This is a genomic window from Actinokineospora sp. UV203 (assembly GCF_056323665.1).
In genome coordinates this window covers 5,199,314-5,255,078 of sequence record NZ_CM150484.1, presented here as the reverse complement: position 1 = coordinate 5,255,078, position 55,765 = coordinate 5,199,314, and the positions used below count along the sequence as shown (strand labels likewise).

At 69.4% G+C, this 55,765-nt stretch carries 53 protein-coding genes (2 of these 53 cut by a window edge); 25 read left to right on the top strand and 28 right to left on the bottom strand.

All coding sequences use genetic code 11. From position 1 onward, the window contains the following. Both ACUZ2Y_RS25260 and ACUZ2Y_RS25255 read right to left on the bottom strand, forming a co-directional pair. Positions 1-1,216, bottom strand: the 5' portion of a protein-coding gene (locus ACUZ2Y_RS25260) for an acyl-CoA synthetase (protein WP_476323290.1). The gene continues 335 nt to the left of window position 1, outside the view; only the first 1,216 of its 1,551 coding nucleotides appear in the window; the start codon lies at positions 1,214-1,216; its stop codon lies off the left edge, out of view. 21 nt (positions 1,217-1,237) lie between these two features. Next, positions 1,238-2,275 carry an LLM class F420-dependent oxidoreductase gene (locus ACUZ2Y_RS25255; protein WP_476323287.1) on the bottom strand — a complete coding sequence of 346 codons (1,038 nt, stop codon included), beginning with the start codon at positions 2,273-2,275 and terminating at the stop codon, positions 1,238-1,240. Between the two features lie 44 nt (positions 2,276-2,319). On the opposite strand from ACUZ2Y_RS25255, the gene ACUZ2Y_RS25250 reads away from it, so the two are divergent. Genes ACUZ2Y_RS25250 through ACUZ2Y_RS25240 form a run of 3 tightly spaced genes read left to right on the top strand, consistent with a single transcriptional unit; the run spans position 2,320 to position 5,527 of the window. Beyond that, positions 2,320-3,369, top strand: coding sequence for a Zn-ribbon domain-containing OB-fold protein (locus ACUZ2Y_RS25250; protein ID WP_476323284.1), 1,050 nt, complete (start codon positions 2,320-2,322; stop codon positions 3,367-3,369). Then, positions 3,366-4,382: a thiolase domain-containing protein gene (locus ACUZ2Y_RS25245; RefSeq protein ID WP_476323281.1), complete on the top strand. Its 1,017-nt coding sequence runs from the start codon at positions 3,366-3,368 to the stop codon at positions 4,380-4,382. The genes ACUZ2Y_RS25250 and ACUZ2Y_RS25245 overlap by 4 nt, the downstream gene beginning before the upstream one ends. After that, positions 4,379-5,527: a thiolase domain-containing protein gene (locus ACUZ2Y_RS25240; RefSeq protein ID WP_476323278.1), complete on the top strand. Its 1,149-nt coding sequence runs from the start codon at positions 4,379-4,381 to the stop codon at positions 5,525-5,527. The genes ACUZ2Y_RS25245 and ACUZ2Y_RS25240 overlap by 4 nt, the downstream gene beginning before the upstream one ends. A gap of 32 nt (positions 5,528-5,559) precedes the next feature. Here the strand turns inward: ACUZ2Y_RS25240 and ACUZ2Y_RS25235 are convergent, their stop codons facing one another. Then, entirely contained in the window at positions 5,560-6,792 is a 1,233-nt protein-coding gene (locus ACUZ2Y_RS25235; RefSeq protein ID WP_476323276.1) for a cytochrome P450, read from the bottom strand. A 143-nt stretch (positions 6,793-6,935) separates the two neighbouring features. On the opposite strand from ACUZ2Y_RS25235, the gene ACUZ2Y_RS25230 reads away from it, so the two are divergent. Then, positions 6,936-8,048, top strand: a complete 1,113-nt coding sequence (locus ACUZ2Y_RS25230; protein ID WP_476323273.1) for a steroid 3-ketoacyl-CoA thiolase — start codon at positions 6,936-6,938, stop codon at positions 8,046-8,048. 152 nt (positions 8,049-8,200) lie between these two features. Here ACUZ2Y_RS25230 and ACUZ2Y_RS25225 read toward each other — a convergent pair whose 3' ends face one another. After that, entirely contained in the window at positions 8,201-9,103 is a 903-nt protein-coding gene (locus ACUZ2Y_RS25225) for an SDR family oxidoreductase (protein ID WP_476323270.1), read from the bottom strand. After that, positions 9,103-9,852: an SDR family oxidoreductase gene (locus tag ACUZ2Y_RS25220; protein ID WP_476323267.1), complete on the bottom strand. Its 750-nt coding sequence runs from the start codon at positions 9,850-9,852 to the stop codon at positions 9,103-9,105. Before ACUZ2Y_RS25220 ends, ACUZ2Y_RS25225 begins: the two co-directional genes overlap by 1 nt. A 78-nt stretch (positions 9,853-9,930) precedes the next feature. Between ACUZ2Y_RS25220 and ACUZ2Y_RS25215 the strand changes: the two genes are divergently transcribed. The 4 genes from ACUZ2Y_RS25215 to ACUZ2Y_RS25200 all read left to right on the top strand — a co-directional run bounded on the left by ACUZ2Y_RS25215 (position 9,931) and on the right by ACUZ2Y_RS25200 (position 13,487). Then, on the top strand, positions 9,931-10,686 hold the full coding sequence (locus ACUZ2Y_RS25215; RefSeq protein ID WP_476323264.1) for an enoyl-CoA hydratase family protein: 756 nt from the start codon (positions 9,931-9,933) through the stop codon (positions 10,684-10,686). Positions 10,687-10,697: 11 nt separating this feature from the next. Then, positions 10,698-11,549, top strand: a complete 852-nt coding sequence (locus tag ACUZ2Y_RS25210; protein ID WP_476332064.1) for a CoA transferase subunit A — start codon at positions 10,698-10,700, stop codon at positions 11,547-11,549. Continuing rightward, positions 11,546-12,304 carry a CoA-transferase subunit beta gene (locus ACUZ2Y_RS25205; protein WP_476323261.1) on the top strand — a complete coding sequence of 253 codons (759 nt, stop codon included), beginning with the start codon at positions 11,546-11,548 and terminating at the stop codon, positions 12,302-12,304. Before ACUZ2Y_RS25210 ends, ACUZ2Y_RS25205 begins: the two co-directional genes overlap by 4 nt. A 130-nt stretch (positions 12,305-12,434) precedes the next feature. Further along, entirely contained in the window at positions 12,435-13,487 is a 1,053-nt protein-coding gene (locus ACUZ2Y_RS25200) for an NAD(P)H-dependent flavin oxidoreductase (protein WP_476323259.1), read from the top strand. Between the two features lie 11 nt (positions 13,488-13,498). On the opposite strand, the gene ACUZ2Y_RS25195 is transcribed toward ACUZ2Y_RS25200, so the two are convergent. Then, positions 13,499-14,872 (bottom strand): WS/DGAT/MGAT family O-acyltransferase, encoded by a 1,374-nt coding sequence (locus ACUZ2Y_RS25195; RefSeq protein ID WP_476323256.1) that lies wholly within the window; start codon positions 14,870-14,872, stop codon positions 13,499-13,501. 66 nt (positions 14,873-14,938) lie between these two features. Then, a complete protein-coding gene (locus tag ACUZ2Y_RS25190; RefSeq protein WP_476323253.1) occupies positions 14,939-16,093 on the bottom strand; it encodes an acetyl-CoA C-acetyltransferase in 1,155 nt (384 codons plus the stop codon). 139 nt (positions 16,094-16,232) lie between these two features. On the opposite strand from ACUZ2Y_RS25190, the gene ACUZ2Y_RS25185 reads away from it, so the two are divergent. Beyond that, positions 16,233-17,426, top strand: coding sequence for an RNA-guided endonuclease InsQ/TnpB family protein (locus ACUZ2Y_RS25185; protein WP_476323250.1), 1,194 nt, complete (start codon positions 16,233-16,235; stop codon positions 17,424-17,426). Between the two features lie 38 nt (positions 17,427-17,464). Here ACUZ2Y_RS25185 and ACUZ2Y_RS25180 read toward each other — a convergent pair whose 3' ends face one another. The 3 genes from ACUZ2Y_RS25180 to ACUZ2Y_RS25170 are packed head-to-tail and all read right to left on the bottom strand — an operon-like array spanning position 17,465 to position 19,993. Then, positions 17,465-18,073 carry a TetR/AcrR family transcriptional regulator gene (locus tag ACUZ2Y_RS25180; protein ID WP_476323247.1) on the bottom strand — a complete coding sequence of 203 codons (609 nt, stop codon included), beginning with the start codon at positions 18,071-18,073 and terminating at the stop codon, positions 17,465-17,467. 19 nt (positions 18,074-18,092) lie between these two features. Continuing rightward, on the bottom strand, positions 18,093-18,872 hold the full coding sequence (locus tag ACUZ2Y_RS25175) for an SDR family oxidoreductase (protein WP_476323244.1): 780 nt from the start codon (positions 18,870-18,872) through the stop codon (positions 18,093-18,095). Then, positions 18,869-19,993 carry an acyl-CoA dehydrogenase family protein gene (locus ACUZ2Y_RS25170; protein ID WP_476323241.1) on the bottom strand — a complete coding sequence of 375 codons (1,125 nt, stop codon included), beginning with the start codon at positions 19,991-19,993 and terminating at the stop codon, positions 18,869-18,871. The genes ACUZ2Y_RS25175 and ACUZ2Y_RS25170 overlap by 4 nt, the downstream gene beginning before the upstream one ends. Before the next feature lie 57 nt (positions 19,994-20,050). Between ACUZ2Y_RS25170 and ACUZ2Y_RS25165 the strand changes: the two genes are divergently transcribed. Genes ACUZ2Y_RS25165 through ACUZ2Y_RS25150 form a run of 4 tightly spaced genes read left to right on the top strand, consistent with a single transcriptional unit; the run spans position 20,051 to position 24,432 of the window. Further along, complete coding sequence (locus tag ACUZ2Y_RS25165; RefSeq protein ID WP_476323238.1) at positions 20,051-21,568, top strand: FadD3 family acyl-CoA ligase; 1,518 nt, start codon at positions 20,051-20,053, stop codon at positions 21,566-21,568. Then, the gene (locus tag ACUZ2Y_RS25160; RefSeq protein ID WP_476323235.1) at positions 21,565-22,404 is read left to right on the top strand and encodes an enoyl-CoA hydratase; all 840 of its coding nucleotides are present in this window, start codon (positions 21,565-21,567) and stop codon (positions 22,402-22,404) included. Before ACUZ2Y_RS25165 ends, ACUZ2Y_RS25160 begins: the two co-directional genes overlap by 4 nt. Then, positions 22,394-23,512: an acyl-CoA dehydrogenase family protein gene (locus ACUZ2Y_RS25155; RefSeq protein ID WP_476323232.1), complete on the top strand. Its 1,119-nt coding sequence runs from the start codon at positions 22,394-22,396 to the stop codon at positions 23,510-23,512. The genes ACUZ2Y_RS25160 and ACUZ2Y_RS25155 overlap by 11 nt, the downstream gene beginning before the upstream one ends. Beyond that, on the top strand, positions 23,509-24,432 hold the full coding sequence (locus ACUZ2Y_RS25150; RefSeq protein WP_476323229.1) for an acyl-CoA dehydrogenase family protein: 924 nt from the start codon (positions 23,509-23,511) through the stop codon (positions 24,430-24,432). The genes ACUZ2Y_RS25155 and ACUZ2Y_RS25150 overlap by 4 nt, the downstream gene beginning before the upstream one ends. Here the strand turns inward: ACUZ2Y_RS25150 and ACUZ2Y_RS25145 are convergent. Further along, complete coding sequence (locus tag ACUZ2Y_RS25145; RefSeq protein ID WP_476323226.1) at positions 24,410-25,909, bottom strand: serine/threonine-protein kinase; 1,500 nt, start codon at positions 25,907-25,909, stop codon at positions 24,410-24,412. The genes ACUZ2Y_RS25150 and ACUZ2Y_RS25145 overlap by 23 nt on opposite strands. 183 nt (positions 25,910-26,092) lie before the next feature. On the opposite strand from ACUZ2Y_RS25145, the gene ACUZ2Y_RS25140 reads away from it, so the two are divergent. Next, positions 26,093-27,145 (top strand): acyl-CoA dehydrogenase family protein, encoded by a 1,053-nt coding sequence (locus ACUZ2Y_RS25140; protein ID WP_476323223.1) that lies wholly within the window; start codon positions 26,093-26,095, stop codon positions 27,143-27,145. Here the strand turns inward: ACUZ2Y_RS25140 and hsaB are convergent. The 6 genes from hsaB to ACUZ2Y_RS25110 form a co-directional block, all read right to left on the bottom strand. Next, positions 27,122-27,673, bottom strand: a complete 552-nt coding sequence (hsaB, locus tag ACUZ2Y_RS25135) for a 3-hydroxy-9,10-secoandrosta-1,3,5(10)-triene-9,17-dione monooxygenase reductase subunit (protein ID WP_476323220.1) — start codon at positions 27,671-27,673, stop codon at positions 27,122-27,124. The two genes, ACUZ2Y_RS25140 and hsaB, sit on opposite strands and share 24 nt — an antisense overlap. Then, positions 27,670-28,569: an iron-dependent extradiol dioxygenase HsaC gene (hsaC, locus tag ACUZ2Y_RS25130; RefSeq protein ID WP_476323217.1), complete on the bottom strand. Its 900-nt coding sequence runs from the start codon at positions 28,567-28,569 to the stop codon at positions 27,670-27,672. Before hsaC ends, hsaB begins: the two co-directional genes overlap by 4 nt. Then, positions 28,569-29,429: a 4,5:9,10-diseco-3-hydroxy-5,9,17-trioxoandrosta-1(10),2-diene-4-oate hydrolase gene (hsaD, locus tag ACUZ2Y_RS25125; RefSeq protein WP_476323213.1), complete on the bottom strand. Its 861-nt coding sequence runs from the start codon at positions 29,427-29,429 to the stop codon at positions 28,569-28,571. The genes hsaC and hsaD overlap by 1 nt, the downstream gene beginning before the upstream one ends. Beyond that, a complete protein-coding gene (gene hsaA, locus ACUZ2Y_RS25120; RefSeq protein WP_476323210.1) occupies positions 29,429-30,592 on the bottom strand; it encodes a 3-hydroxy-9,10-secoandrosta-1,3,5(10)-triene-9,17-dione monooxygenase oxygenase subunit in 1,164 nt (387 codons plus the stop codon). The genes hsaD and hsaA overlap by 1 nt, the downstream gene beginning before the upstream one ends. Positions 30,593-30,976: 384 nt before the next feature. After that, positions 30,977-31,213, bottom strand: a complete 237-nt coding sequence (locus ACUZ2Y_RS25115) for a DUF397 domain-containing protein (protein ID WP_476323207.1) — start codon at positions 31,211-31,213, stop codon at positions 30,977-30,979. After that, positions 31,210-32,091, bottom strand: coding sequence for a helix-turn-helix domain-containing protein (locus ACUZ2Y_RS25110; RefSeq protein WP_476323204.1), 882 nt, complete (start codon positions 32,089-32,091; stop codon positions 31,210-31,212). Before ACUZ2Y_RS25110 ends, ACUZ2Y_RS25115 begins: the two co-directional genes overlap by 4 nt. Before the next feature lie 242 nt (positions 32,092-32,333). Here ACUZ2Y_RS25110 and ACUZ2Y_RS25105 point away from each other — a divergent pair, with 242 nt between their 5' ends. Continuing rightward, positions 32,334-33,458, top strand: a complete 1,125-nt coding sequence (locus ACUZ2Y_RS25105; protein WP_476323201.1) for an OmpA family protein — start codon at positions 32,334-32,336, stop codon at positions 33,456-33,458. Positions 33,459-33,471: 13 nt separating this feature from the next. Next, positions 33,472-34,770 (top strand): hypothetical protein, encoded by a 1,299-nt coding sequence (locus tag ACUZ2Y_RS25100; RefSeq protein WP_476323199.1) that lies wholly within the window; start codon positions 33,472-33,474, stop codon positions 34,768-34,770. A 16-nt stretch (positions 34,771-34,786) separates the two neighbouring features. Here the strand turns inward: ACUZ2Y_RS25100 and dmpG are convergent, their stop codons facing one another. Genes dmpG through ACUZ2Y_RS25080 form a run of 4 tightly spaced genes read right to left on the bottom strand, consistent with a single transcriptional unit; the run spans position 34,787 to position 39,081 of the window. Further along, on the bottom strand, positions 34,787-35,842 hold the full coding sequence (gene dmpG, locus ACUZ2Y_RS25095) for a 4-hydroxy-2-oxovalerate aldolase (protein WP_476323196.1): 1,056 nt from the start codon (positions 35,840-35,842) through the stop codon (positions 34,787-34,789). Further along, a complete protein-coding gene (locus ACUZ2Y_RS25090) occupies positions 35,839-36,732 on the bottom strand; it encodes an acetaldehyde dehydrogenase (acetylating) (RefSeq protein ID WP_476323193.1) in 894 nt (297 codons plus the stop codon). Before ACUZ2Y_RS25090 ends, dmpG begins: the two co-directional genes overlap by 4 nt. After that, positions 36,729-37,517, bottom strand: a complete 789-nt coding sequence (locus ACUZ2Y_RS25085) for a 2-keto-4-pentenoate hydratase (RefSeq protein WP_476323190.1) — start codon at positions 37,515-37,517, stop codon at positions 36,729-36,731. The genes ACUZ2Y_RS25090 and ACUZ2Y_RS25085 overlap by 4 nt, the downstream gene beginning before the upstream one ends. Further along, positions 37,504-39,081, bottom strand: coding sequence for an FAD-binding protein (locus ACUZ2Y_RS25080; RefSeq protein ID WP_476323187.1), 1,578 nt, complete (start codon positions 39,079-39,081; stop codon positions 37,504-37,506). Before ACUZ2Y_RS25080 ends, ACUZ2Y_RS25085 begins: the two co-directional genes overlap by 14 nt. 101 nt (positions 39,082-39,182) lie before the next feature. Here ACUZ2Y_RS25080 and kstD point away from each other — a divergent pair, with 101 nt between their 5' ends. From kstD to ACUZ2Y_RS25050, 6 genes are all read left to right on the top strand, one after another. Continuing rightward, positions 39,183-40,886, top strand: coding sequence for a 3-oxosteroid 1-dehydrogenase (kstD, locus tag ACUZ2Y_RS25075; protein WP_476323184.1), 1,704 nt, complete (start codon positions 39,183-39,185; stop codon positions 40,884-40,886). Further along, on the top strand, positions 40,883-42,019 hold the full coding sequence (locus ACUZ2Y_RS25070; protein ID WP_476323181.1) for a 3-ketosteroid-9-alpha-monooxygenase, oxygenase component: 1,137 nt from the start codon (positions 40,883-40,885) through the stop codon (positions 42,017-42,019). The genes kstD and ACUZ2Y_RS25070 overlap by 4 nt, the downstream gene beginning before the upstream one ends. A 2-nt stretch (positions 42,020-42,021) precedes the next feature. Beyond that, positions 42,022-42,282: a hypothetical protein gene (locus ACUZ2Y_RS25065; RefSeq protein ID WP_476323178.1), complete on the top strand. Its 261-nt coding sequence runs from the start codon at positions 42,022-42,024 to the stop codon at positions 42,280-42,282. Beyond that, entirely contained in the window at positions 42,275-43,291 is a 1,017-nt protein-coding gene (locus ACUZ2Y_RS25060) for a 2Fe-2S iron-sulfur cluster-binding protein (RefSeq protein WP_476323175.1), read from the top strand. Before ACUZ2Y_RS25065 ends, ACUZ2Y_RS25060 begins: the two co-directional genes overlap by 8 nt. Before the next feature lie 9 nt (positions 43,292-43,300). Continuing rightward, positions 43,301-44,164, top strand: a complete 864-nt coding sequence (locus ACUZ2Y_RS25055) for a MaoC/PaaZ C-terminal domain-containing protein (protein ID WP_476323172.1) — start codon at positions 43,301-43,303, stop codon at positions 44,162-44,164. 117 nt (positions 44,165-44,281) lie between these two features. Next, the gene (locus ACUZ2Y_RS25050; RefSeq protein WP_476323169.1) at positions 44,282-45,850 is read left to right on the top strand and encodes a copper amine oxidase; all 1,569 of its coding nucleotides are present in this window, start codon (positions 44,282-44,284) and stop codon (positions 45,848-45,850) included. Positions 45,851-45,853: 3 nt separating this feature from the next. Here the strand turns inward: ACUZ2Y_RS25050 and ACUZ2Y_RS25045 are convergent, their stop codons facing one another. The 6 genes from ACUZ2Y_RS25045 to ACUZ2Y_RS25020 form a co-directional block, all read right to left on the bottom strand. Continuing rightward, positions 45,854-47,023, bottom strand: coding sequence for a lipid-transfer protein (locus tag ACUZ2Y_RS25045; RefSeq protein WP_476323166.1), 1,170 nt, complete (start codon positions 47,021-47,023; stop codon positions 45,854-45,856). Further along, a complete protein-coding gene (locus tag ACUZ2Y_RS25040; RefSeq protein ID WP_476323163.1) occupies positions 47,020-47,406 on the bottom strand; it encodes a MaoC family dehydratase in 387 nt (128 codons plus the stop codon). Before ACUZ2Y_RS25040 ends, ACUZ2Y_RS25045 begins: the two co-directional genes overlap by 4 nt. Continuing rightward, positions 47,403-48,308 (bottom strand): bifunctional MaoC family dehydratase N-terminal/OB-fold nucleic acid binding domain-containing protein, encoded by a 906-nt coding sequence (locus ACUZ2Y_RS25035; RefSeq protein ID WP_476323160.1) that lies wholly within the window; start codon positions 48,306-48,308, stop codon positions 47,403-47,405. Before ACUZ2Y_RS25035 ends, ACUZ2Y_RS25040 begins: the two co-directional genes overlap by 4 nt. After that, positions 48,305-49,471, bottom strand: coding sequence for an acyl-CoA dehydrogenase family protein (locus ACUZ2Y_RS25030; RefSeq protein WP_476332062.1), 1,167 nt, complete (start codon positions 49,469-49,471; stop codon positions 48,305-48,307). Before ACUZ2Y_RS25030 ends, ACUZ2Y_RS25035 begins: the two co-directional genes overlap by 4 nt. A gap of 2 nt (positions 49,472-49,473) precedes the next feature. Further along, the gene (locus ACUZ2Y_RS25025; protein WP_476323157.1) at positions 49,474-50,535 is read right to left on the bottom strand and encodes an acyl-CoA dehydrogenase family protein; all 1,062 of its coding nucleotides are present in this window, start codon (positions 50,533-50,535) and stop codon (positions 49,474-49,476) included. Positions 50,536-50,673: 138 nt separating this feature from the next. Then, entirely contained in the window at positions 50,674-52,734 is a 2,061-nt protein-coding gene (locus ACUZ2Y_RS25020) for an acyl-CoA dehydrogenase family protein (protein WP_476323154.1), read from the bottom strand. A gap of 74 nt (positions 52,735-52,808) precedes the next feature. Here ACUZ2Y_RS25020 and kstR point away from each other — a divergent pair, with 74 nt between their 5' ends. Then, positions 52,809-53,435, top strand: coding sequence for a cholesterol catabolism transcriptional regulator KstR (gene kstR / locus ACUZ2Y_RS25015; protein ID WP_476323151.1), 627 nt, complete (start codon positions 52,809-52,811; stop codon positions 53,433-53,435). A gap of 49 nt (positions 53,436-53,484) precedes the next feature. After that, entirely contained in the window at positions 53,485-54,108 is a 624-nt protein-coding gene (locus ACUZ2Y_RS25010; protein ID WP_476323148.1) for a class I SAM-dependent DNA methyltransferase, read from the top strand. 132 nt (positions 54,109-54,240) lie between these two features. Here the strand turns inward: ACUZ2Y_RS25010 and shbA are convergent, their stop codons facing one another. Then, entirely contained in the window at positions 54,241-54,903 is a 663-nt protein-coding gene (shbA, locus tag ACUZ2Y_RS25005) for an RNA polymerase sigma factor ShbA (protein WP_476323145.1), read from the bottom strand. A 502-nt stretch (positions 54,904-55,405) separates the two neighbouring features. On the opposite strand from shbA, the gene ACUZ2Y_RS25000 reads away from it, so the two are divergent. Then, positions 55,406-55,765, top strand: the beginning of a protein-coding gene (locus ACUZ2Y_RS25000; RefSeq protein WP_476323142.1) for a D-2-hydroxyacid dehydrogenase. 606 nt of this gene lie beyond the right edge of the window; only the first 360 of its 966 coding nucleotides appear in the window; the start codon lies at positions 55,406-55,408; its stop codon lies off the right edge, out of view.

The following is a 55,765-nucleotide window of genomic DNA, read 5'->3' as shown; positions in this document are numbered from 1 at the left end:
TCTTGCGGTCGCACAAGAACAAGTAGCCGTCATCATCGAGATAACCGATGTCCCCAAGGGTGAACATCTCCCCGATCCGCGCCGCCCGCGTCTTGGCCGCGTCGCCGTGGTACTCGAAAGTCGAGGTGCCCATTCGCATGTAGACGAGCCCGGGCGTGCCGGTCAGCGCCTCGGCACCGTCGTCATCGAAGATCTTCACCGTCGAGCCGGGCCACGGGAGGCCGACGGATCCGGGTTTGCGCAGCCATTCCTCAGCCATGATGGTGGTGCCGCCGCCCTCGGTCGCGGCGTAGTACTCGACCACGACCGGCCCCCACCAGTCGAGCATCCGCCGTTTGACCTCGACCGGACACGGCGCGGCGCCATGGATCATCACGCGCAGCGAGGAGAGGTCGTATTTCGACCGAATGTCGTCCGGGAGCGCGAGCAACCGGTGGAACTGGGTGGGAACCATGTGGCTGTGCGTGACCCGGTACCGCTCGATCAGCCGCAGCATCTCCTCTGGCACCCAGCGGTCCATCAGCACCACCGAGTGTCCCAATTGGAGGGACGTGACCACGAAGTTGATGACCGCTGTGTGATACAGCGGCGACCCGCAGAGGTGCACGTGGTGGTGGAAGGCCTTGAGCCCGAAGATGCCGAAGAACCACGACGCCGCCGGTGGCACGTCGTCCGGGTCGGTCCCGGAGAGCGGGCGGCGCACGCCCTTCGGCCTGCCGGTCGTGCCCGAGGTGTAGAGCATGGGCGAGCCCTGGGTGCGGACATCCGGGCGGCCGGGGGGTTCATCGGCGCCAAGCCGGTCCAGCGGTCGGAACCCGGCGACCTCGCCCACCGCGAACCGCGCCTGCGCGGGAAGTCCGCTGCGCGCGGCGGCATCCGCGGCGGTCTCGCCGAACCGGGCGTCGGCGATGAACGCCTTCGCGCCGCTGTCGTCGATCAGGTACGCGACCTCGGCGCCCACCAGGTGCCAGTTCGCCATGACGACGTAGAGCCCGGTCTGCATGGCGGCGAAGTACACCGCGAGCAGGTCGGCGCCGTTGGGCAGCATCAGGACCACACTGTCACCCGGGCGCAGGCCCATGGCCCGCAGACCTCTGCCGTAGCGGTCGGCCGCGGCGGTCAGCTCGCCGTAGGTGATCTCACGGCCGTCCGGGCAGACGACCGCGAGACCGTCGGGGGTGTCTCCGGCGATGTTCCACAGACCGATCGAGCGCATCCACCCAATCTAGAACGTGTTTCAACCGTCGACAAGGCCGGCGAGCGTCTCAATCTCGGCTGTCGACCCGCAGCCGACGACGAGCATCGTCACGCCCGCCTTCGCCCACTGGCCGATCCGGGTGCGCACCTCCTCGGCGGTCCCGATGATCGCGATGTCGTCGACCAGCTCATCCGGGATGGCGTCGGCGGCCTCGTCGCGGCGACCCGCCCGGAACCGCTCGCCGACCTCGTCGACCACGGCGTCGTACCCCATGCGCCGGAACAGCGTGGCGTGGAAGTTGAGCTCGGGCGCGCCCATGCCGCCGACGTAGAGGGCGAGGATCGGCTTGATCCCCGCGTAGGCGGCGGGCGGGTCGTCGGTGACTATCACCTGCGCGCCCGCCGCCACCTCGAAGTCCGCCCTGGAACGCCGTGCGCCGGGGGTCGCGAACCCCTCGTCGAGCCAGGAGTTGTACTGGTCGGCCATGCGCAGCGAGAAGTACACCGCGAGCCAGCCGTCGGCGATCTCGGCGGCGAGTGCGACGTTCTTCGGGCCTTCGGCGCCGAGCCAAATGGGCAGATCAGCCCTTAGAGGATGAGTAATGGGACGCAGCGGCTTGCCGAGGCCGGTGGCGCCCGCGCCGGTGTAGGGCAGCGGGTAGTGCGGCCCGCCGCTGACGACCGGCGCTTCCCGGGCCAAGACGCGGCGGATGATGTCGACGTACTCGCGGGTGCGGGCCAGCGGGCGGGCGAACGGCTGCCCGTACCAGCCCTCGACCACCTGCGGCCCGGAGACGCCGAGGCCGAGGATGGCCCGGCCGCCGCTGAGGTGGTCCAGGGTCAGGGCGTGCATGGCGCACGACGTGGGTGTACGCGCCGAGAGCTGGGCGACCGATGTGCCCAGCCGGACGCGACTGGTCGACGAGCCCCACCACGCCAGCGGGGTGAACGCGTCCGACCCCCACGATTCGGCGGCGAACACCGCGTCGAACCCGTGTCGGTCCGCGGCGGCCACGAGCTCACCCGCGTTGCCGGGCGGCTGCGCGCCCCAGTAGCCGAGCTGAAGTCCGAGCTTCATCCTGGCACCTCCTTGCGCGCAATCTTAGAACGTGTTCCACTCGAATGGTGACGGTGCCACTGAGCGCCCCGCTGCGTGTGGGGTTCGACTACACCCGGTCTCTCGGGCCGGTGCTGGGCCACTTCATGACCGAACTCCGCTCCCGACGGGTCGTGGGTGTCCGCGGGTCCGACGGTCGGGTGCACGTTCCCCCGGTCGAGTACGACCCGGTCACGGCCGCCCCACTGAGCGAGTTCGTCGAGGTGGCGGCCGAGGGAACGGTCGTGACGTGGTCCTGGATGCCGAAACCACTTGCGGGACAACCGTTCGACCGCCCATTCGCCTGGGCCATGGTCCGCCTCGACGGCGCGGACACACCCCTGCTGCACGCCGTCGACGTGCCCCAGCCTTCGGCGATGTCGACCGGCATGCGCGTCCGCATCCGCTGGGCGGCGGACCCGGTCGGCGGAATCGCGGATATAGCATGCTTCGAGCCCGCCGACCACCCGCACCCCACGACTTATCCACATATCGCCGAACCATCCACAACACCAGCGCACCCCTCCCCCCAGCCCGTCAGCACCGATAGACTGGCCAGGGGCCGTCCCCCCGGAGAGGGTGGGGGCCGCGCTGGGGACGTGACGATGGTGACGACGCCCATCCACCTCGATGTGGTGCACTCGGTCTCCCCTCAGGAAAGCAAGTACCTGCGTGCGCTCGCCCACGGGAAGCTCCTGGGCCAGCGGTGCCCCAAGTGCCACAAGGTCTACATCCCCCCACGCGGCGCCTGCCCGGTCGACGGAGTGCCCACGACCGACGAGGTCGAGCTGCCCGATATCGGGACCGTGACAACATTCTGCGTAGTCAACGTGCCGTTCCTGGGCCAGCGGATCAAACCTCCCTACGTCGCCGCTTACGTGCTGCTCGACGGCGCCGACATCGCGTTCCTGCACCTCGTCCTCGGCTGCGCGGCCGACGAGGTGCGGATGGGTATGCGGGTGCGCGCGGTGTGGAAACCGGCTGAGGACTGGGGAACGACGTTGGAGAACATCGACCACTTCGCGCCGACCGGCGAGCCGGACGCGCCCTACGAGACCTACGAGGGCCACCTATGAGCACCGAGGTGGCCGTCGTCGGCTTCGCCCAAGCCCCCCATGTCCGCGCCACCGAGGGCACGACCAACGGTGTCGAGATGCTCGTGCCGGTGTTCGCCGACCTGTTCGCCGAGACCGGTCTGACCAAGGAGGACATCGGCTTCTGGTGTTCCGGGTCGTCGGATTACCTTGCCGCGCGGGCGTTTTCCTTCATCGCCGCGGTCGACGCGATCGGGGCGTTCCCGCCGATCAACGAGTCGCACGTCGAGATGGACGGCGCCTGGGCGCTGTATGAGGCGTGGCTGAAGATCCGGACCGGCGAGGTGGACACAGCACTGGTGTACGGGTTCGGCAAGTCGTCGGCGGGAAACCTTCGCCGCACCTTGGCTTTACAGCTCGACCCGTACACGGTCGCTCCACTGTGGCCGGACTCGGTCAGCATCGCCGCCATGCAGGCCCGGCTCGGCATCGACGCCGGGCTGTGGTCCGAGCTGGCCATGGCTGAGGTCGCCGCACGGTCCAACGGCGGTGACGCGGTCGACCTGCTGGGCCAGCCGTACATCGCCGACCCGTTGCGCCGCCACGACTGCGCGCCGATCACCGACGGCGCGTCCGCGGTGATCCTCGCCTCCGGTGAGCGGGCCCGCGAGCTGCGGGAACAACCGGCCTGGATCACCGGCATCGAGCACCGGATCGACTCCGGCAGCCTCGGTGCGCGTGACCTCACCACCTCACCGTCCACTGTGGCCTCCGCGAAAGCCGCGGGTGTCGACGGTGTCGAGGCGGCGGAGCTGCACGCGCCCTTCACCCATCAGGAAATCCTGCTGCGCCAGGCCATCGGGCTCGGTGGCGACGTGTCGGTCAACCCGTCCGGCGGGCCGCTGGCGGGCAACCCGATGTTCGCCGCGGGCCTGTCCCGGATCGGTGAGGCGGCCCGGCTGGTGTTCGACGGACTGTACGGCCGGGTCCTCGCTCACGCGACCAGCGGCCCAGCCCTGCAACAGAACCTTGTCTGCGTCATGGAGGCCCGATGAAGCAGCCCGCGGCCGTGCTCGGCGTCGGCCAGACCCACCACCGGGCCAAGCGGCTCGACGTGTCGATGGCCGGGATGTGCCGGGAGGCGATCGACCGCGCGATGGCCGACGCCGGGGTCGACTGGGACGGGATCGACGCGGTGGTCGTCGGCAAGGCGCCCGACCTGTTCGAGGGCGTGATGATGCCCGAGCTATTCCTCGCCGACGCCCTCGGCGCAGTGGGAAAGCCGTTGCTGCGCGTGCACACCGCGGGCTCGGTCGGCGGCTCGACCGCGAACGTCGCCGCGAGCCTGATCCACTCCGGCGTGCACCGCCGGGTGCTGGCCGTCGCGTTCGAGAAGCAGTCGGAGTCGAACGCCATGTGGGCGCTGTCGATCGCGCCGCCGTTCTCGATGCCGGTGGGCGCCGGGGCGGGCGGCTACTTCGCCCCGCACGTCCGCTCCTACATCCGCCGATCCGGTGCCCCCGAGCACATCGGCTCGCTGGTCGCGGTGAAGGACCGGCACAACGGCGCCCGCAACCCCTACGCGCACCTGCGCCAGCCGGACATCACCCTGGAGTCGGTGCGGGCGTCGACGATGCTGTGGGACCCGATCCGCTACGACGAGACGTGCCCGTCGTCCGACGGCGCCTGCGCCATCGTGCTGGGCGACAGTTCCGCGGCACACAAGGATTCCGCCTGGATCCAGGCCACCGCCATGCGCACCGAGCCCACCACCTTCGCGGGCCGCGACCAGGTCAACCCGCGGGCGGGCCGCGACGCCGCGCACGCGCTGTGGCGTGAGGCCGGGATCACCGACCCGCTCCAGGAGATCGACGCCGCCGAGATCTACGTGCCGTTCTCCTGGTTCGAGCCGATGTGGCTGGAGAACCTCGGCTTCGCCGCACAAGGCCAGGGGTGGAAGCTCACCGAGTCGGGTGCGACCGCGATGGACGGGCAGCTCCCGGTGAACGCCTCGGGCGGCGTGCTGTCGTCCAACCCGATCGGTGCCTCCGGCATGCTGCGCTTCGCCGAGGCCGCGCTGCAGGTCATGGGCCGCGCGGGCGACCACCAGGTCGACGGGGTCCGCCGCGCCCTGGGCCACGCCTACGGCGGCGGGTCACAGTACTTCTCGATGTGGGTCGTGGGCAACGAAAAGCCGTGACCGCGGGAGATGCGGTCACGGCTTCGTCGGGATCACTTGTATGCGACCTGGAATTCCTTGATGCCGTTGAGCCAGCCCGACCGCAGCCTGCGCGGCTCCCCCACCTTGCGGATGTCGGGCATGTGGTCGGCGATCGCGTTGAACATCAGGTCGATCTCCATGCGCGCCAGATTCGCGCCGACGCAGAAGTGCGCTCCCGTGCCGCCGAAACCCAAGTGCGGGTTGGGATCGCGGGTGATGTCGAACTTCTCCGGTGCGTCGAACACCTCGGAGTCGTAGTTTGCCGAGCTGTAGAACAGGCCGACCCGCTGGCCCTTCTTGATCTCCACACCGCCCAGCTCGGTGTCCTGCGTCGCCGTGCGCTGGAAGGACACCACCGGGGTGGACCAGCGGACGATCTCATCGGCGGTGGTCGAAGGGCGCTCCGCCTTGTAGAGCTCCCACTGCTCCGGGTTCTCCAGGAACGCGTGCATGCCGTGGGTGATGGCGTTGCGGGTGGTCTCGTTGCCCGCGACCGCGAGCAGCAGGACGAAGAAGCCGAACTCGTCGGACCCCAGGTTGCCGCCGTCGACGTTGGCGTTGACCAGTTTGGTGACGATGTCGTCTGCCGGGCAGCGCTTGCGCTCCTCGGCCAGGTTCCAGGAGTAGCCGAGCAGCTCCATCGAGGCGGCCTCGGGCTCCACCGAGTACTCGGGGTCGTCGTAGGCGATCATCTGGTTGGACCAGTCGAACACCTTGTGCCGGTCGTCCTGCGGGATGCCCAACAGCTCCGCGATCGCCTGCAAGGGCAGCTCGCACGCGACATCGGTGACGAAGTCGCCGGTTCCGGTCTCCTTGGCGGCGTGCACGATCCGCGCGGCGCGGCACGCGAGGGCGTCCTTGAGGCTGTTGACCGCCTTCGGCGTGAACCCGCGGGAGACGATGCCGCGCAGCTTGGTGTGGTGCGGCGGGTCGATGTTGATCAGGATGTTGCGCTGCAGGTCGATCTTCTCGCGCTCCATGTCCGGCCCGAACCGGATGATCGCGGTGTTCTCCCAGGTCGAGTAGAGCTCGCTGTTGCGCGAGACCTCCTTGACGTCGGCGTGCCTGCTGACCACCCAGTAGCCGTCGTCGCCGAACCCGGCCGCGTTGTGCGGCTGGGCGTTCCACCACACCCCCGAGGTGCGCCTCAGCTCTGCGAACTCCTCGACCGGCACGCGCTGGGCGTAGAGGTCGGGGTCGGTGAAGTCGAAGCCCTCGGGAATCTCAGCCACGGCTACCTCCATGCTGGAACAGGTTCTATATTCGATTTGAGCATACGGTGTTAACTTTTGGAACCCCAGCAGCAAGATTGATCTTCGGTCGATCTTGCCTCGTTCGATAACGTGTTCTAGTTTATCGGCGGAAGCCGAGTGGATGGAGTGCGGTCGTGGGCAATCCCGTCATCGTCGAGGCCGTGCGAACCCCCATCGGCAAGCGCAACGGCGCCCTGTCCCACCTCCACGCCGCGGAAATACTGGGTGCCGCCCAGCGTGGCCTGGTCGACCGCGCGGGCATCGACCCGGCGCTCGTCGAGCAGGTCATCGGCGGCTGCGTGACCCAGGCGGGCGAGCAGTCGAACAACGTCACCCGAACGGCCTGGCTGCACGCGGGCCTGCCGCACACCACCGGCTGCATGACGGTCGACTGCCAGTGCGGCTCGGCGCAGCAGTCGACCCACCTCGTAGCCGGCCTCATCGCCATCGGCGCGATCGACACGGGAATCGCTTGCGGCATCGAAGCGATGAGCCGCGTCCCCTTGCGCGCGAACGTCGGTGACTCGTCCCCACGGCCGGAATCGTGGTCGATCGACCTGCCCAACCAGTACGTCGCGGCGGACCGGATCGCCGCCAACCGGGGAATCACCCGGTCCGATGTGGACAATTTCGGTGTCCGCTCACAAGCGCTGGCCAAGCGCGCCTGGGACGAGGGTCGCTATGACCGCGAGATCATCCCGGTCGGCGACGTCACCCGAGACGGTGGGCTGCGGGACACGACGATTGAAGGTCTGGCCGGGCTGAAGCCGGTGCTGGAAGGCGGTTTGCACACCGCTGGAACGTCGTCGCAGATATCGGACGGCGCCTCCGCGGTCCTGGTGATGGACCTCGAACGGGCCCGGTCGCTGGGTTTGCGACCGCGGGCCCGGATCGTCGCCCAATGCCTGGTGGGAGCGGAGCCGTACTACCACCTCGACGGCCCGGTCCAGGCCACCGAGCGGGTGCTGGAGCGCAGCGGGATGAAGATGGGCGACCTGGACTTGTTCGAGGTCAACGAGGCTTTCGCGTCGGTCGTGCTGTCGTGGGCGCGGGTGCACAACCCGGACATGGACAAGGTCAACGTCAACGGCGGCGCCATCGCCCTGGGCCACCCGGTCGGCAGCACCGGCACCCGCCTGATCACCACAGCCCTGCACGAACTCGAACGCCGTGACGGTTCCACCGCCCTGATCTCAATGTGTGCGGGCGGCGCCCTTGCCACCGGCACCATCATCGAACGCCTCTAAACCCGCGAGTCGCCCCTCCCGGCGAATGAGTCGCCCCTTCCGGCGAATGAGTTCACCGTCCAGGTTGCGATGTCAACGGATTCGAGGTTCGCGAAGGGTGAACTCGGTTGCCGGAAGGGGCGACTCGTTCGCCTGGAGGGGCGACTCGCGGGTCAGGCGCCGTAGACGGGGGTGGGTGGGGCCGACTTGTCGAGCAAGTCCGCGATCACCGGGCCCAGTTCCGCGGGGGTCCAGCGAGCGCCCTTGTCCACCGAAGGACCGTGGCGCCAGCCGTCGGCGAGGGAGACCTTGCCGCCCTCCACCTCGAAGACCTTGCCGGTCACACCGGCGGATTCGGTGCTGCCCAGCCACACCACCAGCGGCGAGATGTTCTCCGGCGCCATGGCGTCGAATCCCGATTCCGGTGCGGCCATGGACTCGGCGAAGGCCGTCTCCGTCATCCTCGTGCGGGCGGCTGGGGCGATCGCGTTGACCGTGACCCCATAACGGCCGAACTCCGCCGCGGCCACCAACGTCAGCCCCGCGATTCCAGCTTTGGCCGCCGAGTAGTTCCCCTGCCCGACACTGCCGAGCAAACCAGCACCCGAACTCGTGTTGATGATCCGCGCGTCCACCGGCGAGCCTGCTTTGCTCTGGCCGCGCCAGTACTCAGCCGCGTGGCGCATCGGGGCGAAGTGGCCCTTGAGGTGCACGCGAATCACCGCGTCCCACTCGGCTTCGCTCAGGTTGACCAGCATGCGGTCACGCAGGAACCCCGCGTTGTTCACCAGGACATCCAGCCTGCCGAAAGCGTTCAACGCCGTGTTGATCAAATCGCCCGCGCCGGTCCAGTCGGCGACATCTGACGTGTCAGCAACGGCCTGGCCACCAAGCGCCTCGATCTCCGCGACCACCTGGGCCGCCGGGCCCGCCGACGCGGACGATCCGTCGAGAGCCGCGCCGAGGTCGTTGACGACCACCTTCGCGCCCTCAGCGGCGAAGGCCAGGGCGTGGGCGCGGCCGATCCCCCGCCCGGCGCCCGTGACCACGACGACCCGGTCCTGGCACAGCCCCATCAGTTCTCCCTGGTATCGCTCGCGGACAGGAAAGCGGGGACCTCGCCCCCGCCGTGCACCAGCAGCGTCGCCCCCGTGACGTAGGACGCCATCGGCGAGGCCAGGAACACCGCGCACGCGCCGATCTCGTCCGGCTCGGCGAGCCGTCCAATCGGGACGGTCGCGCCGACCGCGGCCACTCCGGCGTCGGTGCCGTAGTGCAGTTCGGCCATCTCGGTGCGCACCATGCCGACGGCCAAGGCGTTGACCCGCACGTCCGGCGCCCACTCGATCGCCAGGCTCGCGGTGAGATTGTTGAGGCCCGCCTTGGCCGCGCCGTAGGCGGCGGTGCCGGGCGAGGGGCGGGTTCCGCTGATGCTGCTCACCATGACGACCGATCCCGACCGCTCGGCCAGCAGCGGGTACGCGCGCTGGGCGACGATCAGCGGGGCCAGCAGGTTCAGTTCGACGACCTTCGAGTGGAACCGCGGGGACGCCTCGGCGGCTTTGGCGAACGGCGCGCCGCCCGCGTTGTTGACCACCGTGTCGAGCCGGCCATAGCGGCCGCGGACGGTCTCGATCAGGGCCTCGACCTGTTCGGCGTCGCGCACATCGCACTGGACGAACTCGCCGAGCGGGACGTCTGGGCGCGTTCGTCCGCAGGTCACGACGGTCGCGCCTGCCCTTTGGAACGACCGGGTGATGCCCGCGCCGACGCCGCGCTCGCCGCCGGTCACCAGCACCACCGAGTCCGGCAGGGACAAGCTCACGGGCGCCTCCTAGCCGTCGTCGTGATCCGCTGCTAACGTACCAAGCAATCGCTAGGTTTGGAAGGAGGCGGGCCCGCCATGGGCATCACGACCAGCCGCGGCGAAACAGGTGGCACAGGCATCACAGTGGTCACCGTCGACTTCCCGCCGGTCAACGCGATCCCCGTGCGGGGGTGGTTCGATCTGGCCGACGCGGTGACCGCCGCGGGCCGGGACGAGTCGACGCACGTGGTGGTGTTGCGGGCCGAGGGGCGCGGATTCAACGCGGGCGTGGACATCAAGGAGATCCAGCGCGCGAACGGGTACGACGCGTTGGTCGGCGCGAACCGTGGCTGCTACGCGGCTTTCGCCGCGGTGTACGACTGCGCGGTGCCGGTGATCGCGGCGGTGCAGGGGTTCTGCCTCGGTGGCGGGATCGGTCTCGTCGGCAACGCCGATGTCGTCATCGCCAGCGAGGACGCGACTTTCGGACTGCCCGAAGTGGACCGAGGGGCGTTGGGTGCGGCGACCCACCTGGCGCGGCTCGTCCCGCAGCACCTGATGCGCACGTTGTATTTCACCGGCCGGTCGGTCGACGCGGCGACGTTGCTCCACTATGGATCAGTGTACGAGGTGGTTCCGCGCGCTTCGCTCGATTCGGCCGCTTTGACTCTGGCGAAGGAGATCGCGGCGAAAGACACCCGGGTCATCAGGCGGGCCAAGGAAGCGATCAACGGCATCGACCCGCAGCCGGTGCACCGAAGCTACCGCTTCGAGCAGGGCTTCACCTATGAGCTCAACCTGATCGGCGCGTCCGACCACGCCCGCCAGTCCTTTCTGGACGGCACGAGCTAGAGAGGAACATGGTGCGCGACAAGCGGATGACGGCCGACGAGGTGGTGGCCTGCCTGTCCGACGGCATGACCGTCGGGATCGGCGGCTGGGGCTCGCGGCGCAAGCCGATGGCGCTGGTGCGGGCCATCCTGCGGTCGAAGTTGAAGGACCTGACCGTCGTGTCCTACGGCGGGCCGGATGTCGGTCTGCTGTGCGCGTCGGGGCAGGTGCGCAAGGTCGTGTTCGGGTTCGTCTCGCTGGACACGATCGCCTATGACCCGTGGTTCAAGCACGCCAGGGAGAACGCGCGTGTCGAGGTCCGCGAACTGGATGAGGGAATGCTCCAGTGTGGACTCCGGGCGGCCGCGCACCGGTTGCCTTTCCTGCCGATCCGAGCGGGGCTTGGCTCCGATGTGCTGCGACTCGACCCGACGCTGCGCACCATCCGGTCGCCGTATGACGACGGCGAGGAACTGGTCGCGATTCCCGCGCTGCGGCTCGACGCGGCCTTGGTCCACCTCAACAGAGCTGATACCCACGGCAACGCGCAGTACCTCGGCCCCGACCCGTATTTCGACGACCTGTTCTGCCTGGCCGCAGAACGCCGGTATGTCTCGTGCGAACAGATCGTGGAGACAGCCGAGCTGACGGCCACGGCCCCAGTGCAAACGTTGCTGCTCAACCGAATGATGGTCGACGGCGTGGTGGAAACCCCACGTGGCGCGCATTTCACCAGCTGCGCCCCCGACTACGGACGCGACGAAGCCTTCCAGCGCTCCTACGCCCGGGCAGCGGCCGACCCGACGCTGTGGGCCGAGTTCGCCGACCGCTACTTGTCCGGCGACGAGGACGCCTACCAGGCCGAGGTCGGGGTGCCCGCATGAGGGCCGATATCTGCGCTGTCGCCTGCGCCGACCTGTTCCGCGGGGACGGCGAGATCCTGGCCAGCCCCATGGGAACCATGCCCACCCTGGGCGCCCGACTGGCCCGCTTGACCATCGCCGGTGACCTGCTCATCTCCGACGGCGAAGCCATGCTGTTCGCCGACACACCGGCGCTGGGCACACCCGGCCAGGTCGAGGGCTGGCTGCCGTACCGGGCGGTGTTCGACGTCTTGGCCTGGGGCCGCAGGCACGTCGTCATGGGCGCCAACCAGATCGACCGGTTCGGCAACCAGAACATCTCCTGCATCGGCGACCACGCCCAACCCCAACGCCAGCTGCTCGGCGTGCGCGGGGCCCCGGGCAACACGGCCAACCACCGAACCAGCTACTGGGTCCCGAAACACAGCCCACGGGTCTTCGTCGAACGAGTCGACATGGTTTCGGGAGTCGGCTATGACAAGGCGGCGGGCCCATTCCACGACATCCACCGGGTCGTGACGGACTTGGCCGTCCTCGACTTCGACACCCCGAATCGCACTATGCGGCTGGTGTCGGTACATCCGGGAGTGACGGTCGCCGAGGTGGAAGCGGCGACGGGGTTTGCTCTGTCCGTTGAGGATGTGATGGAGACCCGAATGCCCACGACCGAGGAACTGGCTCTGCTGCACACCCTCGACCCCAACAACTTGCGCGAGCGCGAGGTCCCCTCTCGCGAGCCCAATCCAACAGCGCAAAACCTCGCCCGAAGTTCTTGACCGAAAGCCCACGATCGCAGCCCCCACCCGTCCCGGGGGGACGTCCCTTGTCCAGTGTATCGGGGGCAGGGGCGGGGTGGGGGTTTGTGGATCTTCCTGTGGATAGCCGGAGGTAGGTGTGGATAACTCGATGGAGACGGCGTTCACGAGGTTGGTCGGGGTTCGGTATCCGGTGGTGCAGACCGGGATGGGGTGGGTGGCGGGCCCTCGGCTGGTCGGGGCCGTGGCGCAAGCCGGCGGGCTTGGGATTCTCGCCTCGGCGACCATGACCTTCGACGAGTTGGGCAAGGCGATCGCGGAAACCAAGGCCCGCACGGATAGGCCGTTCGGGGTCAATCTGCGGGCCGACGCGGTGGACGCCCCCGAGCGCGTGGATTTGCTGATCCGCGAAGGGGTCAAGGTCGCCTCGTTCGCGTTGGCGCCCAAGAAGGAGTTCATCGGCAAGCTCAAGGACCACGGGGTCGTCGTGATCCCCTCCGTCGGTGCCGCGCGGCATGCCGAGAAGGTGGCGGCCTGGGGTGCTGACGCCGTCATCGTGCAAGGCGGGGAAGGCGGTGGGCACACCGGTTCGGTGGCCACGACACTGCTCCTGCCGTCCGTTGTGGACAGTGTGGACATCCCGGTGGTCGCCGCCGGCGGGTTCTTCGACGGTCGCGGGCTGATGGCCGCCTTGTCCTACGGCGCGTCTGGGATCGCTATGGGGACGAGGTTCCTGCTCACGCGGGAGAGCACCGTGCCCGACGACGTGAAGCGCGCCTATCTTGAGCGCGGGCTCGACGGCACGGTCGTCAGCACCCGCGTGGACGGTATGCCGCATCGCGTGTTGCGCACCGAACTGGTGGACAAGCTCGAGAAGTCCGGCCGGATCCGGGGCCTGGCCGCCGCCGTCCGAAACGCCTTCCGGTTCCGCGCGCTGACGAACCTGAGCTGGTCGGCGATGGTCCGCGAGGGCCTGGCCATGCGCCACGGCAAGGAGTTGAGCTGGTCGCAGGTGATCATGGCCGCGAACACGCCGATGCTGCTCCGCTCGGGCCTGGTCGAGGGCAACACCGACGCGGGTGTGCTGGCCAGCGGCCAGGTCGTCGGCCTGCTCGACGATCTCCCCACCTGCGCGGACCTGATCGACGCGATCATGGCCCAGGCCCAGGAGACCGCCCAGCGACTGGCGAGACTCGTCCCCTAGGCAGGCGGGAGTCAGACGAGTTGCTTCTCCATCGCAGCCAAGCTCGTTTCCAGGTGCGTGAGCAGCCGCTGCAAATGCGGGACCGTCCGCCTGCACCCGGTCAGGCCGAACTCCAGGCTGCCGTCGTAGCTGGTCACCGTGATGTTGAGAGCTTGGCCCTCGTACGGGATCGACACCGGGTACACGCCCTCCATCCGCGCGCCGTTCCAGTACAGCGGGCGCTTCGGGCCCGGAACGTTCGAGATCAGGAGGTTGAACGCGGGCGGGGTGAGCTTCTGCACGCCCGGCAACAGGGCCACCGCGAGCGGGGCGAACGGGATGGCGCTGAGCGCGGTGATCTGGAGTTGGCTCATGCCGCTGTAGAACTGCTTGCCGCGCCGCATGGACTCCGAGATGGCGGCGAGGCGGTCCACCGGGTCCTCGACGTCGGTGGCCAGCGTGCAGAGGATCAAGCCGACGGCGTTGCCGCCCGCGTCCCCGTCGCTGTCCGAGCGCAGGGAGATCGGGACGGCCGCGACCAGCGGCTTGTCCGGCAGCGCGCCCAGTTCGATCATGTACTCGCGCAGCGCGCCCGCGCACATGGCCAGCATGACGTCGTTGACGGTGGCGCCCGAGGCGACGCCGACGGCCCGGACGCGGTCCATCGGCCAGCTCTGCGCGGCGAACCGGCGGGCGCCGGTGATCGGGACGTTGAACATCGACTTCGGGGCCTCGAAAGGCAGCGTGGCCGACTGCTCCTGAAACACCTGATTGGCGTAGCGCACGACCGCCGGAGCCAGGCTGATCACGTCGCGGACCGCCCCGAAGGCGTTGGCGATGCCACTCAAAGGCTTACTGTCGCCGCCCCGCGGAGCCGCCGCCGCGTCGGTGCGCATCCTCGGGGACCACGGGGGACGCATGTCGCGCTCGTCCGGGTCCTCCGACAGCGACTTCTGCAGCAGCCGCAGCGCGGACACACCGTCGACGAGCGCGTGATGGACCTTGGTGTAAACGGCGAAGCGGTTCTCCGACAGCCCGTCGATCAGGTGCGCCTCCCACAGCGGCCGGTGCCGGTCGAGCAGCGAGCCGTGCAGCCGCGACACCAGCTCCAGCAGCTGGCGGACCTGGCCCGGCGCGGGCAGCGCGGAGAGCCGGACGTGGTACTCAAGATCGATGTCGTCGTCGTTGGCCCAGGCGAACGGCCCGACCGTGCCGATCCCGCGCGGCCTGCGCCGGAACAGCGGCCGGATGTCGACTTCGGACAGCAGCTCGCGGTGCAGGTTGCCCACGAAATCCGGCCCGGCGCCGTCCGGACGCTGGAACAGCTGCAGCCCGCCGACGTGCAGGGGATGCTCCCGCGACTCGCCGAGCAGGAACATCGAATCCGTCACGGGCATCATCGCCATCGCGTTCCTCCTGGTTCGGGGTTGTCCCGAAGGGTCAACGCTGCCACTCGAAAGTGGTTACCGCAATCAACCGAGACGTTCGACAATGGTGACGTTGGCTTGGCCGCCACCTTCGCACATCGTCTGCAGGCCGAACCGGCCGCCGGTGCGTTCGAGTTCGTGCAGCAACGTGGTGAAGAGCTTGGTTCCGGTCGCGCCGATCGGGTGTCCCAACGCGATCCCGCCGCCGTTGACGTTGACCTTCGCCGGGTCGGCACCGGTCTCCTTGATCCACGCGAGCGGCACGCTGGCGAACGCCTCGTTCACCTCGAACAAGTCGATATCCGCAATGGACATTCCGGCCTTGTCCAGCGCGAACCGGGTCGCCCGGATGGGGGCGGTGAGCATGTAGACCGGGTCGTCGCCGCGCGCGGACAAGTGGTGGATACGCGCGCGCGGGGTGAGGCCGTGGTCTTTGACCGCGCGTTCGGAGGCGACGAGGACCGCGCCGGCGGCGTCGGAGATCTGGCTGGCCATGGCCGCGGTGGAGATCCCGCCCTCGCGCAGCGGCTTGAGCCCGGCCATCTTCTCCAGTGACGTGTCCCGGCGCGGGCCCTCGTCGACCCGCGCGTCGCCGAGCGGGACGATCTCCCGGTCGAACCGGCCCTCGTCGATCGCGGTCACCGCGCGCTGGTGGCTGGTCAGCGCGAACCGCTCCATCTCCGCGCGCCCGATCTCCCATCGTTCGGCGATCATGTCGGCGGAGCGGAACTGGTCGACCTCCTCGGCGCCGTAGCGCGCGGCCCAGCCGGTGGAGCCGGACATCGGGGTCGGGAACCCGAACTGCTGCCCGACGGTCATCGCCGAGCCGATCGGGATCTGGCTCATGCTCTGCACGCCACCCGCGACGACCAGGTCGGCGGTGCCGCTGAGCACGGCCTGCGCGGCGAAGTGCAGGGCCTGCTGGCTCGACCCGCACTGCCGGTCGACGGTCACCCCGGGGACCTCGTCGCTGAACCCCGCGGCCAGCCAGGACAGCCGCGCCACGTCGCCCGCCTGCGGGCCGATCGTGTCGACACAGCCGAAGACCACGTCGTCGACCGCCGCCGGGTCCACGTCCGTCCGACCCATGAGCGCGCGCAGCACGTGCGCGCCGAGGTCGAGCGGGTGCACACCGCTGAGCGCGCCGCCGCGCCTGCCGGTGGGTGTGCGCAGTGCGTCGACGATGTAGGCCTCGGCCACGATCACCACGACCTTCCGAGAATGTTCCGGTGGTCACGCTGAATCGGGAGCGAAAGGGCCGATGCCCGGGTGTGCACTGGCGTGTCGAGTTTCACCGCTGTCTCCGGGTTCTGTCGGTGGTGGTCGTCAGGTTGATCGCATGTCCCGATTTCGTCTGCGGCCGACAGTCGCACAGGAGCAGGTGTTGCTGGAGCACTGCGGGCATGCCCGGTTCTTGTGGAACCTCGCCGTCGAACAACACGCCCACTGGACGCCGGAGCGCAAGGCCGCGCCGGCGTACACCGAGCAGTGCCGTCAGTTGACCGAGGCGCGAGCGGCAAACCCGTGGCTGGCCGCCGGGTCGGTGATCGTGCGGCAGCAGGCGTTGAAGGACTTCGCTCAGGCCATGTCGAACTTCTTCGGCCGCACCCACCGGCGACCGACCTGGCGCGGACGGGGGCGGGGTGAGGGTTTCCGGATCGTGGCGGTCGATCCTGACGACGTGCGCCGGGTGTCTCGCAAGGTGGGTGAGGTCAAAGTGCCCAAGGTGGGGTGGGTGCGGTTCCGCTGGTCGCGTGCTGTTGCCGACGGTGTGAAGTCCTACCGCATCACCCGCGACCGGGCTGGCCGCTGGCACGTCGCGTTCGCCGTGGTGCCCAAGCCCATCGCAGCACCGGGCACGGGTGCGGTGGTGGGTGTGGATCGAGGTGTCGTGGTGTCGGCTGCGTTGTCCACCGGGGAACTGCTGAACGCGCCCGCTCTGCGAGACACGGAGAAGGCGCGGCTGCTGCGGCTGCAACGCAAACTCGCCCGGGCGCAACGCGGCTCCAACCGGCGCGGCAAGGTCAAGACGGCGATCGCGAAACTCAAGGCCCGCGAAACCGACCGGCGCAAGGACTGGGTCGAGAAGACCAGTACCCGCCTGGCCCGGGACTTCGACGTGATCGCGGTCGAGGACCTCAAAGTCATCAAAATGACCCGGTCGGCGAGGGGGACGGTCGATGCCCCTGGCCGGGGCGTGCGACAGAAGGCGGGCCTGAACCGGGGGATCCTGGCCGGCGGGTGGGGTCAGTTGGCAACCCGGCTGGAGCACAAGGCCCCGGGCCGGGTGGTGAAGGTCGACCCGCGGTTCACGAGTCAGCGTTGCTCGGCGTGCGGGGTCGTGGATCGGGAGGCGCGCGAGAGCCAAGCCGCCTTCCGGTGCCGATCCTGCGGTTTCGCCTGCAACGCTGACGTGAACGCGGCACTGAACATTCGATTCGCGGCAGGGCATGCCGTGACCGCACGGGGAGGCCCGCCGTTGGGTGAGCCTGCGAACCGTGAACCTCAACGCGACCTCCTCATCGTGCGGTAGCCGCTGTTGGAATCCCCAGCTTCAAGCCGGGGAGGACGTCAATCCTTGGTTTTGGTGGCGATCCCGTCCAGGAGGATGCCCAGGTACTGCCTGGCGATGTCGTCGTGGGTGAGCGGGCCGCCGGGGCTGTACCAGCGGACGGCGACCCAGACGGTGTCGCGCAGGAATCGGTAGGCGACCTCGACGTCGAGGTCGGGGCGGAACACGCCGCGGGCGATGCCGTCGGTGAGGATGGCCGACCACATCTTGCGGAACTGGACGTTGCGTTCCTCGATGTAGCCGAACCGCTCGAACCCGGCCAGGTACCCGGCTTCGTTCTGGTAGATCGCGACCTCGGCGTGCCGCTCGTCGATCGCGGCGAAGGAGGCGGCGACGATGGCCTCAAGGGTCTCGCGGGGGCCGAGGCCGCGGGCGAGGATCTCGTCGTAGCGGCCGAAGAGCGCGTCGAGGAAGCCGGTCAGGATCTCGTCCACCATCGACTCTTTCGAGTCGAAGTGGTGGTAGAGGCTGCCGGACAGGATGCCCGCGCGGTCGGCGATGTCGCGGACCGTGGTGGCCCGGAACCCGCGCTCGGCGAACATGTCGGCGGCGAGCGCGAGCAGCTCGGCGCGTCTGCCGGTGCCCTCGGACGGCTTCCGTTCTCGCATTTTCTGGGTGTTCCTTCGCTCAGGGGTGCTGGCTGCTGACCGAGATGACCTCGCCGGTGAGGTAGGAGGCGTAGTCGCCGGCCAGGAACACCATGACATTGGCGACTTCCCACGGCTCGGCGGCCCTGCCGAACGCCTCCCGGCCGGCGAGTTCGGTGAGCAGTTCGTCGCTGGTCACCTTGGCCAGGAAGGGATGCATGGCCAGGCTGGGCGCGACGGCGTTCACCCGGATGCCGTGTTCGGCGACGTCGAGGGCGGTGCACCTGGTCAGCGCCATCACCCCGGCCTTGGCCGCGGCGTAGTGCGCCTGGCCCTGCTGCGCGCGCCAGCCGATGACCGAGGCGTTGTTGACGATCGACCCGCCGCCGCCTTGGGCGATGAACCGCCGGACCGCGGCCCGGGTGCAGCGGAAGGTGCCGTTGAGGGTGACGTCGAGGACCCGCGACCACTCGTCGTCCGTCATGTCCACAATGGACTTGGTGCCGCCGAGGCCTGCGTTGTTGACCAGGACATCGATGCGCCCGAAGTGCTCCGCGGCGCCGTCGATGAGGGCTTGAACGTGGGTCTCGTCGGTGACGTCGCAGACCAGTGAGTGCACCTTGCCGGGGTGGTCCGCGGCCAGTTTCGCGGCGGTCTCGGCCAGGCGGCGCTCGTGCCAGTCGCTGACGACGACCTTGGCGCCCTCCTCCAGCGCGCGGCGGGCGACCGCGGAGCCGATGCCGGTGCCCGCGGCGGCGGTGACGACGACAACCTTGCCGTCGAGCAGGGCGTGGCCTGCCGGATAGGGCGGAACCTTCATGTGCGGGCCTCTCGCGGCAGGCCGAGCACGCGCTCGGCGATGATGTTGCGCTGGATCTCGTCGGACCCGCCGTAGATCGTGTCGGCCCGGCTGAACAGGAACAGCCGCTGCCACTCGTCGAGGCCGTCCGGGGTCAGCATCGACGCCGCGCCGATGACGTCCATGGCGAGTTCGCCGAGGCCGCGGTGCCACCGGGACCAGACGAGCTTCGCGACGGAGGCGTCGGTGCCGCGCACGGCGTAGGCGTGCATGACTTCCAGGCCGACGCGGGCGCGGGCGAGCCGTTCGGCGATCGCCGGGTCGTCGGCGGCGCCGGTCCTGACGGCCAGGGTGACGAGGGCGTCGAGTTCGCGGCGGAAGCCGACCTGCTGGCCGAGGGTGGCGACGCCGCGCTCGAAGGACAGCGTGCCCATGGCGACTTTCCAGCCGCCACCCGGTTCGCCGACGACCAGGTCGGCGGCGGTGCGGGCGCCGTCGAAGAAGACCTCATTGAACTCGGAGGTTCCGGTGAGCTGGACGATCGGGCGGACCTCGACGCCGGGCTGGTCCATGGGGACGAGCAGGTAGGACAAGCCGTGGTGGCGCCGCGACCCGGGTTCGGTGCGGGCGATCATGAAGCACCAGTCCGCCAGGTGGGCCAGCGAGGTCCACACCTTCTGGCCGGTGATCACCCAGTCGTCGCCGTCGCGGCGGGCCGAGGTGCGCACCGACGCCAGGTCGGAGCCCGCGTTCGGCTCGGAATAGCCCTGGCACCACAGCTCACGGACGTGCCGAATCCCTGGAAGAAAACGTTTGCGCTGCTCTTCGGTGCCGAACGCGAGCAGGGTCGGGCCGAGCAGTTCCTCGCCGATGTGGCTGACCCGGGCGGGCGCGTCGGCGCGGGCGTACTCCTCGTGGAAGGCGATCTGGTCGGCGAGGCTCGCGGCCCGGCCGCCGTGTTCGACGGGCCAGCCAAGGCAGGTCCAGCCCGCGGCGGCGAGGTGGCGGTCCCAGGCGAGGCGCTCGTCGAAGGCCTCGTGCTCGCGGCCCGGTCCGCCGAGTCCGCGCAGGTGCCGGTACTCGCCGAAGAGGTTGTCGGCCAGCCACTCCCGCGCCGATGCCCGAAAATCGTCCACGCGCACCTCCGCTCTTGCTCCCGTCGGTACAGTAGCCTACCAAGCACTTGCTTTGGAGGAGGTTTGGTGACGACCACCACCCCGGCGGCGTTGCGCGCGGCGGCCGAGCGGTTCGGCGACGCCGAGGCCATCGCGGACGGCTCGGTCCGGCTGACCTGGCGCGACCTGCTCGCCGCGGCCGAGACGGTCGCCCGGGCGCTGATCGCGGAAGGCCTTGAGCCCGGGGACCGGGTGGCGTTGTGCGCGCCGAACACCCATCACTGGGTGGCCGCGGCGTTGGGCGCGCAGTACGCGGGATGCGTTGCCGTGCCGGTGAACACCCGGTTCACCGGGCCGGAGATGGCCGAGATCCTGACCCGCAGCCGCGCGCGGGCGCTGTTCGTCGTGGGGACTTTCCTTGGGGTGGACCGACTCGCCCGGTTGCGGGGTGCTCTTGACGGGGTGACCGTCATCCGGATTCCCGGTGAGGGCGACCGGCAGGCGCCGGACGTGATCGAATGGGACGCGCTGGGCGCGGTCGCGGAGCGGGTGCCGGTCGAGGTGGCGCGGGCGCGGGCCGACGCGGTCACGCCGGACCAGGTCTCCGACATCCTCTTCACCTCTGGCACCACGGGCCGCGGCAAAGGGGCGATGACCGCGCACCGGCAAGCGCTGGGCGTTGCCGCCGCATGGGTGGAGTGCGGGGAGGTGACGCCGGCGGACCGGTACCTGATCGTCAACCCGTTCTTCCACAGCTTCGGCTACAAGGCGGGCATCCTGGCCGCGCTGCTCAGCGGGGCGACAATGGTTCCGCAGGCCGTTTTCGACCTCGACCGGACGCTGGAGCTGGTGGAGCGCGAGCGGATCACCGTGCTTCCCGGGCCGCCGACGATCTACCAGACGATGCTCGACCGCCAGGGCAAGCGGCCGTCGACGCTGCGGCTGGCGGTGACCGGCGCCGCGCCCGTGCCGGTCGTGCTGGTGGAGCGGATGCGGTCGGAGTTGAGCTTCCAGACCGTGTTGACCGCGTACGGGCTGACCGAGGCGGTCGTGGTGACGATGTGCCGACCCGGTGACGCGCCGGAGATCGTGTCCCGCACGTCCGGCCGGGCGGTCGCCGGGTTCGAGGTGCGCATCGCCGAGGACACAAGGGAAATCCTCGTGCGTGGGCCCAACGTCATGCTGGGCTACCTCGACGATCCCGAGGCCACCGCGCAGGCCGTCGACGCCGACGGCTGGCTGCACACCGGGGATGTGGGCGTGCTCGACGCGGACGGGTACCTGACGATCACCGACCGGCTCAAGGACATGTACGTGTGCGGCGGGTTCAACGTGTACCCGGTGGAGGTCGAGCAGGTGCTCGCCCGGCTGCCGGGAGTGTCCGAGTGCGCGGTGGTCGGAGTGCCGCACGAGCGGCTCGGCGAGGTCGGCCGGGCGCACATCATCCTGACCCCAGGCACCAAACTGTCCACAGAGGACATCCTGGCGCACTGCGCGGAACGGCTGGCCAACTACAAGATCCCGCGCTCGGTCGAGTTTCGGACGGATCTGCCGCGCAACGCCACCGGGAAGATTCTCAAGAGAATGCTGAGGGACGGATGAGCGAGGTCCTCTACGAGCGTCGTGGCGCGACGGCCGTGGTCACGATGAACCGCCCGGAGTTCCGCAACGCGCAGAACTCCGCGATGACCTACGCGCTGGACGCGGCGTTCGCCCGGGCGGTGGATGACCCCGAGGTCAAGGTGATCGTGCTGGCCGGTGCGGGGAAGCACTTCTCGGCCGGGCACGACATCGGCACCCCGGGTCGGGACGTGGACGTCTCGTTCGAGCGCAAGGCGGTGCTGTGGTGGGACCACGTCGGCCGCGAGGGCGGTGACCAGCGGTTCGCCCGGGAGAGCGAGGTCTACCTCGGGATGTGCAGGCGGTGGCGGGAGATCCCGAAGCCGGTGATCGCGATGGTGCAGGGGGCGTGTATCGCGGGCGGGCTGATGCTGGCCTGGGTATGCGACCTGATCGTCTGCTCGGACGACGCGTTCTTCTCGGATCCGGTCGTGCGCATGGGGATTCCCGGGGTCGAGTACTTCGCGCACCCGTGGGTGCTGGGTCCGCGCGCGGCGAAGGAGTTCCTGTTCACCGGCGACCGGTTCGACGCGGCTTGGGCGCTGCGGCACGGGATGGTGAACCGGGTGGTGCCGCGGGACTCGCTGGAGTCCGAAGTGGAGGCACTCGCGGCGCGGATCGCGGAGATGCCTCAGTTCGGGCTGGCTCTGACGAAGAAGGCCGTCAACCAGGCGGAGGACCAGATGGGGATGCGAGCCGGGATGGACTCGGTTTTCGGTCTGCACCACTTCGCCCACGCGCACAACGCGGAAGTGTCGAAGGATTCCCTCGGCGGCCTCGACGCCCGCTCGATGAAGCAGGCCGCTGATGGATCTTGACCTGTCGCCCGCCGTGGCGGCGTTTCGGGACGAGGTCCGCGCGTGGCTGGCGGCTCACGTGCCCGCGGGTCTGCCTTCGATGGACACCGCCGAGGGCTTCGCCGCGCACCGCGAGTGGGAGCGGACCCTGGCCGAGGCGCGGCTGGCGGTGGTGTCGTGGCCCGCCGAGTACACCGGGCGGGACGCGTCACTGCTGGAGTGGATCCTGTTCGAAGAGGAGTACTACGCGGCGGGGGCACCCGGGCGGGTCAGCCAGAACGGGATCTTCCTGCTGGCTCCCACCTTGTTCGCCCACGGCACGCAGGAGCAGCGCGACCGGCTGCTTCCCCGGATGGCGCGGGCTCTTGATGTCTGGGCCCAGGCGTGGTCCGAGCCGGAGGCGGGCAGCGATCTGGCCGCGCTGCGCAGCCGTGCGGTGCGCACGGACGGCGGCTGGCTGCTGTCGGGTCAGAAGACGTGGAGTTCGCGGGCGTCGTTCGCCGACCGCGGGTTCGGCCTGTTCCGCACCAATCCTGAGGCGGTGCGGCACAAGGGGTTGACATACTTCCTGTTCGACCTGCGGGCCGAGGGTGTGACTGTCCGTCCGATCGACCAACTCGACGGTGAACCGGGCTTCGCGGAGATCTTCCTCGACGAAGTCTTCGTCCCCGACCAGGATGTCCTGGGCGCGGTCGACGACGGCTGGCGGGTCGCGATGAGCACGGCCAGCAACGAACGCGGCCTGTCTTTGCGCAGCCCAGGCCGCTTCCTCGCGGCCGCGGACCGGCTGGTCGACCTGTGGGCTTCGCGGGGCGACCTGTCGTCGCGCGACCGGGTGGTCGACGCGTGGATCGGGGCGCAGGCCTACCGGCTGCACACCTTCGGCACCGTCAGCCGGTTGGCCGATGGCGGTGAGCTGGGCGCGGAATCGAGTGTCACCAAGCTGTTCTGGTCGGAGCTGGACGTCGCCCTGCACGAGACGGCACTCGACCTTCTTGGGTCTGACGGCGAGTTGGCGGGGCCTTGGCAGGACGGCTACCTGTTCTCGCTGGCGGGCCCGATCTACGCGGGCACGAATGAGATCCAGCGCAACGTCGTGGCCGAACGCCTGCTGGGGCTGCCGCGATGAGGTTCACCCTGACCGCCGAACAGCGCCAGTTCGCCGCATCTCTCGACGACCTCTTGTCCGCCGCCTCAGTCCCAACCGCGGCCAGGGCATGGGCGGCGGGCGACCACGCTCCCGGCCTCGCGATCTGGCGGGAACTCGCCGACCTGGGCGTCATGGCGTTGGCCGTCCCCGAACGCTTCGGCGGCCTCGACGCGACCGCGGTCGACCTGGTGGTCGCCTTCGAACAGCTCGGCAGGCACGCCGTCCCGGGCCCCTTGGTGGAATCCGTCGCGGTCGCACCATCCCTGGCCGACGCGTCCCTGCTTCCGGACTTGGCCGGCGGCAAGGCGATCGCCACCGTAGCCCTCCCACCCCACGTCCCCCACGCCTTGGACGCCGACATCGCCGACCTCATCCTGACGCCCACGGGACGAGCGGTCGCAGCTGCCCGGGTGACCTCGGTCGACGCCGCACGGCGGCTGTTCCGGGTCGAGGCGCTCGCTGTGGAACATCCCGTGTTCGAGGCCGGGGTGTTGGCCGTATCCGCGCAGTTGGTGGGGTTGGGGCAGGGGCTGCTGGAGCGAACCGTCTCCTACGCCAAGACCCGCACTCAGTTCGGCGGTCCCATCGGCGGGTTTCAGGCCGTCAAGCACCACCTCGCCGACGTGCTCGTCGGGCTCGAACTGGCCCGGCCCTTGGTGTTCGGCGCGGCGGTGACCATGAGCCCGCGCGACATCTCAGCGGCCAAGGTGGCCGCAGGCGAAGCGGCGGACCGGGCCGCACGGGTGGCGCTGCAAGTGCATGGCGCAGTCGGCTACACGCGGGAGTGTGATCTTGGGCTGTGGCTCACGAAGGTCCGTGCCCTGCGATCGGCGTGGGGCACCCCGTCGGCGCACCGGGCGCGGGTGCTGGACTCGCTTATCGTGAGTCGGAGTCGATGAGGTACTTGCCGCCGACCAGGATGACCTTCACCGTCCGCTTGCCGGTCTCCTCGCCTGCCCCGGTCTTCACCGTCACGTCGAGGGGGACGTTCACCGAGCCGTCGGAGTTGGCTGTCACGCCATTGGCATTGCGGGAGCTGACCCAGCGGAATTGCGACCAGTACTGGTCGAACGCCGCGCGGTCGCCGAAGGCCGCCTTGCCGTTGGGGCCGAGCATGGCCCAGCGCGCGTCGAGCGAGGCGTCGCTGCTGAAGTAGTTGACCACCGCGAGTCCCGCAGCCGAGTAGTTCGAGATTTTCTCCGCGTCCGGCACCTTGGTCGGGGCCACGGTGCTCGGCCGCTCCGACGACGAGGACGGCGGAGGTGACGCGGCGGCGGTGTCGCCCTTCGCGGCGTTCATCGCGATGACCGTGATGGTGCCGCCGATCAGCAGCAACACACCCACGACCGCCGCGATCAGCTTGGTGCGCACCGGGTCGGGCTGCCTGCGGGCGGGCGCGGGCCGCTTGGGCTTGGGCTCGGGGACGTAAGCGGTCGCCGGCGGCTCGTGCCGGACCGGGCGCGTGTCGTCCTGCTCGGCCGGGCGGGCCGTGCGCCAGTCGTCCTGCTCGGTTGGGCGGGCCGTGCGCCAGTCGTGCTGCTCAGCCGGGCGGGCGGGCAGCTGGGCCTGCTGGCGCATCACCGGACGCACCGGTCTGGTCTGCGGCTCCGCCGCCATCGCCATCTGCGCCAGCTGGGCGGTCGGCATCGACAGCGTGGCCGCCGCCTCCGCCATCGTCGGGCGGTTCTCGGGTTCCGTGCGCAGCAACGACATCAACGTCGATGTGAGCGGACCGGCGTTCTGCGGGCGGTCGATGCGGCCCGAGGCCACCGCGTGCAGCAGCGCCAGCGGGTTGGGGTTCAAACCGAACGGCGGCGTGCCCTCGACCGCGTGATACAGCGTGGCGCCGAGGGAAAAGACGTCGGAAGCGTGACCCGGGTCCTTGCCGCGCGCGATCTCCGGCGCCAGGTAGGCGGGGGTGCCCGCAAGCATGCCGGTCTCGGTGATCGTGGCGTCGCCGAGCGCGCGGGAGATGCCGAAGTCGGTGATCTTCACCCGGCCCTCGTCGGCGAGCAAGATGTTGCCGGGCTTGACATCGCGGTGGACGATCCCGGCCGCGTGCGCGGCGGCGAGGGCCGCGGCGACCTGGTGGCCGATGGAGGCGACCTGCTCCGGCGGGAGCGTGCCGCGCTCGGCCAGGACCGCCGAGAGGCTCTGCGACTCGAGGTACTCCATCACCAGGCACGGGTCGCCGTCGTGTTCGGCGACGTCGAGCATGGTGATCGCGTTGCGGTGATGCAGCCGCGCGGCGAGCCGCGCCTCGCGCATCGCGCGCCTGCGCGCCTCGTCGGTCTGGGCGGCGCTCAGGCCCGGCCGGGCGTGCAGGTGCTTGATCGCGATGACCCGCCCCAGCCGTTCGTCCTTGGCACGCCACACGACTCCCATGGCTCCGCTGGCCGATGGTCTCCAGCAGCCGGTAGCGATCGGCGACAAGCTGACCCTCTTCGATGACCCGGCACTCCTTGCGTTCGACGTTGACATGTGACAGTAGCGAACCCGGTCGGACCAACCGCATTGGTCCGGGTAGTCAACCAAGCGATTGTTTGGTTAAATCGTGCCGTGACTCAAGAGCGGATCGCGCTGCGTGACACCGTGCGGTTGCTGTTGTCCCGCGCCTCGGCCGTCCGTACGGCGATGGAGTCCAATCTCGGGTATGACCCGGCGCTCTGGAAACGCCTGTGCGCGGACATCGGCGTCGCCGCGCTGGCGGTCCCCGAGCGCTTCGGCGGGCTCGGGGCGGGCATCGCGGAAACCGCCGTGGTCCTGGGTGAACTCGGCCGAACCCTGACACCCGCGCCGCTACTGGGAACCACCCTCGCCGCGCACGCGCTGCTGGCCTCCGGCGACGACGACGCGTGCGCCCGACTGCTGCCGGAAATCGCCGCGGGCCGGATCGCGACGCTGGTGTGGTCCGACGCACAGGGAACGTGGGGTGACCCACCCTGCGTAGCGCACGGACAGCGGGTAACCGGGCAGGCGCATTATGTGCTTGATGGTGACATTGCCGACACGGTGCTGGTTTTCGCCTTGGCAGGCCCCGAAATCGGCCTGTTCGAAGTGAAGGCGGACGCACCCGGCTTGGTCCGGACGAGCACGCCGACCCTCGATCCGACGCGCAGGCTGACGAGCGTCACCGTCGACTCCCCGGCTGTTCGCCTCGGCGGCGATCTGACCTCCGCGCTGCCCCGCATCCGCGACCTCGCTTGCGTCGCACTGAGCGCCGAACAGGCCGGTGCGGCGGCGCACTGTCTCAATGAGACGGTCTCGTACAGCAAGGAACGGGTCCAGTTCGGCAGGCCGATCGGCTCGTTCCAAGCGCTGAAACACCGCATGGCCGACCTGCACGTCCTCGTCGAGACCGCCCGGGCCACTGCGGAAGCCGCCGCCGAGGCGGACGAGAGCGCCCTGCCGGTGCTCGCGGCCGCGGCGAGAGTCCACTGCACGGAGGCGTTCCAGACGGTGGCGGCGGAGATGATCCAGCTACACGGCGGCATCGCCATCACCTGGGAACACGACGCCCACCTGTACTTCAAGCGCGCACACGGCAGCGCCCAACTGTTCGCCCCGGTACGCGACCACCTAACCCAACTACATCCAGTCGTCGTGACGTGACCAGGTGATCAGGTTCTCAAGGATGCCCGGGGTCGCTTCTGAGGCTTCTGTGGCGGCGTATCGACCGCGGTAGAACAACAGTGGCCGCTCGTCCTTCGGCTCGCTCAAGGTGGTGACGCGGCCGACCACGACGTGATGGTCGCCCGCGTCGTGCACGGCTTCGATCGCGCAGTCGATCCATACCAGCACACCGTCGAGCGCGGGCGCACCCGACGGCGCCGGATGCCAGGGCACGCCCGCGAACTTGTTGGCACCCTTGGTGCCGAACACGGTGCTGACGTCGCGCTGGTCGTGGGTGAGGACGTTGACGCAGAAGTGGCCCGCCCGTTCGATCGCGGGCCAGGCGCGAGACTGCTTGCCGGGGCAGAACAACACCAGCGGCGGGTCCAGCGACAGCGCGGCGAACGACTGGCAGGCGAAGCCGACCGGCTCACCGCCGTCGATCGCCGCCACCACGGTGACGCCGGTGCAGAAGTGCCCGAGTGCCGCGCGGAATGTCCGGGAGTCGACGGTGGTAGCCACGGTCATCGCATGCCCACGCCGAAGTCGTGGCCCCACAAGGAAACCGCGGTGCTCTCGCGGGCGATCCAGTCCTCGTCGTCGACCTGCCTGCCCTCGCAGCCGAACTCGACATCGAACCCGCCGGGTGTCTTCATGTAGAACGACAGCATCAGGTCGTTGACGTGCCTGCCGAGCGTCGCCGACATCGGCACCTTGCGCCGCTGAGCGCGATCCAGACACAGCCCGACATCGTCGGAGTTCTCCACCTCGACCATCAGGTGCACGATCCCGCTCGGGGTCGGCATCGGAAGGAACGCGAGGCTGTGGTGGCGCGGGTTGCACCCGAAGAACCGCAGCCACGCGGGCGGCCCATCGGCCGGGCGACCGACGAGCTGCGGGGGAAGCCGCATGGAATCGCGCAGCCGGAAACCGAGCACGTCGCGGTAGAACCGCAGCGCCGCTTCATCATCCTTTGTGGACAACACCACGTGCCCGAGCCCCTGTTCACCGGTGACGAACCGGTGTCCATACGGGCTGACCACGCGACGGTGCTCCAAAGCCGCGCCGTGGAAGACTTCCAGGGTGTTGCCGGACGGATCGTCGAATCGGATCAGCTCCGCGACCCGGCGGTCGGCGAGTTCCTCGGCGGTGCCCTCTTTGAACGCCACCTCGGCGGCGGACAGATTGGCCCGCACCTCGTCCAACTCGGCCGCGTTCGCCGCCTCCCAGCCGGACGCGGAGAGCTGGTCGGCGGTGCCCGGGACGATCACCAGCCGGGCCGGGAAGTCGTCCATCCGCAGGTAAAGCGCATTCGGGTCGCTTCCCTTGCCTTCGACCATCCCGAGGACCTTGAGCCCGTACTCGCGCCACGCGGGCATGTCGGTGGCCTCGATGCGCAGGTACGCCAGGGACCGGATACCCATCACTTGCCCCCATCGGTGAGGAAGTCCAGCACCAGCCGGTTGAACTCGGCGAACTTCTCCAGCTGCGCCCAGTGTCCACACCGGCCGAAGACATGCAGCTGCGCGCGGGAGATGAGCTTGAGCGCGACCAGCGCGCCGTCGAGCGGATTGACCCGGTCCTCGCGCCCCCACACCAGAAGCACCCGCTGCCGCAGCCGGTGCGCCTCACGCCAGAGCATGCCTTCCTCGAAGGTGTCGGGCCGCATGAAGGACGCCCCCATGGATGCCATGGCGCGCAATGAATCCGGGTCCGCCGCGGCCTCGAACCGTTCGTCCACCAGCTCGTCAGTGACGAGCGAGCGGTCGAAGACCAGGGTCCGCAGGAACTCCGCGAGCTTCTCTTTGGACGGTCCGGGCCGCGCGCCGAACCGGGCGAGCTTCTGCACGCCCTCAGTCGGGTCCGGGGAGAACACGTTGAGGCTCAGCCCGCCGGGTGCCATCAGCACTAGCCTGCCCGCGCGATCCGGGTGCCGCAGGGCGAACCGGACCGCGGTGCCGCCGCCCAGGGAATTGCCGACCAAGTCAGCCTTCTCGACGCCAAGAGCGTCCAGTGTGGACAGCAGGGCGTCGGCGCTGAAGGTGAAGTACTGCCCTTTCACCTCAGGGCGGTCGGACTTCCCATACCCGGGCTGGTCGATGAGGATCGTGCGGAACCGCTCGGCGAACACCGGGAAGTTCGGTCCGAAGTTGCTCCAGCCGGACGCGCCTGGCCCGCCGCCGTGCAGCAGCACCACCGGCGCACCGGATCCCGATTCCTGGTAGTGCACTTGATACCCGCCGGCGTCCACGAACCCAGAACGAATCTCCACAGTGGAAGTCATCAGACCCACGCGTCCCGCACCGGCAGGCCGAGCTCGGACTGCCCAAACATCGCCAGCGCCTTCTCCGGGTCGTTGATGGCGTGGACCCGGCCCGCGTGCGCGTCGCGCCAGAAGCGCTGGATGGGCGTGCCCGCCTTCAGCGCCCGCCCGCCCGCGCTCTCGAACAGCCGGTCCACCGCGCCGATCGCGGCCCCGGTGGCGTTGACCTGGTCGCGGCGCACCCGCATCCGCAGCGTCATCGGGATCTTCTCCCCCGCCTCGGCGTAGGTGAGTTCCTCGTCGATGTCGCGCTCGATCGCGCTGATGGCGCCGTCGATGCGGCTCGCGGCGTCGGCGATGCGCAGCTGAGTGAAGGAGTCGTCGGCGGCCTTGCCGCCGGTGGACGCGCGGACCCGCTCGCGGGTGTAGCCGATGTACGCGTCGTAGGCGCCCATGGCCATGCCGATGACCGGAACCGAGATGGAGCACGAGAAGACCGAGGCGAACGGCAGCTTGTAGATGGGCGCGGTGTTGACCGCGTGGCCAGGGCAGACGCACTTGCCGGTGGCCATGAAGCTCAGGGTGCGGTGCTCGGGGACGAACACGTCCTCGACGAGGATGTCGTTGCTTCCGGTGCCGCGCAGGCCGATGGTGTCCCACACGTCGTCGATGGCGTAGTCCGCGCGCGGCAGCAGGAACGTGCGGAAGTCGACCGGCGTGCCGTCCTCGCCGAGGACCAGCCCGCCGAGGAACACCCAGCCCGCGTGGTCGCAGCCGGAGGAGAAGCTCCACCGGCCGCTGAACCGGAATCCGCCGTCGACGGGCGTGGCCCGGCCCATCGGCGCATACGACGAGGACACCAGGGTGTCGGTGTCCTCGCCCCACACCTCCCGCTGTGCCCGGTCGTCGAACAGGGCCAGCTGCCAGGGGTGCACGCCGAGCACGGAGGACACCCAGCCGGTCGAGCCGCAGGCGGCCGCGATCATCCGCACCGCCCGATAGAACGTGTTCGGCGAGGCTTCGTGCCCGTCGAAGCGGGCGGGCTGCAGCAGCTTGAAGAAGCCCGCCTCGCGCAGCGCCTTGATCGACTCCACCGGAACCCGCCTGGCGTCTTCGGTCTCCTGAGCCCGCTCACGCAGGCCAGGAAGCAGTTCGCCCACCGCGGCTAGGACGTCGTCACTCATCGACCGCACCCCAAACTGAAACGTGTTCTGCTGATGCCACTCAGACTAGAACACGTTCTCGTTTGTGTCGACAGGTCGCGGATCAGACCGGCGACCCACCACCCCGGGCCCGGTCCCAGTGGCCGCCGCGAACCCACGACAACAGCCGGGTCCAGGTATCAGCACGCAACGCCAGCGCCCGACGTCCGCGATCGCGCAACGATGACCCGTTCCAGGTGACCGCGACCTCGACACACGATCCGGACGTGCAGAAACTGCTTCTGCGGTAGACGACAGCCATGGTGAGGACTCCTCGCTCGGTGAACGTGCCGAACGGGGTCGCGCCAGACAAACCTGTGACTGAGGGTGACACGACCCTCGAATATCCAGGTTAGCGGTCGATAACTAGCGCGGACTATCGACCAATTGGGGCATCGCCGAGAGGCCGTTCGCCACTGCGGGATAGTCGAATTCGCCGTGTTTCACGCCTTCGGTGAAGGCGATCCACTCCTCCGGTGTGAACACGTGCGGCGGCAGCGACGAATCCTTGGAGTCGCGCAGGGCGACGGCACCGTCCGCGAGCACGGCGATCTCGACGCAGTTGCCAGTAGAGCAGAAGCTGCTCTTCCGATAGGTGATCATTGAGCTGGTTGATCCTTGCTGGTGTAGGTGCCGATCAGAGACCGGATTTTGTCCTTGCTGTCCTCCACGCTGAGACACTTGCGGCCAAGATCGTCGAAGAGCCGCGCGTAACGCAGCACGTCGGCCTCTTGTTCGAGCCACCGGTCTCCCGCGCCAAGTTCGATGTGGACCGAGTTCCGGTCGTATTCGCTCTCGAACGTGAACACCACGAAGGTGCACTGGATGCCCAGGTCAGGCCCCGAGGAGAAGGGGTAGATCCGCAACGTGACATCCGGGCGCTCACTGATTTCGAGCAGCGCGCGCAACTGGCCGTCCATGACCTCAGGGCCACCGACGAACCGGTGCAGCGTGGCTTCGTCGAGGACCGCGCTGATCCGCGGCTTGTCCTCACGCTCGGCGAGCAGGGCCTGCCTGCCCATGCGCAGGTCGACGCGCTGCCGCAGCGCCGAGTCGCTGTCGCGCGGGTAGAGCGCCCGGAACACTCCGCGCGCGTAGTCCGAGGTCTGGAACATGCCGGGGACAACGGATTGGACGTAGTAGCGCAGGTTTGACGCCTCGGATTCGAGCGCGATGAACGTGTCCAGGTTGGTGTTGACGATGTCGGAGAGGTCCTGCCACCAGGCCTGGCGGCGGCCGTCGCCCGCCAGCCGCACGAGGCGGTCGACCACTTTCTGGTCATCCACCTGATAGAGGGCGAGCAGGTCGCGGACGTCGCGCTGCTTGGGGATGCCGCGGCCGGTCTCGAGCCTGCTGACCTTCGAGACACTGCATTCGAGCCGCTCCGCCGCGTCCTCGAGGTGCATCCCGGCGGCTTCCCGGAGCTCGCGCAGGCGCTGCCCAAGTCGCCGCCTGGGGATCAGCGGACCTTGGGACGGCATCGCCCCTCCTTGACGTCAGCGGTCACCGTGCAATTGCGGCACGCCATTGCCGCGTGACCGTACACCACGATCCTCGGAGATCCGCACGTCGGACTGCACCGATCGGGTGGAATTGACCTGGTTGTGCCATGCAATTGCATGAGGGCATTGCTTCGTTCCCTCTCATGACGCAACCTGAGAGTGGACACGCGTCACATCCAAGCCGGGAATCGGGTCCCGGCCGGTGGAGGGGAGGACGCGCGATGACCACCAGAAGGATCACCACACTCACGCTCGCCACCGCGCTCATGGCCGGATGCGCGGGCACCGAGGCGGGCGAAGCGGGAACGACGCTGCTGATCGCGATGACCGCCGTGGCCAACGAGCCCCGGCCCGCGCTCACCACCCTGGCCCGCCAGGAGCTTTCCGCGGCCATCCACAGCGACCGCGCCGCATTGCGGATCGTGCGCAGCGGGACCGAGCGGCCGGTGGTCGTGGACGAGCGCGACCTGCGGCTGCGGCGCGGCACCCAGATCGAGCACGACCCGGGCAGGCGGGCCGACCTCACGGGCCGCGAACTGGAGCGGGTCGCGGGCGTGCTTTCCAACGGTGCCAGCAATTCCGGGCACCTGGACCTGCTCGCCCTGCTCGACCACATCGCCCGCACGCCCGGCCGGGTCACCGCGGTGGTGATCTCGTCGGGCCTGCAGACCACCGGGCCGCTCGCGGTGGACCGGCTCGACTGGGACCACGTCGGCGCCGACTCGGTGACCGATCTGGCCCGATCCTTGGGCCTGGTCCCGGATCTGCGCGGCAAGCGCGTGGTGTTCGCCGGGCTCGGGGAGGTGGCCCGCCCGCAGGACACGCTGTCCCCGCCGCTGCGGAACCGGCTGGTCGACATGTGGTTGAAGCTCTGCCGCGCCGGCGGCGGGGAGTGCGTCAGCGACAGCGACCCGGCTGTCGGCGGGCCGCCGCTGTCGACGACGCCGGTGCCGACGGTCCCGGTGCCGCAGCCGCCGCCGATCCCGGCCGAGCCGAAGGCGGTCAACCTGCCCAGCGACATCCTGTTCGGCCCGGACTCGGCGGTTCTGCTGCCCACCGCTGAGCCGCTACTGGCCCGGCTCGCGGCGGCGACACCGCCGGGGGCGCGGGTGAGTCTCGTGGGCCACACCGCGTCGGTCGGGCCCGCGGAGTCTGCTCGGGAGCTGAGCAGGCAGCGGGCCGCGGCGGTGCGCGACGGGCTTGTCCGGCTCGGCGTGCCCACGGCGGCGATCACGGTCGAGGGGGTCGGCTACGACCAGCCGCTGGTCGCCGACCGCGATGCGGCGGGGGCGCTGATTCCCGCCGCGGCGCAACAGAACCGAACTGTCACGGTCAGTCTGCGGTAGAGGGGAGTGAGCCATGGCACGACGAATCCGCCACCTGCCACTGTCGATGTGGCTGCGGCACCCGGTGCACTCGGGTGCGGTCGCGTTCCTGGCCCGTCGGGGGCCGCAAGACCACGCCGAGATCGAACACGAAGCGCACGGGCAGGCCGCGGCGAGCCGGGTGGTCGGCAGGCGCGGCAGGCGAATCGGCCGATTGTGTGAGCGTTCGATGACCGCCGCGATCCGCGCGACCCGCCACCTGGAGAACGCGCTGGTCGCCGACGACCGGCCGCATGTCCTCGGTGGCAGGCGATCCGCCAGGCACGCCAATGCGGAGAAGGGCTGGGCGGCGACCGGTCGCACGGCGCGGAAGGACTTGGCTGGGACCTTGCGGACGATCCAGCGCGACCAGGACGCGGGGGTCACAGTCCACCAGCATTCGCGTAGTTCGGTGATGACGGTGTTCGCCTACGTGCTCTTAGCCGTGGACGCGGTGGCGCTGTTCGCCGTGTTCAGCCTGCTGCTCAACATCGACTGGGCCGCGCCCGCCACCGCGCCACTGGTCACCGCCGCCGCGTTCTCGGTGTTCGGCGCCGGGGTGCAGGCGAAACTGGCTGTGGAGCTGGGAAAGCGGATCTGGTCTTGGCGGGTGGCGAGCGCGCACCGGGTGCCTGACGGGCTCGATCCGCATGACCCGGCGGAGGAATTTCCGCCGCGCGGGTTCGTGGTTGCGATGTCGGCGACGGTGTTGGGGCTGGTCAGTGTGTTCGCGGCATTGTCGATCCTGCTGCGGGTTCGGCATGAGGGCGAGCTTGTCGGACAAGTCGGGGTGGCCACGGTGGTGGGGCTTGTACTGGCTGGGTGTGCGATCGCGGCGCCGTGGATTTTGGTGCAGCAGGAGGCTTTTGACGGGTCGCCGCTTACTCGGCGGGCTGGTGCGTTGACTCGTGTTGTTCAGGCGGCCGATGGGTCTCGGTTCCGGGCGCTTCGGCTTGGGGATCGGGACATCGCCATGGCGCGGCGGTTGGATGCTCGGGCTCGCCGGCAGTATGGGCGGGTGGAACTGCGGGTCGGGCAGTGTTACGCGCGTCGGCATCGGGCGATTTTGTTGGCGCGGGAATTGGGGTCGGTGGATATTCCGAGTCCTCGGCCGGACAGCACGCCGCCCCGGGCCGCTCTGCCTATTCGGGTGCCCGTCGACCTTGGCTACTTGACGACCGCACTGGATCAGTCGGACAGCGCGATCGAAGAGGCCCGGACGGCAAGGGCGGCTCTCACCGCCCGGCTGTCGCCGCCCGCCGAACGGTTCGACCCGGAGCTCTACATGTCGTGAGGTGCCTGGTTCGGAGCTACTTGGCCTCCTGCCGCAACTCCAGGGCGATGTCGATGAGCTGATCCTCCTGCCCACCGACCAACTTGCGTTCTCCGGCGCGCACCAGAATTCGCGCGCCGGAGACCCCATATCGCTCAGCCTGCCGATACGCGTGGCGTAGGAAGCTGGAGTAGACGCCCGCATAGCCCATCATCAGGGCCATTCGGTCGAGTAGGCATTCCTGGGGCATGGCCGGGCGCACGACGTCCTCGGCCGCGTCGACGATGGCGAAGAAGTCGACGTCTGTACGGATGCCGAGTTTGTCGCACACTCCGACGAACGCTTCCACTGGTGTGTTTCCCGCTCCCGCACCGAATCTGCGGGTGCTGCCGTCGATCTGGACCGCACCCGCACGGGCGGCGGCGATGGAGTTGGCGACACCAAGACCAAGGTTTTCGTGGCCGTGGAAGCCGACCTGCGCGTCCGAGCCCAGTTCGGCCACCAACGCGGCAACTCGGTCAGCGACTTGTTCAAGAACCAGGGCACCCGCCGAATCAACCACGTAGACGCACTGACAGCCTGCGTCGGCCATGATCCTCGCCTGCTGTGCCAACGCTTCCGGTGGCTGGGAGTGGGCCATCATCAGGAAGCCCACCGTCTCCAGGCCCCGGTCACGCGCCAAGCCGAAGTGCTGCACCGAGATATCCGCCTCCGTGCAGTGGGTGGCGATACGGCAGATCGACGCGCCGTTGTCTTGGGCGGTGCGGATGTCGTCCTTTACACCGACGCCCGGCAGCATCAAGAAGGCGATCTTGGCACGCTGGGCCGTCTCCACCGCGACTTTGATGAGGTCTTGTTCGGGGGTGGTCGAGAAGCCGTAGTTGAACGACGACCCACCCAGCCCATCGCCGTGGGCGACTTCGATGACCGGCACACCGGCGCCGTCGATGGCCGCCACCATGGCGCGGGCTTCGTCGAGGGTGAACTTGTGCCGCTTGTGGTGCGAGCCGTCGCGTAGGGAGGTGTCGGTGACGCGGAGGTCGAGGGTGTCGGAGAAAGTGATGGGCGCGGTGCTTTTCCTCGAAGAACTCATTGCGTCAAATCCCCTCGGGTAGCAAGCAACTCGCCGACCCGGGTGGCGGCGGCGGTCATGATGTCGAGGTTCCCCGCGTAGGGCGGGAGGAAGTCCCCGGCGCCCTCGACTTCGACGAAGACGGTCACCCGGGCGGGTCCGCCGTCGTCGGTCGGGTCGAACTGGGGGTCGGAGAGCAGCCGGTAGCCGGGCACGTAATTGGCGACTTCGGCGACCATCTCGTGCACCGAGTGGGCGATCTTGTCGGTGTCGGCGTCCTCCGGGATGGCGCAGAAGATGGTGTCGCGCATGACCATCGGCGGGTCGGACGGGTTGAGCACGATGATCGCCTTGCCGCGGTCGGCGCCGCCGACGACCTCGATGCCCCGGCTGGTGGTGCGGGTGAACTCGTCGATGTTGGCCCGGGTCCCCGGGCCGACCGACGCGGACGAGACGGTGGCGACGATTTCCGCGTACGACACCGGAACCACGCGGGACACGGCGGCCACGATCGGGATCGTTGCCTGTCCGCCGCAGGTGATGAGGTTGACGTTGCCCGCGTCCCGGTGCTCCCCCAGGTTCACCGGCGGCACGACATACGGGCCGATGGCGGCGGGGGTCAGGTCGATCACCGGGATGCCCGCCTCGGCGAAGCGCGGCGCGTTCGCCCGGTGGACGTAAGCCGAAGTGGCCTCGAAGATGAGGTCCGGCAGGGTGTCCTCGGCGAGCAGCCAGTCGACGCCCTCGGCGCTGGCCTCGACGCCGAGGTCGCGGGCGCGGGCCAGGCCCTCGCTCGCCGGGTCGACGCCGATCATCCAGCGGGGCTCGATCACCGGCGAGCGCAGGAGTTTGTAGAGCAGGTCGGTGCCGATGTTGCCGGACCCGACGATCGCGGCGGTCGTCTTGCTCACTGGGCACTCCGTCCGAAGTGGAGGGACACGTCGCCGAGACCGGCGAAGGAGGCGACGAACGTGTCGCCGGGTCGCGCGTCGATCGCGCGGGTGCAGGAGCCGGGCAGGACCACGTGTCCGGCCTTGAGCCGGACGCCGAAGGACGCGACCTTGCGGGCCAGCCACGCGACGGCGACGACCGGGTCGCCGAGGACCGCGTCGGACCGGCCTGCCGCGACCTCCCCGCCGTTTCGGGTCAACACGGCGTCGATCCCTTTGGTGTCCACCGCACTGGGCCGGACCCGGGCGTCGCCGAGGACGAAGCCGGCGGAGGACGCGTTGTCGGCGATGGTGTCCGCGATGCTGATCTTCCAGTCGAGGATCCGGCTGTCGATCAGCTCGATGCTGGGGACCAGCGCCTCGGTGCGCTCCAGCACGTCGGCCTCGGTGCAGTCCTCGCCGGGCAGGTCGTCGCCGAGGATGAAGCCGACCTCGACCTCGACCCGGGGATAGCAGTAGCGAGCGGCGTCGACCGGGGTTCGCTGGTCGAGGCGCATGTCCGCGAGCAGGTGACCGTAGTCGGGTTCGTCGACGCCCATCATCTGCTGCATCGCCGCCGACGACAGACCGACCTTGTGGCCGACCACCGCCGCGTGTCGCCGCCGGATGTTGGTGAGCTGGATCTCGTAGGCGTCGGCCGGGTCGAGATCGGGGTAGGCCAGGACCAGCGGGTCGATCGGCGCCCGCCCGGTCTCGGCGGCCAGCAGCAGGTCCGCCAGCTGGGTGCGTTCGTCAGCCGTGAGCAAGGGAATCTCCCATCGGGACAGCGAGGGACTGGCCGGCGCGGCGGCCGGAGAACACGCAGTCGGCGAGCGAGAGCCCGCTGACGTAGGACTCGGAGCAGAGGCCGACAGCCGACCGGCCCGCCGCGTACAGGCCTTCAACGGCCCCGCCGCTCTCGCGCAGGACTTGGCCGGTGGTCTCGTCGACGCGCAGGCCGCCGAGGGTGAGCATCGGGCAGGGGTAGCCGACCGAGGGGCGGATCGAGACGTCGATCAGCGAGAACGGTCCGGTGGTGAGTGGCCGGACCAGGTCGGCGGGCTTGCCGAGCGGGTCGGTCTCGGCGGCGTTGTAGGCGGCGAGGGTGCGGGCGAGTCCGTCGGCGTCGACACCGGCCTTGGCCGCGGCCTCAGCGAGGGTCTTTCCGCTCACCCGCGCGACTTTCAGCAGGTAGCGGACCTGCAGGTACTGGAACCACAGCGACTGCGAGCGGGCTTGGGCGCGGGCGGCGCGCACTCCCTGCTCGTCGATCAGCAACCAGCCTTTGCCGCTGTGCCGGGTGATCAGCTCGTGGCCGATGGCCGCGCCATACCGCGATTCATCGCAGATCCGGTCGCCGCGCTCGTTCACCAGGATGCCTTCGAGGAGCGCTGAGGGCGGGGTGATGAACCGCCATGCCGACACCTTGTCCATCGCCCCGGCCGCGCCGCCGACGGACTGGCCGAGCCGGATGCCGGAGCCGTCGTCGCCTGAGGTGCCGAGCGGGAGGCCGCCGCGGTAGGCGGGTGCGTGTTCGCGCAGCATCTCCCGGTTGGCGACGAAGCCGCCTGCCGCGATGACCACGCCCCGGCGAGCGGTGATGGTGACGGTCTTGCCGTGTCTGCGCTCGATCCGCTCGGCCCGCTTGGTCAGCGCCCGGCGCAGGGCGGGAACGTAGAGGCCGGGCTTTGCCGCGTACTTGCCGAGCAGCCGATACCTGGCCCTGACCCAGGCGGGCGCGTCGGTGAGGGTTCGACATTCGACCCCGGTGACTCGACCGTCCTCGCTGGTCAGTGCGGTCACCCGGGTCTGCGGCAGGACCCTCGCCCCGGCCCGCACAGCTGACTCCGCGAGGCGCGCGTAAAGGATCTTTCCCGAGGTGCCGGAGCCCTTCGCGCGGTGGCCGCGGGGTGCGGGGTCGGCGCTGAGGGAGCGCTCGCTGCCGGAGTGGTAGAGGTAGTAGTCGTTCGTCGGGTAGGAGGTCTTCGTCGGGCACACGCTGCCCTCGAACGGCACGCCTTGCTCCTTGAGCCACTCGATGGACTCGGCCGAGCCGTCGACGAACGCGCGCAGGGTGGCCGGGCTGACCGCGTCGCCGACTTCGAGCCGCAGGTACGCCGCCATCGCATCCGGGGTGTCGGTGACGCCCGCCTCCCGCTGGACGGAGGTCCCGCCTCCCGCGTAGACCACGCCGCCACTCGCCGCGGTCGCGCCCCCGCCACCGAAGCGGTCGAGCACGAGCACGTCAGCGCCCCCGGAGGCAGCTTCGATGGCCGCGCAGGCCCCGGCCGCACCGAACCCGATGATCACGACATCAGCCGACTCTTGCAACTCGTTCCTCCTGCGAATCCGCAGTTCCCGTAGCGCTCGACGGAACAGAACTATAACCTGTTCTAGTATTGTGCGGAACGCCGAGACGACCGGAGGTGGACATGCCCGACGCGACCGACCTTGCTGCCGACCACGACAGCGACTACGACGTGGTGGTGGTCGGCAGCGGGGCCGCGGGCATGACCGCGGCACTCGCCGCGGCCCGGCGCGGGCTGCGGACAGTGCTGGTGGAGAAGGCCGCGACCTACGGCGGGTCGACGGCCCGGTCCGGTGGCGGGGTGTGGGTGCCGAACAACCCGGCCCTGCTCGCCGCGGGTGTGCCCGACAGCCCGGAGCAGGCGCGTGACTACCTGGCGCACATCGTGGGCGATGTGGTCCCCGAGGACCGGCGGCAGGCGTTCCTGGACAACGGACCGGCCGCGGTGTCCTTCGTGCTGGCGAACACGCCGCTGGAACTGGCCTGGGTGCCGGGCTATTCCGACTACTACCCCGAGGCGCCCGGCGGGCTGCCCGGTGGGCGGTCGGTGGAGCCGAAGCCGATGAGCGCCAAGCTGCTCGGCGCCGAACGCGCGCGGCTCAACCCGCCGTACCTCAAGGCCCCCACCGGGATGGCGATCACCCAGGCCGACTACAAGTGGATGAACCTGATGGCCCGGCACCCGCGCGGACTGCTGCGGACGATGCGGGTCGCGGGCAGGCGGATGCTGTCGCTGCTGCGCCGGCGCGAGATGCTGACCATGGGGCAAGCGCTTTCGGGCGGTCTGCGGGTCGGGCTGAGCCGGGCAGGCGTGCCGCTGCTGCTGGACACACCGCTGGTCGACCTTCGGGTCGAGGACGGCCGGGTCACAGGCGTCGAAGTCGCGCGCGGCGACGAGAAGGTCATGCTGCGGGCCCGGCACGGCGTCGTGCTGACTTCGGGTGGGTTCGAGCGCAACGAGCGGATGCGCAAGGAGTACCAGCGCGAGCCGATCACGGCCGACTGGACGGTCGGCGCGGTGGAGAACACCGGCGACGGCATCGAAGCGGGCCTGCGCGCGGGCGCGGCGGTCGACCTGATGGACGACGCGTGGTGGGGTCCGTCGATCGAACTGCCGCGCGGGCCGTACTTCTGCCTCGCCGAGCGGACACTGCCGGGCTGTGTCCTGGTGAACCAGGCCGGGGAGCGGTTCGTCAACGAGGCCTCGCCCTACGTCGACGCCGTGCACGCGATGTATGACGGCCACACCGAGGACAAGCCGCACATCCCGGCGTGGCTGATCCTGGACCAGCGCTACCGCAACCGGTACGTCTTCGCCGGACTCGGCCCCCGCCAGCCGCTCCCGGGCAAGTGGTTCAAGTCAGGCGCCCTGCACAAGGCAGCCACCCTGGCCGAGTTGGCCAAGCGGATCGACGTCCCGGCGGACGCCCTGATGTCCACTGTGGAGCGGTTCAACGGCTTCGCCAGGACCGGGCGGGACGAGGACTTTCAGCGCGGCGAGAGCGCGTATGACCGCTACTACGGCGATCCGCGCAACAAGCCGAACCCGTGCCTGGGCCCGGTCGACAAGGCGCCGTTCTACGCCGTGCGCATCGTTCCCGGCGACCTGGGAACCAAGGGCGGGCTGCGCACCGACACCCACGCCCGGGTCTTGCGTGGGGACGGCACGGCGATCGCCGGGTTGTACGCGGCGGGCAACGCGAGCGCGGCCGTCATGGGGCACACGTACGCCGGGCCGGGCGCGACGCTCGGGCCTGCCATGGTTTTCGGCTACCTGGCGGCGCAGGACATCGCCGACCGGGCAGGTACCACTGGAGGAACGCGATGACGCAGGCCGAACAGCCCGTCCGGACCATCGACGTGGGCGCCCCGCCCACGCGCTTCGCCCGCGGCTGGCACTGCCTCGGCCTGGCCGAGCCGTTCCGCGACGGCAAGCCGCACGCCGTCGAGGCGTTCGGCACCAAGCTCGTGGTGTTCGCCGCGGAGGACGGCACGCTCAACGTGCTCGACGGCTACTGCAGGCACATGGGCGGCGACCTCACCCGGGGCACGGTCAAGGGCGACAACATCGCCTGCCCGTTCCACGACTGGCGCTGGGCGGGGAACGGCAAGTGCGCGGCGATCCCTTATGCCAAGCGGATTCCGCTGCGCGCGCGGACCCGGTCGTGGCTGACCCAGGAGCAGAACGGGCAGCTGTTCGTCTGGAACGACCCGGAAGGCAACCCGCCGCCGGAGAACGTCGTCATCCCCCGGGTCGACGGCGCGTTCTCCGAGGAGTGGAGCAACTGGACCTGGGACAGCGTGCGGATCGACGGCGCCAACTGCCGGGAGATCATCGACAACATGGTCGACATGGCGCACTTCTTCTACATCCACTTCGCCTTCCCGACTTTCTTCAAGAACATCTTCGAAGGCCACATCGCCACCCAGTACCTGAACTCGCGCGGCAGGCCGGACGTGCACTCGAAGTCCAACTACGCCTCAGAGGATCTCGCGCTGCGCTCGGAGGCGTCGTACTACGGGCCGTCATACATGATCAATTACCTGTGGAACGACTACAAGGGCACGGTGATCGAGACCGTGCTGATCAACTGCCACTACCCGGTCAGCGAGAACTCGTTCGTGCTGCAGTGGGGCGTGATCGTCAAGCGGTTGCCGGGTGTCTCGCCGGAGGACGCCGACCGGATCGCGGGCAAGTTCGCGAAGAGCTTCAGCGTCGGGTTCCTGCAGGACGTGGAGATCTGGCGCAACAAGACCCGCATCGACAACCCGCTGCTGTGCGAGGAGGACGGCCCGGTCTACCAGCTTCGCCGCTGGTACGAGCAGTTCTACGTCGACGCCGCCGAGGTCATGCAGGACATGACCCGGCGCTTCGAGTTCGAAGTGGACACCACCAGGGCGAACGAGGTGTGGGCCAAGGAGGTCGCCGAGAACCTGGCGGCCCGCGAGACAACGGAGTAACGGTGTCCGAGCGGCGGGAATTTCTCGAGGGCGGTTTGGCGCCGCTGGACTGCGACCGGTGTGGGACGCGGGTGCTGGTCAAGAAGAACAGCGCCCGGCACACCAGCGTCCAGTGGACGACCGACCCCGCCGCGACGTGCCCGGAGTTCGCCGAGGCCGTGGCGCGCGGCACGGTCAGCGCGTTGGTCGACACCTGTTGGACCCTGCACGCGACAATCGAGCGCGCGGCCCACGACGGAGAGCTGGAGGTGCCAGGTGAGTGAGCTGACCTCCCACCTGCTCACGGTGGCGGCGGTGGTCGAGGAGACCGCTGACGCCCGGTCGATCGTCTTCGACGCCGACTTCCCCTATGCCCCAGGCCAATTCCTCACGCTGCGGGTCCCCAGCGACCAGTGCGGCTCGGTCGCCCGCTGCTACTCGCTGTCGAGTTCCCCGTATGAGGGCGGCAAACCGCAGGTCACCGTGAAGCGCACCGCGGATGGATACGCCTCGAACTGGGTGTGCGACAACGTCTCGGCGGGCTCGACGATCGAGGTGCTCCCACCGTCGGGCATCTTCACCCCGAAGTCCCTGGACGCGGACCTGCTGCTGTTCGCCGGTGGCAGCGGAATCACCCCGGTCATGTCGATCCTCAAGTCCGCCCTGGCAGCGGGTTCTGGCCGGATCGTCCTGGTCTACGCCAACCGCGACGAGTCCTCGGTGATCTTCGCCGCCGAACTGCGGGCGCTGACAGACAAACACCCGGAACGGCTGACGGTGATCCACTGGCTGGAGAGCGTGCAAGGGCTGCCCAGCGTGGCCCAACTCCGCACTCTGGCCCGCCTGTTCGCCGGCTACGACGCCTTCACCTGTGGCCCCGCGCCGTTCATGAAGGCCGTCACCGAAGCCCTTAAGACACTGGGCTTCCCCCGCGAACGCCGCCACCTCGAACGGTTCGCCTCCCTGGGCGCGAACCCGTTCGACCAGGCCGTCGCCGCCGCCCCCGACCCGGACGGCGAGAAGGCGGTCGTCGAACTGGAATTGGACGGCAGACGCCACACCGTCGACTGGCCGGTCACCAGCACACTGCTGGATGTCCTGCTCGACAAGGGCCTGCCCGCTCCGTACTCCTGCCGGGAAGGCGCGTGCAGCGCTTGCGCGTACCGGCTGGTGTCGGGTGAGGTGAAGCTGCTGAACAACGAGGTGCTGGACCAGGAAGACCTCGACGAGGGAATCCGCCTGGCCTGCCAGTCGGTGCCGGTGACCTCGAAAGTCGAGATCAGCTACGAATGAGGGTGTCGCATGCCAATTGACCCCAAGGTCGCGATCGGGGCGGAACTGCCCGGGACGTCCTTCACCTGGACCGCCTCGGATGTCCTGCTGTACCACCTGGCCGTCGGCGCGGGCGGCGACCCGACGTCACCCCGGGAACTCCGGTACGCGCTTGAGGACGACCTCCGTGTCCTCCCCACGTTCGGTGTCGTGGCGCCGAGCCTGCGGGTGTTCGAGCCGCCGTCCGTGTCGTTCCCAGGCATCTCGGTCGACTTGGCGAAGGTGCTGCACGGCAGCCAGGGAATCACCGTGCACGGCCCGATCCCGGTGGAGGGCAAGGCGCGGATCGACTCGCGGATCGTCGAGGTGTGGGACAAGGGCAAGGCGGCCGTGATCGTCCAGGAGGCGACCGCGACCAGCCCGGACGGTGTGCTGCTGTGGACGACCCGCTCCAGCATCTTCGCCCGGGGTGAGGGTGGATTCGGCGGCGAACGCGGGCCTGCCGCCGTCCCCTTCGAGCCTTCTCGGGAACCCGACTTGGTGATCGACACGCCTACCCTTCCGCAGCAGGCGCTGTTGTACCGGCTGTGCGGGGACCGCAATCCTTTGCACGCCAGTCCGGAGTTCGCCTCAGCGGCGGGTTTTCCCGCGCCGATCCTGCATGGACTGTGCACGTACGGGATCGTCGCCAAGGCACTGACCGACGCCTGCCTGGACGGGGATCCGTGGCTGGTGAAGTCGTTCGACGCCCGGTTCGCCGGAGTCGTCTACCCGGGCGAGTCGCTGCGGACTTCCGTGTGGCCGGACGGCGAGAAGATCCACGCTGTGACGACGGTGCCTGCCCGCGACACGGAGGTCTTGACCGGGATCACGCTGACCCGCACCAGCGGGTGAACTCGCAAGTCCGAACGGGTGAGTCCCAGGTGGACACCTCACGCGGTCGACAACCTCGGCGACAGAGTCAGAAGGCCCGCGGGTTCGCGGGCCAAGGGCGCTGGAGGTGTGACCAGGATGGCGAAGGAGATCAGGGTCGAGATCGAACCGGCTGGTTTCGGCCAGGAGGTGACCGACCGGCTGCGGGACGAGGTGACGCGGCATCCCAGGATGCGCGAGCTGCTCGACGGGACCGAGTTCAGGCTGCTGAACCTGCAGCCGGTGGATGACGAGCGCGGCAAGGACGGCGAGGAGGGCGAAGAGCGGCGATTCCGGGCCACGGTCTACGACTACACCAACGACCGCGCGATCGAGGCTGTCGGCTATCTGGACCGGCCCGATGAACTCGACGTCGCCGACTACGCCCGCCAGCCGCTGCCCAGCGCCGAGGAGTTCGACCTGGCGGTACAACTGCTCGGCGAGGACCGGCAGTGGCGCGACGGCTTGGGCGAGGCGGTCATCGCGATGCCGCACGTCCCGCCGGTGATCGAGGTCGAGCAGCCGGACGGACGGATGCGGCGCACCATCGGCGTCGTGCTGGCCCCGCGCGAGCGTGGCGGCCCGTTCCGGGTCGCGTCGGTGGACATCCACCGCCGGGAGATCCGCGAGATCGCGCCCCGAGGCGACACCGACGGGCAGTGCGGGTTCACCCCGGGTGGACAGCAGACGGTCACCAACACGCCGGGCCAGGCCTGGGTGACGGTGTGGCAGGGCCAGACCCGGCTGTGGCGGATGCTCGTCAAGCGACCGGCGGGCTCTTCGGGGACGAACGGCTCAGGCATCGAGCTGCGCTACGTGGACTACCGCGACAAGCGCGTCCTGTGGCAGGCGCACGTGCCGGTTCTCAACGTCCGCTACGACCGGGACGCGTGCGGTCCCTACCTGGACTGGCAGAACGAGGAGTCACCGTTCGAGGCCGACGGATCCGACCCCGTACCAGGGTTCCGGCTCTGCACCAGCCCGGCCAAGTCGATCCTCGAATCCGGCAGCGACACGGGCAACTTCACCGGGGTCGCGGTGTACGTCGACGGCCCGGAAGTCGTCCTGCTCAGCGAGATGCAGGCAGGTTGGTACCGCTACATCAGCTCGTGGCGCTTCCATGTCGACGGCACCATCAAACCCCGCTTCGGGTTCTCCGCGGTCACCTTCCCGTGCGTGTGCAACCGCCACCACCACCATTGCTACTGGCGGCTGGACTTCGACATCCGCACACCGGGCAACAACGTGGTGGCCGAGTACAACGACCCGCCGCTGGCACCCGGGTGGGACAACTGGCACGACAAGGCCTACGAGATCCAGCGAGCGCGCGACTACGGGCGCTCCCGCAAGTGGCGGGTGACCGACGCCCGGTCCGGCGCGGCCTACGAGATCGTGCCGGGGCACGACGACGGGGTCGCGACCGACATGCCCGACTGGCCGTTCCCGCAAGGCGACCTGTGGATCACCCGGTACAAGCCGTCCGCCGAGATCGACAACGGTGTGCCTGCCACCGGCCCACCGTACGAGGCGAACATCGGCAACTTCGTCAACGGGGAGAACATCCACGGCCAGGACGTCGTGGTCTGGTACGGCGCGCACTTCACCCACGACGTCGCCGCGCACGCCGGCCATGTCGTCGGGCCGGATCTGGTTCCGGTGAAGTGGTAGCGCTTACCGGGAGAGAACGAGCGCGCTGGTCGGGACCCCGGTTCCGGCCGTGACCACGACGTTGCGCACGGCGGCGACCTGGTTCGCCGCCGTGCCGCGAACCTGGCGGACTCCCTCGGCGATCCCGTTCATACCGTGGATGTAGGCCTCGCCCAGCTGTCCGCCGTGCGGGTTGAGCGGCAGCCTGCCGTCGAGTTCCAGGGTCCCGTCCGCGATGAAGTCCTTTGCCTCGCCGGGCTTGCAGAAGCCGAGCTCTTCGAGCTGGACCAGCACAAACGGGGTGAAGTGGTCATAGAGCACCGCCACCGACATGTCTTCCGGTGACAGGCCCGACTGGGCCCACAGCCGCCTGCCGACCAGTCCCATCTCAGGCAGACCGGTGATGTCCGGCCGGTAGTAGCTGTTCATCACATACTGGTCGGTCCCACTCCCCTGCGCGGCGGCCCGCACGATCGCCGGCCGGTGCGGCAGGTCCCGGGCCCGCTCAGCGGTGGTGACGACCAACGCCACGCCGCCATCGCTCTCCTGACAGCAATCCAGCAGCCGCAGCGGTTCGGCGATCCAGCGTGACGACTGGTGGTCTTCGAGGGTGATCGGCCTGCCGTGGAACCAGGCGTATGGGTTCGTGGCCGCGTGTTTGCGGTCGACCACCGCGATCCGGCCGAAGTCCGCGCTGGTGGCGCCGTACTCGTGCATGTAGCGGCGGGCGAACATCGCGACCGTGGCCGCCGGCGTGCCCAGGCCCATCGGGTAGTGCCAGCCGTTGTCCACGCCGGTCGAGGTCGGCTGCTGGGCGGCGGCGGCCTGGACCCGGCCGAAGCGCTGACCTGACCGCTCGTTGAAAGCCCGGTAGCACACGACAACCGACGCGACTCCCGTCGCGACGGCCATCGCGGCCTGTTGGACAGTCGCACACGCGGCGCCGCCGCCGTAGTTGATCCGGCTGAAGAACGACAGCTCCGGGATTCCGACCTCGCGGGCGACCGCGATCTCGGAGTTGGTGTCCATGGTGAACGTGACCAGACCGTCCACATCGGACGGTGACAGTCCCGCGTCCGCGATGGCCGAGCGCACGCACTCCGCGGCGAGGCGGAGTTCGGTGCGGCCCGAGGCCTTGGAGAATTCCGTGGCGCCGATGCCGACGATCGCGGCCGCGCCGGACAGCGTGCTCATGGCAGCTCCACCCGGACCGTCCCGGTGACGTGATCGCCGATGCTGTTGCGCCCCACCACACTCACCACGACCAGCTTCCCCTCACGTTCGCTGACGTGGCCGGTGAAGGTGAGCGTCTCGTAGGCGTAGCACGGCACTCCCAGCCGGATCGCGATGCCGCGGACCATGGCGTTCGGGCCCGCCCAGTCGGTCACGAACCGCTGCACCAGGCCGGTGTCGGTGAGGATGTTGAGGAAGATGTCCTTCGACCCGCGCTCGACGGCGGCGTCGCGGTCGTGGTGGACGTCCTGGTAGTCGCGGGTGGCGATGGCCGTGCTGACCACGAACGTCGGCGTCACCTCGATGACCAGCTCGGGCAGGGTGTCCCCGACGGCGACCGTCATGACCGCACCCGCCAGACGGGCAGGGTGAGGTCGTCGTCGATCCGCTGGAAGTCCACCCGCACCGGCAGTCCGACCCGCACCTCCGCCGGGTCCGCGTCGATCAGCTCGGCCAGCAACCGCACTCCTTCGGCCAGTTCCACCAGCGCCACCACGAACGGCAGCCGCTTGCCGGGCATCGGCGGGTGGTGGTGCACGACGTAGCTGTAGACCTCGCCGACACCCTCCGCCACGACATAGGTCAACTCCGTCGACCCGCAGCCCGGGCACATCGGGCCGGGTGGGTGCCGGACCTCGCCGCACGCCACGCACTTCTGGATCCGCAGCTCGCCTTGCCGCGTGCCCGACCAGAAGAACTCCGTGTCCAGGCTGACCACCGGCCGCAGCACGTCGCCGACCGGCTCCACGGCGGGCGGACGGAACTTGAGCACCCGGAACAGCATCTCCGCCACCGGCTCATCGCCGACGTACCAGGTGCTGACCGTGGTGACGAACCAGCCTTCGCCCAGCGCGGTCCGCTTGGGGCCCACCACATCGGTCAGCCGCGCGCCGACCGTGACCTCTTCGCCCGGACGCAGGTAGCGGTGGTAAGTCTGCTCGCAGTTCGTCGCGACGACCGACGTGAAGCCCGCCTCGTCGAGGACCGACACCATGGCGCCCAAGGGATCGTCGGCCGGTCGGGTTCCGCGCAGGCCGAACATCGTCCACACCTGGGCCATCGCCGGCGGCGCGACAAGTCCGCCGTGGACGGACTCGGCGGCGGCCACCGGGTCGGTGTAGACCGGGTTTCGGTCACCAAGTGCCTCGACCCAGTGCCGGACCATGGGCACGTTCACCGGATCCGGGGCGGCCCGCCTCGATGACTCGCCGCGCGCGATGACCTGGTCGGCCACGTCCCGGATCATCGCGGCACCCGAGGCAGCTTAAGACCGACGGTGGCGATCAGCTCACGTTGGATCTCGTTCACGCCACCGCCGAAGGTCAGCACCAGGTTGCGCTTGGCCTGCGCGTCGAGCCAGCGCACCAGGTCCGCGGTGTCCGGGTCGGCGGGGTCACCGTGCCTGCCGACGATTTCCTCCAGCATCCGGCACGCGCGCTGGGTGCGTTCGGAGGCGAACACCTTCGTCGCCGAGGCGTCGGCCACGTCGACCGGCCCGTCGACGGCGGCGACCTGCCAGTTGAGCAGCTCGTTGACCCGCACCCACGCCGACACCTGGGCCAGCGTCGTGCGGACGTCGTGGAACGACAGGATCGGCGTGCCGTCCGGGCCTTTGGTCGAGCCTGCCCAGTCACGCACCCGGTCGCACAGCCCGGCGAGCCTGCCCGCCGGTCCGAGCATGACCCGCTCGTGGTTGAGCTGGGTCGTGATCAGCCGCCAGCCCTCGTTCTCCTTGCCCACCAACATGTCCGCGGGCACCCGGGCATCGCTGTAATAGGTGGCGTTGACGTGGTGCGCGCCGTCGCAGGTGATGATCGGCGTCCAGCTGAACCCGGGGTCGGTGGTGTCGAGGATGAGGATCGAGATCCCCTTGTGCCGTGGGGCATCCGGGTCGGTGCGGACGGCGAGCCAGATGAAGTCGGCGTCGTGCGCGCCCGTGGTGAAGATCTTCTGTCCATTGACCACATAGGACTCACCATCGCGGACCGCGGTGGTGCGCAGCGACGCCAGGTCGGTGCCCGCCTCCGGTTCGGTGTAGCCGATGGCGAAGTGCACCTCACCGGCGAGGATGGCCGGGAGGAAGCGCGCCTTCTGTTCCGGCGTGCCATACCGCTGCAGCGTCGGCCCCACGGTCTGCAGCGTGACGTAGGGCAGCGGGATGTCGGCCCGCGCCGCCTCGTTGACGAAGATCTGCTGCTCCACACCACCGAACCCGCGTCCGCCGAACTCCGTCGGCCAGCCGACGCCGAGCCACCCGTCGCGGCCCATCCGCCGCACGACGTCGCGGTAGACGGCACCGTGCCGCTCGGTCAGCATCAGGTCGCGTTCGGCCTGGGTGAGCAGCCCGGCGAAGTAGGCCCGCAACTCGTCGCGCAGCGCACGCTGGGCGTCGGTGAGGTCGAGGAGCATGGTCACCCGCCCACCGCGGCCAGACGGTCGAGCCGCTGGCCCGCGCCGCCGACGAAGCGGGCGAGATCCTTGCCCGTCGAATAGTACCGGTGCATGGGGTAGGCGGCGTCGACACCGAGCCCGCCGTGCAGGTGGTGACAGACCTGCAGCGCGGCGGGCAGTTCCTCGGCCAGCCAGTAGGCGGCGACGTCGAGGTCGTACCCGGCGTCACGGCCGGAGTCGAGCCGCCAGCAGGCCGACCGCGCGGCCAGGTGCAGGGTCCGGGCACAGGTGTAGACGTCGGCGATCTGCTGCGCCACGGCCTGGAAGGTGGCCAGTGGCTTGCCGAACTGCTCGCGCCGCCGCACGTGCTCGGTGGTCAGCTCCAGCGCCCCCGCGGCCAGCCCGTCACCAACCGCGCACGCCCCTGCCAGTGCGAACCGGTTCAACTCCCGGGCGGCTTGCCCACTCGGGTCGCGACCCAGAAGATCACCCGCCGAGACCACGACATCCGTCAGGTCCACTGTGTACTCCGGCATCCCCGATGAGGTCGACGTCGGCGTGACCCGCACCCCGGCGGCATCCGGCGCGATGAGCAGGACACCCGCCACACCGCCGCCACGGATGGTGGCCGGGACGAGGATCCGGGAAGCTTCGGCCGCGTAGGGGACGCCGATCTTGGTGCCGGACACCAGGAACCGGTCCCCGTCACGGCGGGCGACGGTGGCGGGAGCCGCGGGCAGCGACACCGACGGTTCCCGGGTCGCGGCGGTGAGCAGCGCGTCGCCGGTCGCGACCGCACACAGGTGCGTGTCCTGCTGGGCGCGGGTGCCCAGGCGGGCCAGTGGCAGCACACCGAGGGCCAACGTGGCGAGGGCAGGCAGCGCCGCCGCGCGGCGACCCACCTCGGTCAGCACGAGCGAGGTCTCCAGGACCCCAAGTCCGTCCCCACCGAGCCGAACCGGCATGGCCAGGGCGACCAGCCCCGCCCGGACCAGGTCCGACCAGGCCGCGCCGTCGCGGGCCAACACTTCCGCCGCGAGCGCGGCCACCGCCGACCGCGTTTCGTCGAGTCCGAAGTCCACACCGCCTCCGAAATTGGAACCTGTTCTAGTTTTAGCCGACAAACCCGCCCACCGCAAGACCTTCGCCCCGGGAACCCCGTTGTGCGGCCACCGAAACGCAAGGACCCCACCAAACAGGCCCCAACAGCATGAGCAGAGCTAACGCGGCAGCCCCAACACCCGCTCCCCAGCAGCACTGAGCAAAACCTGCTCAGTCCCCCCAGCGATCGTCAAACACCGCGACAACAAAAACTCATACACCTCCGACGAACCCCCCACAGCCCCGCCAACACCGAGTAAGTCCACAGCAGCTTCAGCAACAGCCTGCCGATGCCGCACCCCGATCAACTTCCGCACCCCAGACTCCGCCCCACCCCCCTGCCCCTCAAGCGTCCGCAAAGTCGCCCGCAAGTCCACAAGCGACACTGAAGTGCCATCCGCGATGAGACCACCGAGCCGATCCAGCACCAAAGGATCCGTCACAGAACCAAGCGCGGACACCAACTTCTCCACAGACTCACCCACCGCCGACGAGCCACCCATCGCCACCCGCTCGTCAGCCAACGTCGACCGAGCAAGTGCCCAACCGTCATCCACCGACCCCACAACACAGTCGTCAGGCACGAAGACACCATCGAGGAACACCTCGTTGAACATCAATTCCCCGGTGATCTCCCGCAGCGGTCGCAGCGTGATTCCCGGCGCGGTCATGTCGACCAAGAAGTACGTGATCCCCTTGTGCTTGGCCACATCCGGGTTCGTCCGAGCCAGGCAGATCCCCCAGTCCGCCTCTTGCGCCCGCGACGTCCACACCTTCTGCCCGCTCAGCGACCACCCGCCGTCGACCTTCGTCGCCCGCGTCCGCAGCGCGGCCAAGTCCGAGCCCGCTTCGGGTTCGCTGAACAGCTGGCACCACGCGATCTCGCCACGCAAGGTCGGCCACGCGAAGCGTTCCCGCTGCTCGTCGGTGCCGTGCCGCAGGATCGTCGGCACCGCCCAGGCCCCGATCACCAGGTCCGGCCCGCGCACCCCGGCGGCGGCCAGTTCGGCGTCGATCACCAGCTGGGTGCGTGCCGACGCGCCAAGGCCGAATGGCTTGGGCCAGTGCGGAACGAGGTAACCGGTGTCGACGAGGGCGGTCCGCTGCTCCGCGACCGGCAGCGCCGCGATCCGGCGAACCTGGTCGCGAACGTCATCATCGACGCCCACGTCGATTCCCAGCCGCCGCCGCGCGCCGCCGACAACCAGCGTGGCCGCCCGCTGCCGCCACCGCGCGGAGCCGCCGAGCAGACTCCGCAGCGCCGACGCGCGCCGCAGATAGAGGTGGGCGTCGTGCTCCCAAGTGAAGCCGATGCCGCCGAGGACCTGGACGCAGTCCTTCGCGTTGTCCACCGCGGCGTCCAAAGCGATCGCGCCCGCGACGGCCGCGGCCACTGGGTCGTCAGCCCTGGCCGCGTCCCACGCGACAGCGGCGGCCCGCTCGGACCGGCACAGCATCTGCGCGCACAGGTGTTTCACCGCCTGGAACGCGCCGATCGGCTTGCCGAACTGCTCCCGCACCTTGGCGTAGGCGACCGCGGTGTCCAGGCACCACCGCGCGATCCCCGCCGCCTCGGCCGTGCCGAGGGTGACCGCCAAGTCCGCGACCCGCGCCGCCGTGAGGCCCGGAAGGGCCGCCTCCGGTCGGAGCCCGTCGAGTCGGACCCGGACCAGCGGCCGGGAGAAGTCGAGCGCCTCGACCGGCTCCACGCGGCCCGCGGTCGGCACCAGCCACCACAGGTCGTCCGCACCGACCACGAGCTGCTCCGCCGCCGCGACCAGGACCTCGCCGCCCAGGGTCCCGTCGGGCCGCACGGCCACACCGTCAGGACACAGCGCGACCGCGACCGACACCGTGCCGTCGAGCAGTCCGGGCAGCAGTCCCTTCGCCTCGGGCGTGCCCGCCTCCGCGAGCAGCAACCCGGCGAGCGCCGAGCTCAGCAGCGGCCCGCCGAACAGCTCGTACGCGCTCTGCTCAAGGGCCGCCGCCAGGTCGGACACGGACCCGCCCGCGCCGCCGAACTCAGTGGACACGGCCATCCCGAGTACCCCGAGGTCGATCAACTCGCGGGTACAGTGTGGAACGTGTTCACGGACCGAGCGATGGGGAGCGACCCGGGCGGCGACCGCCCGAACCGCGTCCTGGATCGCGCGCTGTTCTTCGGTGACCGCGATCGGCACGGGCTGACCTCCTCGTGTCGGAACCACGAGCTACTATAGAACGTGTTTCAGTTTTCGACGGACAGGAATGTTGGATGACCGCCACGAACCGACCCCGCGCGGCGAACGGTCTGCTCACCGAGGACGAGCCCGGCTCGGCCGCGCAGCGCGACCGCCGCAAGCGGATCCTCGACGCCACCATCGCGCTGGCCTCCAAGGGCGGCTTCGAGGCGGTCCAGATGCGCGCGGTGGCCGAGAAGGCCGACGTGGCGCTCGGCACGCTCTACCGCTACTTCCCCTCGAAGATCCACCTGCTGGTCACCGGCCTGGCGCGGGAACTCGAACGCGGCCTGGAGCGGCTCGACCGCGCGACCATCCCCGGTGAGACGCCGTACGACCGTGTCCTGCAGGTCCTCGGCCGGGTCACCCGCGCCATGCAGCGCGACCCACACCTGACCGAGGCGATGACCCGCGCGTTCATGTTCGCCGACGCCTCCGCCGCCGCCGAGGTCGACGCGGTGGGCAGGCTGATGGACCGGATGTTCGCCTACGCCATGCACGACGAGCCGACCGAAGAGGACATGGCGGTGGCCAGGGTCATCGCCGACGTGTGGCTGTCCAACCTGGTCGCCTGGGTGACCAGACGGGCCACCGCGAACGACGTCGCCGACCGCCTCGAACTGACGGTTCGCCTGTTGCTGCGCAAGGATTCCCGCACTTGACCCATTCGGAAGCTGGCCCACGGACGCGGGTAGCGGCATGCTGTGCGGCGTGCCTACCGAGAACCCCACTCCCGCGTTCGACCTGATCGGCAAGCGCTACGACGAGTCGTTCGTCGAGCGCGACGCGCAGATCGCCGAGACGAACTGGCTGATCGAGCAGCTGCCCCCCGGGGCCCGCGTGCTCGACCTCGGCTGCGGCAGCGGCCTGCCCACGGCCAAGCAGCTGGTCGACGCCGGTTTCACGGTCGTCGGCGTGGACGAGTCGCAGACGATGCTCGACCTTGCTGAGGAGCAGGCGCCCGGCGGCACCTACCTGCGCGGCGACCTGCGGGAGACGGCGGGACTGGGCGAGTTCGACGCCGTCGTCGCCTTCTTCGCGCTGCTGATGCTGCCCAAAGCCGACATCGCCAAGACCCTGGCGAACATCCGCGAGCAGCTGCGCGGCCCGAAACTGCTGCTGATCAGCATGGTGCAGGGCGATTTCGACGCGTTCCCGGTGAACTTCCTCGGCGCGCCGACATCGGTCTCGGCCTACCCACCCGACCAACTGCGCGAGGTGGTCACAAACGCCGGCTTCGACGTGTCTCGACTGCACGAGGTCGAGGCCATGGCCGAACCCGGCCGAATCGAAGTCCAGCTCTACCTACGCTCGTCCGCGTCCCCGGAATCCTAGGTTCGGACACCGACAACTGCTCGCGCACGCAACCGAACCTAAGGGGACCGTGACGAAGGTCAACCACGGTCACCCACCAATCCGCACCATCACCCGCCAGGTGACCCCAACATAAAATTCCGGGGAGGCGGACTAGAGCCAGTCCGTGGCGGTGAGCGCGCCGCGCAGCCGGGTGAGCGCGCGGTGCTGGGCGACCCGCACGGCCGTCGCGGTCAGACCGATCGCGGTGGCCGTCTCCTGCGCGGAGAGGCCGACGACCAGCCGCAGCACCAGGATCTCGCGCTGGCGCGGGGCGAGGGTGTCGAGCAGGGAGACCAGCCGGGTGCGCATCTCGCCGCGCAAGGTGATCTGCTCCGGGCCGAGGCCCACATCCATGGTCTCGGGCAGCTCGGCCACCGGCTCGGAGCGGTCACGCCCGGAGCGGCGGTAGAAGTCGGCGACCTTGTGCGAGGCGATGCCGTAGACGAACGGCAGGAACGACTCGCAGTTGTCGTGGTAGCGCGGAAGGGCGCCGAGCACGGCCAGCAGGATTTCCTGGGCCACGTCGTCGGCGGAGGAGTACGCGGACCCCGTGCGGCCGATGCGGGCCCGGCAGTAGCGGATGATCGCCGGGTTGATCCAGGCGAACAGCGTGCCGATGGCTTCGCGGTCGTCCTGCAGCGAGGCGGCGACCAACTCGTGGAACGCGGAGCTCTTGAGTCGGGTGAAGATCGCGTCGGTCCCTTGAGACCGCGCGGCGGGAGCGGGAACCGGCGCGTCGACGTCCGACTCAGCCGGCTTGATTGCAGAACTCACATGAGCCCCCAGAGTGTGCGGCGCACCTTGCGGCGGTGCGCCGGTGAGATCCGGCGTGGCGCGGGCTCCCCGACTCGCGTCCCCTGGTCCGTCTCGGATCGTCGGATTCGATGGTGACCCTTGACGGAGAGTGATGCTAGCCGGGGAAATCCTTCTGCACCAGGGTTTCCCCTAGTACTTCTTTGGAGATGTTTTCTCATTCAACCTTCGCCCGGTAAGGGTCCAAGGTCCCGAGACGCAACATTACGTGGGTCAACCTGGGGAATCAGTCACGAACTGTGGACGTCCGATCCACTCTCCGAAGTTGCCGTTCCACCGACAGGGGATTCTGCGTGAAACCGGCGAATCGCATCGACGTTGGTCACTATGTCAGCACGGAGGGTAGCGTCGACTCCGGTGACCAAGGTTTGTCACCGCGTTGACAGTGCCGCCTCCAGGTTTCTAGCGTTGCCTGGGTTGTCCAGTTGGCCAGCGAACCACCCGAAATGGGGATGCACCCGCTATGGACGCCACCCGGCGGCCGATCGTCGTCGTCCTGCACGGCGCCGAACGACCGCCCCGGATGACCACGATCGAGCAGAACGCGACGGTCCGCTACACCACGTCGCACCACCTCGTCGACGCCCTGCCCGGTGCGGACGTGCTGTTGGTCTGGGACCTTCGCAGCACCGCGCTGACCCAGGTCTGGCCCGCGGCGAACAAGCTGCGCTGGGTCCACGCGGCCGCCGCGGGCGTCGGCCACCTCGCGATACCCGAACTGATCGAGTCCGACGTCGTGCTGACCAACGCGCGCGGGATCTTCGACGAGCCGGTCGCGGAGTACGTGCTGACCGTCATGCTGGCCTTCGCCAAGGACCTGCCC

Excerpts from the sequence above, each read along its gene's own strand:
- ACUZ2Y_RS25255 (WP_476323287.1), bottom strand. The coding sequence starts at position 2,275 with ATGAAGCTCGGACTTCAGCTCGGCTACTGGGGCGCGCAGCCGCCCGGC.
- ACUZ2Y_RS25250 (WP_476323284.1), top strand. The coding sequence starts at position 2,320 with ATGGTGACGGTGCCACTGAGCGCCCCGCTGCGTGTGGGGTTCGACTAC.
- ACUZ2Y_RS25245 (WP_476323281.1), top strand. The coding sequence starts at position 3,366 with ATGAGCACCGAGGTGGCCGTCGTCGGCTTCGCCCAAGCCCCCCATGTC.
- ACUZ2Y_RS25240 (WP_476323278.1), top strand. The coding sequence starts at position 4,379 with ATGAAGCAGCCCGCGGCCGTGCTCGGCGTCGGCCAGACCCACCACCGG.
- ACUZ2Y_RS25235 (WP_476323276.1), bottom strand. The coding sequence starts at position 6,792 with ATGGAGGTAGCCGTGGCTGAGATTCCCGAGGGCTTCGACTTCACCGAC.
- ACUZ2Y_RS25225 (WP_476323270.1), bottom strand. The coding sequence starts at position 9,103 with ATGGGGCTGTGCCAGGACCGGGTCGTCGTGGTCACGGGCGCCGGGCGG.
- ACUZ2Y_RS25215 (WP_476323264.1), top strand. The coding sequence starts at position 9,931 with ATGGGCATCACGACCAGCCGCGGCGAAACAGGTGGCACAGGCATCACA.
- ACUZ2Y_RS25205 (WP_476323261.1), top strand. The coding sequence starts at position 11,546 with ATGAGGGCCGATATCTGCGCTGTCGCCTGCGCCGACCTGTTCCGCGGG.
- ACUZ2Y_RS25200 (WP_476323259.1), top strand. The coding sequence starts at position 12,435 with ATGGAGACGGCGTTCACGAGGTTGGTCGGGGTTCGGTATCCGGTGGTG.
- ACUZ2Y_RS25195 (WP_476323256.1), bottom strand. The coding sequence starts at position 14,872 with ATGGCGATGATGCCCGTGACGGATTCGATGTTCCTGCTCGGCGAGTCG.
- ACUZ2Y_RS25185 (WP_476323250.1), top strand. The coding sequence starts at position 16,233 with ATGTCCCGATTTCGTCTGCGGCCGACAGTCGCACAGGAGCAGGTGTTG.
- ACUZ2Y_RS25180 (WP_476323247.1), bottom strand. The coding sequence starts at position 18,073 with ATGCGAGAACGGAAGCCGTCCGAGGGCACCGGCAGACGCGCCGAGCTG.
- ACUZ2Y_RS25175 (WP_476323244.1), bottom strand. The coding sequence starts at position 18,872 with ATGAAGGTTCCGCCCTATCCGGCAGGCCACGCCCTGCTCGACGGCAAG.
- ACUZ2Y_RS25160 (WP_476323235.1), top strand. The coding sequence starts at position 21,565 with ATGAGCGAGGTCCTCTACGAGCGTCGTGGCGCGACGGCCGTGGTCACG.
- ACUZ2Y_RS25155 (WP_476323232.1), top strand. The coding sequence starts at position 22,394 with ATGGATCTTGACCTGTCGCCCGCCGTGGCGGCGTTTCGGGACGAGGTC.
- ACUZ2Y_RS25150 (WP_476323229.1), top strand. The coding sequence starts at position 23,509 with ATGAGGTTCACCCTGACCGCCGAACAGCGCCAGTTCGCCGCATCTCTC.
- hsaB (WP_476323220.1), bottom strand. The coding sequence starts at position 27,673 with ATGACCGTGGCTACCACCGTCGACTCCCGGACATTCCGCGCGGCACTC.
- hsaC (WP_476323217.1), bottom strand. The coding sequence starts at position 28,569 with ATGGGTATCCGGTCCCTGGCGTACCTGCGCATCGAGGCCACCGACATG.
- hsaD (WP_476323213.1), bottom strand. The coding sequence starts at position 29,429 with ATGACTTCCACTGTGGAGATTCGTTCTGGGTTCGTGGACGCCGGCGGG.
- hsaA (WP_476323210.1), bottom strand. The coding sequence starts at position 30,592 with ATGAGTGACGACGTCCTAGCCGCGGTGGGCGAACTGCTTCCTGGCCTG.
- ACUZ2Y_RS25115 (WP_476323207.1), bottom strand. The coding sequence starts at position 31,213 with ATGATCACCTATCGGAAGAGCAGCTTCTGCTCTACTGGCAACTGCGTC.
- ACUZ2Y_RS25110 (WP_476323204.1), bottom strand. The coding sequence starts at position 32,091 with ATGCCGTCCCAAGGTCCGCTGATCCCCAGGCGGCGACTTGGGCAGCGC.
- ACUZ2Y_RS25105 (WP_476323201.1), top strand. The coding sequence starts at position 32,334 with ATGACCACCAGAAGGATCACCACACTCACGCTCGCCACCGCGCTCATG.
- ACUZ2Y_RS25100 (WP_476323199.1), top strand. The coding sequence starts at position 33,472 with ATGGCACGACGAATCCGCCACCTGCCACTGTCGATGTGGCTGCGGCAC.
- dmpG (WP_476323196.1), bottom strand. The coding sequence starts at position 35,842 with ATGAGTTCTTCGAGGAAAAGCACCGCGCCCATCACTTTCTCCGACACC.
- kstD (WP_476323184.1), top strand. The coding sequence starts at position 39,183 with ATGCCCGACGCGACCGACCTTGCTGCCGACCACGACAGCGACTACGAC.
- ACUZ2Y_RS25070 (WP_476323181.1), top strand. The coding sequence starts at position 40,883 with ATGACGCAGGCCGAACAGCCCGTCCGGACCATCGACGTGGGCGCCCCG.
- ACUZ2Y_RS25055 (WP_476323172.1), top strand. The coding sequence starts at position 43,301 with ATGCCAATTGACCCCAAGGTCGCGATCGGGGCGGAACTGCCCGGGACG.
- ACUZ2Y_RS25050 (WP_476323169.1), top strand. The coding sequence starts at position 44,282 with ATGGCGAAGGAGATCAGGGTCGAGATCGAACCGGCTGGTTTCGGCCAG.
- ACUZ2Y_RS25045 (WP_476323166.1), bottom strand. The coding sequence starts at position 47,023 with ATGAGCACGCTGTCCGGCGCGGCCGCGATCGTCGGCATCGGCGCCACG.
- ACUZ2Y_RS25040 (WP_476323163.1), bottom strand. The coding sequence starts at position 47,406 with ATGACGGTCGCCGTCGGGGACACCCTGCCCGAGCTGGTCATCGAGGTG.
- ACUZ2Y_RS25035 (WP_476323160.1), bottom strand. The coding sequence starts at position 48,308 with ATGATCCGGGACGTGGCCGACCAGGTCATCGCGCGCGGCGAGTCATCG.
- ACUZ2Y_RS25030 (WP_476332062.1), bottom strand. The coding sequence starts at position 49,471 with ATGCTCCTCGACCTCACCGACGCCCAGCGTGCGCTGCGCGACGAGTTG.
- kstR (WP_476323151.1), top strand. The coding sequence starts at position 52,809 with ATGACCGCCACGAACCGACCCCGCGCGGCGAACGGTCTGCTCACCGAG.